General features: G+C 74.8%; 58 protein-coding genes and 1 tRNA gene (2 of these 59 cut by a window edge). 36 read left to right on the plus strand and 23 right to left on the minus strand.

The genetic code is table 11. The annotated features are described in order from the left end of the window. The 3 genes from QOZ88_RS05275 to QOZ88_RS05285 form a co-directional block, all read left to right on the plus strand. Positions 1-1,145 carry the 3' portion of a sensor histidine kinase gene (locus tag QOZ88_RS05275; protein ID WP_305998747.1) on the plus strand. The gene continues 172 nt to the left of window position 1, outside the view, so only the last 1,145 of its 1,317 coding nucleotides appear in the window; the start codon falls outside the window, past its left edge; it ends in the stop codon at positions 1,143-1,145. Beyond that, positions 1,136-1,780, plus strand: a complete 645-nt coding sequence (locus tag QOZ88_RS05280) for a response regulator transcription factor (RefSeq protein ID WP_305998748.1) — start codon at positions 1,136-1,138, stop codon at positions 1,778-1,780. Before QOZ88_RS05275 ends, QOZ88_RS05280 begins: the two co-directional genes overlap by 10 nt. 65 nt (positions 1,781-1,845) lie before the next feature. Further along, positions 1,846-3,087 (plus strand): GNAT family N-acetyltransferase, encoded by a 1,242-nt coding sequence (locus QOZ88_RS05285; protein ID WP_305998749.1) that lies wholly within the window; start codon positions 1,846-1,848, stop codon positions 3,085-3,087. Positions 3,088-3,294: 207 nt separating this feature from the next. Here QOZ88_RS05285 and argG read toward each other — a convergent pair whose 3' ends face one another. Both argG and QOZ88_RS05295 read right to left on the minus strand, forming a co-directional pair. Beyond that, the gene (gene argG / locus QOZ88_RS05290) at positions 3,295-4,746 is read right to left on the minus strand and encodes an argininosuccinate synthase (RefSeq protein WP_305998750.1); all 1,452 of its coding nucleotides are present in this window, start codon (positions 4,744-4,746) and stop codon (positions 3,295-3,297) included. Positions 4,747-4,837: 91 nt separating this feature from the next. Continuing rightward, positions 4,838-5,329 (minus strand): ribose-5-phosphate isomerase, encoded by a 492-nt coding sequence (locus QOZ88_RS05295; RefSeq protein ID WP_305998751.1) that lies wholly within the window; start codon positions 5,327-5,329, stop codon positions 4,838-4,840. 26 nt (positions 5,330-5,355) lie between these two features. Here QOZ88_RS05295 and QOZ88_RS05300 point away from each other — a divergent pair, with 26 nt between their 5' ends. Together QOZ88_RS05300 and QOZ88_RS05305 are read left to right on the plus strand one after the other, a co-directional pair. Further along, the gene (locus QOZ88_RS05300; RefSeq protein WP_305998752.1) at positions 5,356-6,021 is read left to right on the plus strand and encodes a DUF429 domain-containing protein; all 666 of its coding nucleotides are present in this window, start codon (positions 5,356-5,358) and stop codon (positions 6,019-6,021) included. Further along, positions 6,018-6,788: an MBL fold metallo-hydrolase gene (locus QOZ88_RS05305; protein WP_305998753.1), complete on the plus strand. Its 771-nt coding sequence runs from the start codon at positions 6,018-6,020 to the stop codon at positions 6,786-6,788. Before QOZ88_RS05300 ends, QOZ88_RS05305 begins: the two co-directional genes overlap by 4 nt. On the opposite strand, the gene QOZ88_RS05310 is transcribed toward QOZ88_RS05305, so the two are convergent. Continuing rightward, the gene (locus tag QOZ88_RS05310; RefSeq protein ID WP_305998754.1) at positions 6,775-7,536 is read right to left on the minus strand and encodes an SDR family oxidoreductase; all 762 of its coding nucleotides are present in this window, start codon (positions 7,534-7,536) and stop codon (positions 6,775-6,777) included. The two genes, QOZ88_RS05305 and QOZ88_RS05310, sit on opposite strands and share 14 nt — an antisense overlap. A gap of 31 nt (positions 7,537-7,567) precedes the next feature. After that, positions 7,568-8,233, minus strand: a complete 666-nt coding sequence (locus QOZ88_RS05315; protein ID WP_305998755.1) for a mycothiol-dependent nitroreductase Rv2466c family protein — start codon at positions 8,231-8,233, stop codon at positions 7,568-7,570. Positions 8,234-8,372: 139 nt separating this feature from the next. Here QOZ88_RS05315 and pepN point away from each other — a divergent pair, with 139 nt between their 5' ends. Then, a complete protein-coding gene (gene pepN, locus QOZ88_RS05320) occupies positions 8,373-10,922 on the plus strand; it encodes an aminopeptidase N (protein WP_305998756.1) in 2,550 nt (849 codons plus the stop codon). Between the two features lie 225 nt (positions 10,923-11,147). On the opposite strand, the gene QOZ88_RS05325 is transcribed toward pepN, so the two are convergent. Genes QOZ88_RS05325 through QOZ88_RS05335 form a run of 3 tightly spaced genes read right to left on the minus strand, consistent with a single transcriptional unit; the run spans position 11,148 to position 13,525 of the window. After that, positions 11,148-11,612 carry a DUF5130 family protein gene (locus QOZ88_RS05325; protein WP_305998757.1) on the minus strand — a complete coding sequence of 155 codons (465 nt, stop codon included), beginning with the start codon at positions 11,610-11,612 and terminating at the stop codon, positions 11,148-11,150. A gap of 53 nt (positions 11,613-11,665) precedes the next feature. Next, positions 11,666-12,061 carry an aa3-type cytochrome oxidase subunit CtaJ gene (gene ctaJ / locus QOZ88_RS05330; RefSeq protein WP_305998758.1) on the minus strand — a complete coding sequence of 132 codons (396 nt, stop codon included), beginning with the start codon at positions 12,059-12,061 and terminating at the stop codon, positions 11,666-11,668. 30 nt (positions 12,062-12,091) lie between these two features. Then, complete coding sequence (locus tag QOZ88_RS05335; RefSeq protein ID WP_305998759.1) at positions 12,092-13,525, minus strand: amidase; 1,434 nt, start codon at positions 13,523-13,525, stop codon at positions 12,092-12,094. A 59-nt stretch (positions 13,526-13,584) separates the two neighbouring features. On the opposite strand from QOZ88_RS05335, the gene kynU reads away from it, so the two are divergent. Further along, positions 13,585-14,850, plus strand: coding sequence for a kynureninase (gene kynU / locus QOZ88_RS05340; protein WP_305998760.1), 1,266 nt, complete (start codon positions 13,585-13,587; stop codon positions 14,848-14,850). On the opposite strand, the gene QOZ88_RS05345 is transcribed toward kynU, so the two are convergent. Beyond that, a complete protein-coding gene (locus QOZ88_RS05345; protein WP_305998761.1) occupies positions 14,847-15,701 on the minus strand; it encodes an SCO6745 family protein in 855 nt (284 codons plus the stop codon). The genes kynU and QOZ88_RS05345 overlap by 4 nt on opposite strands. Beyond that, positions 15,698-16,225, minus strand: coding sequence for an HNH endonuclease (locus QOZ88_RS05350; RefSeq protein WP_305998762.1), 528 nt, complete (start codon positions 16,223-16,225; stop codon positions 15,698-15,700). The genes QOZ88_RS05345 and QOZ88_RS05350 overlap by 4 nt, the downstream gene beginning before the upstream one ends. Positions 16,226-16,444: 219 nt before the next feature. On the opposite strand from QOZ88_RS05350, the gene QOZ88_RS05355 reads away from it, so the two are divergent. The 9 genes from QOZ88_RS05355 to QOZ88_RS05395 all read left to right on the plus strand — a co-directional run bounded on the left by QOZ88_RS05355 (position 16,445) and on the right by QOZ88_RS05395 (position 24,758). Continuing rightward, entirely contained in the window at positions 16,445-18,514 is a 2,070-nt protein-coding gene (locus QOZ88_RS05355) for a prolyl oligopeptidase family serine peptidase (protein ID WP_305998763.1), read from the plus strand. Positions 18,515-18,593: 79 nt separating this feature from the next. Further along, the gene (locus tag QOZ88_RS05360) at positions 18,594-18,746 is read left to right on the plus strand and encodes a hypothetical protein (protein ID WP_305998764.1); all 153 of its coding nucleotides are present in this window, start codon (positions 18,594-18,596) and stop codon (positions 18,744-18,746) included. Next, on the plus strand, positions 18,743-20,050 hold the full coding sequence (locus tag QOZ88_RS05365) for an MFS transporter (protein ID WP_305998765.1): 1,308 nt from the start codon (positions 18,743-18,745) through the stop codon (positions 20,048-20,050). Before QOZ88_RS05360 ends, QOZ88_RS05365 begins: the two co-directional genes overlap by 4 nt. Then, complete coding sequence (locus tag QOZ88_RS05370) at positions 20,047-20,445, plus strand: globin (RefSeq protein ID WP_305998766.1); 399 nt, start codon at positions 20,047-20,049, stop codon at positions 20,443-20,445. Before QOZ88_RS05365 ends, QOZ88_RS05370 begins: the two co-directional genes overlap by 4 nt. Before the next feature lie 127 nt (positions 20,446-20,572). Beyond that, positions 20,573-22,159 carry a glycoside hydrolase family 13 protein gene (locus tag QOZ88_RS05375; RefSeq protein WP_305998767.1) on the plus strand — a complete coding sequence of 529 codons (1,587 nt, stop codon included), beginning with the start codon at positions 20,573-20,575 and terminating at the stop codon, positions 22,157-22,159. A gap of 102 nt (positions 22,160-22,261) precedes the next feature. Then, positions 22,262-22,825 (plus strand): biotin transporter BioY, encoded by a 564-nt coding sequence (locus QOZ88_RS05380; protein ID WP_305998768.1) that lies wholly within the window; start codon positions 22,262-22,264, stop codon positions 22,823-22,825. After that, complete coding sequence (locus QOZ88_RS05385; protein WP_305998769.1) at positions 22,822-23,556, plus strand: energy-coupling factor ABC transporter ATP-binding protein; 735 nt, start codon at positions 22,822-22,824, stop codon at positions 23,554-23,556. Before QOZ88_RS05380 ends, QOZ88_RS05385 begins: the two co-directional genes overlap by 4 nt. Then, the gene (locus tag QOZ88_RS05390) at positions 23,553-24,206 is read left to right on the plus strand and encodes an energy-coupling factor transporter transmembrane component T family protein (RefSeq protein WP_091931416.1); all 654 of its coding nucleotides are present in this window, start codon (positions 23,553-23,555) and stop codon (positions 24,204-24,206) included. The genes QOZ88_RS05385 and QOZ88_RS05390 overlap by 4 nt, the downstream gene beginning before the upstream one ends. Before the next feature lie 15 nt (positions 24,207-24,221). Next, complete coding sequence (locus QOZ88_RS05395; RefSeq protein WP_305998770.1) at positions 24,222-24,758, plus strand: MOSC domain-containing protein; 537 nt, start codon at positions 24,222-24,224, stop codon at positions 24,756-24,758. A 194-nt stretch (positions 24,759-24,952) separates the two neighbouring features. Here QOZ88_RS05395 and QOZ88_RS05400 read toward each other — a convergent pair whose 3' ends face one another. Next, the gene (locus tag QOZ88_RS05400) at positions 24,953-25,366 is read right to left on the minus strand and encodes an acyl-CoA thioesterase (RefSeq protein ID WP_305998771.1); all 414 of its coding nucleotides are present in this window, start codon (positions 25,364-25,366) and stop codon (positions 24,953-24,955) included. A gap of 80 nt (positions 25,367-25,446) precedes the next feature. Between QOZ88_RS05400 and QOZ88_RS05405 the strand changes: the two genes are divergently transcribed. Continuing rightward, positions 25,447-25,878, plus strand: a complete 432-nt coding sequence (locus QOZ88_RS05405) for a protein-tyrosine phosphatase family protein (protein WP_305998772.1) — start codon at positions 25,447-25,449, stop codon at positions 25,876-25,878. A 24-nt stretch (positions 25,879-25,902) separates the two neighbouring features. On the opposite strand, the gene QOZ88_RS05410 is transcribed toward QOZ88_RS05405, so the two are convergent. From QOZ88_RS05410 to QOZ88_RS05420, 3 genes are all read right to left on the minus strand, one after another. Further along, positions 25,903-26,511 carry a maleylpyruvate isomerase family mycothiol-dependent enzyme gene (locus QOZ88_RS05410; RefSeq protein WP_305998773.1) on the minus strand — a complete coding sequence of 203 codons (609 nt, stop codon included), beginning with the start codon at positions 26,509-26,511 and terminating at the stop codon, positions 25,903-25,905. Positions 26,512-26,761: 250 nt separating this feature from the next. Next, on the minus strand, positions 26,762-28,432 hold the full coding sequence (ettA, locus tag QOZ88_RS05415) for an energy-dependent translational throttle protein EttA (RefSeq protein WP_305998774.1): 1,671 nt from the start codon (positions 28,430-28,432) through the stop codon (positions 26,762-26,764). Positions 28,433-28,531: 99 nt separating this feature from the next. After that, positions 28,532-29,056 (minus strand): single-stranded DNA-binding protein, encoded by a 525-nt coding sequence (locus QOZ88_RS05420; RefSeq protein ID WP_305998775.1) that lies wholly within the window; start codon positions 29,054-29,056, stop codon positions 28,532-28,534. A 187-nt stretch (positions 29,057-29,243) separates the two neighbouring features. On the opposite strand from QOZ88_RS05420, the gene QOZ88_RS05425 reads away from it, so the two are divergent. The 4 genes from QOZ88_RS05425 (at position 29,244) to QOZ88_RS05440 (ending at position 30,862) form a co-directional block, all read left to right on the plus strand. Then, positions 29,244-29,316: transfer RNA gene (locus QOZ88_RS05425), tRNA-Arg, on the plus strand. A gap of 139 nt (positions 29,317-29,455) precedes the next feature. Then, complete coding sequence (locus QOZ88_RS05430) at positions 29,456-29,731, plus strand: hypothetical protein (RefSeq protein ID WP_305998776.1); 276 nt, start codon at positions 29,456-29,458, stop codon at positions 29,729-29,731. 228 nt (positions 29,732-29,959) lie between these two features. After that, the gene (locus QOZ88_RS05435) at positions 29,960-30,169 is read left to right on the plus strand and encodes a hypothetical protein (RefSeq protein WP_305998777.1); all 210 of its coding nucleotides are present in this window, start codon (positions 29,960-29,962) and stop codon (positions 30,167-30,169) included. Between the two features lie 171 nt (positions 30,170-30,340). Further along, on the plus strand, positions 30,341-30,862 hold the full coding sequence (locus tag QOZ88_RS05440) for a DinB family protein (protein ID WP_305998778.1): 522 nt from the start codon (positions 30,341-30,343) through the stop codon (positions 30,860-30,862). Positions 30,863-30,951: 89 nt separating this feature from the next. Here QOZ88_RS05440 and QOZ88_RS05445 read toward each other — a convergent pair whose 3' ends face one another. Continuing rightward, the gene (locus QOZ88_RS05445; RefSeq protein WP_305998779.1) at positions 30,952-32,976 is read right to left on the minus strand and encodes a transcriptional regulator; all 2,025 of its coding nucleotides are present in this window, start codon (positions 32,974-32,976) and stop codon (positions 30,952-30,954) included. A 144-nt stretch (positions 32,977-33,120) separates the two neighbouring features. Here QOZ88_RS05445 and QOZ88_RS05450 point away from each other — a divergent pair, with 144 nt between their 5' ends. Further along, positions 33,121-33,483, plus strand: coding sequence for a cupin domain-containing protein (locus QOZ88_RS05450; protein ID WP_305998780.1), 363 nt, complete (start codon positions 33,121-33,123; stop codon positions 33,481-33,483). Between the two features lie 33 nt (positions 33,484-33,516). Here the strand turns inward: QOZ88_RS05450 and QOZ88_RS05455 are convergent, their stop codons facing one another. After that, positions 33,517-34,227 carry an NUDIX hydrolase gene (locus QOZ88_RS05455; RefSeq protein ID WP_305998781.1) on the minus strand — a complete coding sequence of 237 codons (711 nt, stop codon included), beginning with the start codon at positions 34,225-34,227 and terminating at the stop codon, positions 33,517-33,519. 74 nt (positions 34,228-34,301) lie between these two features. On the opposite strand from QOZ88_RS05455, the gene nadA reads away from it, so the two are divergent. From nadA to nadC, 3 genes are read left to right on the plus strand one after another with little or no spacing between them, the layout of a single operon-like run. Then, the gene (gene nadA / locus QOZ88_RS05460; protein ID WP_305998782.1) at positions 34,302-35,315 is read left to right on the plus strand and encodes a quinolinate synthase NadA; all 1,014 of its coding nucleotides are present in this window, start codon (positions 34,302-34,304) and stop codon (positions 35,313-35,315) included. Beyond that, positions 35,312-37,006, plus strand: a complete 1,695-nt coding sequence (locus QOZ88_RS05465) for an L-aspartate oxidase (protein ID WP_305998783.1) — start codon at positions 35,312-35,314, stop codon at positions 37,004-37,006. Before nadA ends, QOZ88_RS05465 begins: the two co-directional genes overlap by 4 nt. Then, entirely contained in the window at positions 37,003-37,899 is an 897-nt protein-coding gene (gene nadC / locus QOZ88_RS05470; RefSeq protein WP_305998784.1) for a carboxylating nicotinate-nucleotide diphosphorylase, read from the plus strand. The genes QOZ88_RS05465 and nadC overlap by 4 nt, the downstream gene beginning before the upstream one ends. Here nadC and QOZ88_RS05475 read toward each other — a convergent pair. From QOZ88_RS05475 to QOZ88_RS05485, 3 genes are all read right to left on the minus strand, one after another. Then, positions 37,896-38,546 (minus strand): hypothetical protein, encoded by a 651-nt coding sequence (locus tag QOZ88_RS05475; RefSeq protein WP_305998785.1) that lies wholly within the window; start codon positions 38,544-38,546, stop codon positions 37,896-37,898. The genes nadC and QOZ88_RS05475 overlap by 4 nt on opposite strands. Then, entirely contained in the window at positions 38,543-39,181 is a 639-nt protein-coding gene (locus QOZ88_RS05480) for a hypothetical protein (protein WP_305998786.1), read from the minus strand. The genes QOZ88_RS05475 and QOZ88_RS05480 overlap by 4 nt, the downstream gene beginning before the upstream one ends. Before the next feature lie 187 nt (positions 39,182-39,368). Further along, positions 39,369-40,406, minus strand: coding sequence for an LLM class flavin-dependent oxidoreductase (locus QOZ88_RS05485; RefSeq protein WP_305998787.1), 1,038 nt, complete (start codon positions 40,404-40,406; stop codon positions 39,369-39,371). A gap of 197 nt (positions 40,407-40,603) precedes the next feature. Between QOZ88_RS05485 and QOZ88_RS05490 the strand changes: the two genes are divergently transcribed. After that, positions 40,604-42,538: a putative bifunctional diguanylate cyclase/phosphodiesterase gene (locus tag QOZ88_RS05490; RefSeq protein WP_305998788.1), complete on the plus strand. Its 1,935-nt coding sequence runs from the start codon at positions 40,604-40,606 to the stop codon at positions 42,536-42,538. 33 nt (positions 42,539-42,571) lie between these two features. Here QOZ88_RS05490 and QOZ88_RS05495 read toward each other — a convergent pair whose 3' ends face one another. Together QOZ88_RS05495 and QOZ88_RS05500 are read right to left on the minus strand one after the other, a co-directional pair. Beyond that, complete coding sequence (locus QOZ88_RS05495) at positions 42,572-43,378, minus strand: SGNH/GDSL hydrolase family protein (RefSeq protein ID WP_305998789.1); 807 nt, start codon at positions 43,376-43,378, stop codon at positions 42,572-42,574. Between the two features lie 54 nt (positions 43,379-43,432). Then, positions 43,433-44,932 (minus strand): dihydrolipoyl dehydrogenase family protein, encoded by a 1,500-nt coding sequence (locus QOZ88_RS05500; RefSeq protein ID WP_305998790.1) that lies wholly within the window; start codon positions 44,930-44,932, stop codon positions 43,433-43,435. Positions 44,933-44,967: 35 nt separating this feature from the next. Between QOZ88_RS05500 and QOZ88_RS05505 the strand changes: the two genes are divergently transcribed. The 7 genes from QOZ88_RS05505 to QOZ88_RS05535 all read left to right on the plus strand — a co-directional run bounded on the left by QOZ88_RS05505 (position 44,968) and on the right by QOZ88_RS05535 (position 52,382). Next, a complete protein-coding gene (locus tag QOZ88_RS05505) occupies positions 44,968-45,480 on the plus strand; it encodes a flavin reductase family protein (protein ID WP_305998791.1) in 513 nt (170 codons plus the stop codon). Positions 45,481-45,622: 142 nt separating this feature from the next. Continuing rightward, positions 45,623-46,144 (plus strand): sigma-70 family RNA polymerase sigma factor, encoded by a 522-nt coding sequence (locus QOZ88_RS05510; RefSeq protein ID WP_305998792.1) that lies wholly within the window; start codon positions 45,623-45,625, stop codon positions 46,142-46,144. Further along, positions 46,128-47,210 (plus strand): hypothetical protein, encoded by a 1,083-nt coding sequence (locus QOZ88_RS05515; protein WP_305998793.1) that lies wholly within the window; start codon positions 46,128-46,130, stop codon positions 47,208-47,210. Before QOZ88_RS05510 ends, QOZ88_RS05515 begins: the two co-directional genes overlap by 17 nt. A 19-nt stretch (positions 47,211-47,229) precedes the next feature. Further along, a complete protein-coding gene (locus QOZ88_RS05520; protein ID WP_305998794.1) occupies positions 47,230-48,201 on the plus strand; it encodes an ABC transporter ATP-binding protein in 972 nt (323 codons plus the stop codon). Between the two features lie 73 nt (positions 48,202-48,274). Continuing rightward, positions 48,275-49,120 carry an ABC transporter permease gene (locus QOZ88_RS05525; protein ID WP_305998795.1) on the plus strand — a complete coding sequence of 282 codons (846 nt, stop codon included), beginning with the start codon at positions 48,275-48,277 and terminating at the stop codon, positions 49,118-49,120. A 145-nt stretch (positions 49,121-49,265) separates the two neighbouring features. After that, positions 49,266-51,869 (plus strand): bifunctional FO biosynthesis protein CofGH, encoded by a 2,604-nt coding sequence (locus QOZ88_RS05530; RefSeq protein ID WP_305998796.1) that lies wholly within the window; start codon positions 49,266-49,268, stop codon positions 51,867-51,869. 69 nt (positions 51,870-51,938) lie between these two features. After that, positions 51,939-52,382 carry a hypothetical protein gene (locus QOZ88_RS05535; protein WP_305998797.1) on the plus strand — a complete coding sequence of 148 codons (444 nt, stop codon included), beginning with the start codon at positions 51,939-51,941 and terminating at the stop codon, positions 52,380-52,382. A gap of 50 nt (positions 52,383-52,432) precedes the next feature. Here the strand turns inward: QOZ88_RS05535 and QOZ88_RS05540 are convergent, their stop codons facing one another. After that, the gene (locus tag QOZ88_RS05540) at positions 52,433-53,269 is read right to left on the minus strand and encodes an alpha/beta hydrolase (RefSeq protein ID WP_305998798.1); all 837 of its coding nucleotides are present in this window, start codon (positions 53,267-53,269) and stop codon (positions 52,433-52,435) included. A 52-nt stretch (positions 53,270-53,321) separates the two neighbouring features. Here QOZ88_RS05540 and QOZ88_RS05545 point away from each other — a divergent pair, with 52 nt between their 5' ends. From QOZ88_RS05545 to QOZ88_RS05555, 3 genes are all read left to right on the plus strand, one after another. Then, complete coding sequence (locus QOZ88_RS05545) at positions 53,322-53,756, plus strand: cupin domain-containing protein (protein ID WP_305998799.1); 435 nt, start codon at positions 53,322-53,324, stop codon at positions 53,754-53,756. 323 nt (positions 53,757-54,079) lie between these two features. Beyond that, positions 54,080-54,406, plus strand: a complete 327-nt coding sequence (locus tag QOZ88_RS05550) for a hypothetical protein (RefSeq protein ID WP_305998800.1) — start codon at positions 54,080-54,082, stop codon at positions 54,404-54,406. Positions 54,407-54,877: 471 nt separating this feature from the next. Next, complete coding sequence (locus QOZ88_RS05555) at positions 54,878-55,294, plus strand: hypothetical protein (protein WP_305998801.1); 417 nt, start codon at positions 54,878-54,880, stop codon at positions 55,292-55,294. A gap of 21 nt (positions 55,295-55,315) precedes the next feature. On the opposite strand, the gene QOZ88_RS05560 is transcribed toward QOZ88_RS05555, so the two are convergent. Continuing rightward, positions 55,316-55,567, minus strand: coding sequence for a Txe/YoeB family addiction module toxin (locus QOZ88_RS05560; protein ID WP_305998802.1), 252 nt, complete (start codon positions 55,565-55,567; stop codon positions 55,316-55,318). Beyond that, a protein-coding gene (locus QOZ88_RS05565; RefSeq protein WP_305998803.1) for a type II toxin-antitoxin system Phd/YefM family antitoxin crosses the window boundary here: on the minus strand, positions 55,564-55,682 show its end. Its footprint extends 127 nt past the window's final position; 119 of the gene's 246 nt are visible here — the last part of the coding sequence; the start codon falls outside the window, past its right edge — the gene reads right to left on this strand; its stop codon occupies positions 55,564-55,566. The genes QOZ88_RS05560 and QOZ88_RS05565 overlap by 4 nt, the downstream gene beginning before the upstream one ends.

A 55,682-nucleotide genomic window follows, 5' to 3' on the forward strand; every position in this document is an offset into this window, starting at 1 on the left:
CCGGGCTCCTGGTCGTCTGGGTGGGGGTGGCGGTGCTGGCCGCCACCCTGCTGGCCGCCCGCGGCTTCGCCACCGCCGAGCGGGCATGGCTGCCCGCGGTCCTCGGCGAGGCCGTCCCGCGACCGGTGTACCGCCGGGCCGAGGGACGCCCGGTGCGCCGCCTGATCACGCCGCTGCGCGACCCGCAGAGCTGGCTGGACGCGCTGCACGCCGTGCTCCGGCTGCCGTTCGTGATCCTGTCGTTCACGGTCACCGTGACGTCCTGGGCGGTCGCCCTCGGCGGCCTCACCTACGGGCTGTGGGACTGGGCGCTGCCCGACGCCTCCCGCGATCCGGGCAACACCGACCTGCTCGAACTGCTCGGCTTCGAGAGCACCGCCTTCCGGCGGATCGCGCTGTACGCGCTGATCGGTCTGGTCTTCGCCCTGCTGCTGCCCTTCGTCGTCCGGGCGGTCGCGCTGCTGCAGGCCGGCTTCGGCCGGGTGCTGCTCACCTCCCGGGCGGCGACGCAGGCCGAGATCGGCCGGCTGGCGGGCGGCCGGGACGCGGCGGTCGCCGCCGAGGCGGTGGCGCTGCGCCGGCTGGAGCGCGACATCCACGACGGCCCGCAGCAGCGGCTGGTGCGCCTGGGCATGGACCTCGCCCGCGCGCAGCGGCAGCTCGACCGCGACCCGGACGCCGCCCGGGAGACCCTCGGCGAGGCCGCCGGCCTCGCCCGGGAGACGCTCGAGGAGCTGCGTGCGCTGTCCCGCGGCATCGCCCCGCCGGTGCTCGCCGACCGCGGTCTCGCCGCCGCGCTGGCCGCGCTCGCCGCCCGCTCCCCCGTGCCGGTGGACCTCGCCGTCGACCTGCCGACCGAGCGGCTCGCGCCGGTCACCGAGAACACCGCCTACTTCGTCGTCAGCGAGGCGCTGGCCAACGTGGCCAAGCACAGCGGCGCGACGGCGTGCCGGGTCGAGGTCACCTGCACCGGCACCCGGCTGCGCGTGGTCGTCGAGGACGACGGCTCCGGTGGCGCGGTGGCAGCGCCCGGGCACGGCCTGGCCGGGCTGGCCGACCGCCTGCAGGCCGTCGACGGCGTGCTCGTCGTCGACAGCCCCCGCGGCGGGCCGACCCGGCTGACCGGGGACCTGCCGTGCGCGTAGTGCTGGCCGAGGACTCGGTGCTCCTGCGCGAGGGGCTGGTGCGGCTGCTCGAGGAGGCCGACGCCGAGGTGGTGGCCGCGGTCGCCGACGGGCCCTCCCTGGTGCGGGCGGTCACCGAGCACCGGCCCGACGTCGCCGTCGTCGACGTCCGCATGCCCCCGACGCACACCGACGAGGGCCTCCGGGCCGCGGTCGAGGCCCGGGCCGCGGCGCCGGGCACCGCCGTGCTGGTGCTCTCCCAGTACGTGGAGGTCGCCTACGCCGACGAGTTGCTGGCCGACGGTGCCGGCGGCGTGGGCTACCTGCTCAAGGACCGGGTGGCCGACGTCGACACGTTCCTCACCGCGCTGGAGGACGTCCGGGGCGGCGGGACGGTGCTCGACCCGCAGGTGGTGGCCCAGCTCTTCGCGCGCCGCCGGGCCGACGACCCGGTGCGCCGGCTCACCCCGCGGGAGCGCGAGGTGCTCGGGCTGATCGCCGAGGGCCGCTCGAACACCGCGATCGCCCGGACGCTGGTGGTCACGCCGGGAGCGGTGGAGAAGCACACCCAGCACATCTTCGCCAAGCTCGGGCTCGGCCAGGACGAGGACCAGCACCGCAGGGTGCTGGCGACGCTGGCCTACCTGCGCAGCTGACGACGGACCCGTGAGCCGCCGAACTCGTTGGCGGAGCGTCGGACCCGACCGGTAGACACGTCGACGTGATCGATGTCGACGCCCGACTGCGCCCGGTGACCCTCGACGAGTGGCCGGCCTTCGCCCACGCCATGCACGACGTCTTCGCGGAGGAGGCGCCGGCGTCCTTCGCCGAGCGGCCGTCGTCGGTGGCGGAGCTGGACCGGTCGCTGTCGATGTGGGAGGGCGACCGCGTCGTCGCCACCGCCGGCACCTACAGCCGCACCCTCGCCGTCCCCGGGGCGCTCGTGCCCTGTGCCGGCATCACCTGGGTCACCGTGGCACCCACGCACCGCCGGCGCGGCGTGCTCACCGCGATCATGCGCCGCCAGCTGACCGAGCTGCACGAGCAGCAGCGCGAGCCGGTGGCCGGGCTGTGGGCGGCCGAGTATCCGATCTACGGGCGCTTCGGCTACGCGCCGGCGACCCGGGAGGCCCGGTTCTCCGGCCGCACGGAACGGCTCCGGCTGCGGCCCGACGTCGACCTGGGCGCCGGCCGGGTCGAGCAGGTGACCGCCGAGGAGTACCGCCCGGCCGCCGTGGCCGTGCACGCGGCGGTGCACCGCTGGGTGCCCGGCAACATGGTGCGCGACGACCGCTGGTGGGACCGCCACATGCGCGACGACCCCTCCGGCCGGCACGGTGCCTCGGCGCGCCGGTACCTGCTGCACCGGGAGGCCGACGGCACGGTCACCGGGTACGCCGCCTACCGGGTGAAGGGCGCGTGGAGCGACACCGGCGAGCCCGACGGCACGCTGACCGTCGAGGAGATGCGGGCGACCGGCACCCCGGCCTACGCCGCGCTGTGGCAGGTGCTGCTGTCGGTCGACCTGGTGCGAACGCTGAAGTACCCGGCAGCCTCCCCCGAGGACCCGCTGCGCTGGCTGGTCACCGATGCACGGGCCCTGCACAGCACGCCGGTCGACGGGCTGTGGGTGCGATTGGTCGACGTCGACCGCGCCCTGGCCGCCCGCCGCTACCCGGCCCCGATCGACCTCGTGCTGGAGGTGCGCGACCCGTTCTGCCCGTGGAACGACGGGCGCTGGCGGCTCTCCGGGCACCCGGCCGGCGGCTACTGCGGGCCCACCGACCGCGACCCCGACATCGTGCTGGGCATCGAGGAGCTCTCGGCGGCCTACCTGGGCGGCGTCCCGCTGGCCGCGCTGCAGGCCGCCGGGCGGGTGACCGAGGTGAGCCCCGGGGCGGTCACGCTGGCGTCGACGGCGTTCAGCTGGCCGGTCACGCCCTGGTGCCCCGACAACTTCTGAGGGCGGCGCGACGGCGGGGCGGGGATGACGACGCGGCGGCAAGGAGGTTCACGCGGGCGCGCGCCCGGCGAGCGGTAGGGAGGACCGCACGCGGCCGGTCGCCGGCGAGCGGTGGAAGGCCGGTCGGCCGGGGCGAGCGCGGAGTGGTGTCCCCCCGTCGGACATCTCGCGGGAGGAGATGTCCGACGGGGGGACACCGCCCGGGCATCAGTCGGTGCCGGCCTCCATCGCCGCCCGGTCCAGCAGCTCCTCGTCGGCCGGCATCTGACCGCGGGATGCGATCGTCTCGGCACCCCCCTCCTCGGTGACGTCGATCAGCCCGGTCGCCGCCGCCTGGGCCGCGCCGATGGCCGCGTGCGTCGGCGCGCCCCCGACCATGCCCAGCCGCGCGTACTGCTCGAGCTTGGCCCGCGAGTCGGCGATGTCGAGGTTGCGCATGGTCAGCTGGCCGATGCGGTCGACCGGGCCGAACGCCGAGTCCTGGGTGCGCTCCATCGAGAGCTTGTCCGGGTGGTAGCTGAACGCCGGGCCCGCGGTGTCGAGGACCGAGTAGTCCTCGCCGCGACGCAGCCGCAGGGTCACCTCACCGGTGACGGCCATCCCGACCCAGCGCTGCAGCGACTCCCGCAGCATGAGCGCCTGGGGGTCCAGCCAGCGCCCCTCGTACATGAGCCGGCCCAGCCGCCGGCCCTCGGAGTGGTAGGTCGCCAGGGTGTCCTCGTTGTGGATGGCGTTGACCAGCCGCTCGTAGGCGATGTGCAGCAGCGCCATGCCCGGCGCCTCGTAGATGCCGCGGCTCTTGGCCTCGATGATCCGGTTCTCGATCTGGTCGGACATGCCCAGGCCGTGCCGCCCGCCGATCACATTGGCCGCCAGCACCAGGTCGACGGCGGAGCCGAACTCCTCGCCGTCGATCGTCACCGGCCGCCCTTCGGCGAAGCCGATGGTCACGTCCTCGGTGGCGATCTCGACCGCAGGGTCCCAGAACCGCACGCCCATGATCGGCTCGACGGTCTCGATGCCGGTGTCCAGGTGCTCGAGGGTCTTGGCCTCGTGCGTGGCGCCCCAGATGTTGGCGTCCGTGGAGTAGGCCCTCTCGGCGCTGTCCCGGTACGGCAGGCCGTGGGCGACCAGCCACTCCGACATCTCCGTGCGGCCGCCGAGCTCGGTGACGAAGTCCGCGTCCAGCCACGGCTTGTAGATCCGCAGCGCGGGGTTGGCCAGCAGGCCGTACCGGTAGAACCGCTCGATGTCGTTGCCCTTGAAGGTCGAGCCGTCGCCCCAGATCTGGACGTCGTCCTCGAGCATCGCCCGCACCAGCAGGGTGCCGGTGACCGCGCGCCCCAGCGGGGTGGTGTTGAAGTAGCTGCGGCCGCCGGAGCGGATGTGGAAGGCGCCGCAGGTCAGCGCGGCGAGGCCCTCCTCGACCAGGGCGGCCTTGCCGTCGACCAGCCGGGCGATCTCCGCGCCGTAGGCGGTCGCCCGGCCCGGGACCGAGGCGATGTCCGGCTCGTCGTACTGGCCGATGTCGGCCGTGTAGGTGCAGGGCACCGCGCCCCTGTCGCGCATCCACGCGACCGCTACGGAGGTGTCGAGACCACCGGAGAAGGCGATGCCGACGCGTTCGCCGACGGGCAGGGAGGTGAGCACCTTGGACACGGGAACGATTATGCACGCCCATGCATGATCATGCGTAGGCAGGTCTGCACACGCCTCTGCGGGCGGCGGGTCGAGCACCGCCCCCGGTGGGTCAGGGGTGCTGGGACCGGGTGGGCAGCCCGCCCGCAGGGCGGTGCCGGTCGCGCTCGTAGTCGCTGATCAGCCCGATCCGGCGGACGTGGCGCTCGTCGCCGCTGAACGAGGTGCCGAGGAACTCCAGCACGAGGGCCGTGGCCTCCTCGTCGCTGTGCTGCCGCGCGCCGATGGCGACCACGTTGGCGTCGTTGTGCTCGCGGGCCAGCTGCGCGGTCGCGGTGTTCCAGACCAGCGCGGCGCGGACCCCGGGCACCTTGTTCGCGGCCATCTGCTCACCGTTTCCCGAGCCGCCGATGACGACACCGAGGGTGCCCGGCTCGGCGACCGTCCGCTCCCCCACCTCGAAGCAGAACGGCGGGTAGTCGTCCTGGGCGTCGTACTCGAACGCGCCGCAGTCGACCGGCTCGTGACCGGCCTCGGCCAGCGCCCGCTTGAGGTGCTCCTTGAACTCCAGGCCTGCGTGGTCGGTGCCGATGAAGACGCGCATGCCGGGGAGTCTGACAGGCTCACGCCGTGGCGGTGCTGGGGGTCGACGGCTGGCGCGGGCGGTGGGTCGGGGCGCTGCTGGAGGGCCGGTCGGTGACCCTGCTGGCGCTGGACGACGTCGATGCCGTGCTCGCCGTCCCCGACGTCGACGTGGTGGCCGTCGACATGCCGATCGGGCTCTCGGACGACGGAGTCCGCGCCTGCGACGTCCAAGCCCGAGGGCGCCTTCGCCGCGCCGGGAGCTCGGTGTTCCCGGCTCCACTGCGTCCGGTGCTCGGCGCCGTCGACTACCCCGACGCGTGCCGGATCTCGATCGCGGCGTCCGGGAAGGCGCTCTCGAAGCAGGCGTGGAACCTGCTGCCCTCGATCCGGCAACTCGACGACGCGCTCGGCGACCCGCCTGATGCACGGGTCGTCGAGGTGCACCCGGAACTGTCCTTCCGACGCCTGGATCTGCGAGTGGCCGATCCCAAGATCACCGCCCGCGGCACGATGCAGCGGCTCGAAGCGCTGTGCGGGGTCATGGACGTCGAACGGGCGCTACTCGACGCACCGGCCCGCGTGCCGATGGTCGACGCGCTGGACGCCTGCGCCGCGGCATGGTCCGCACAACGCCTCGCCGCGGGCACCGCGTCCTCCGTGGGCGACGACCGGCGCGACGCCCGCGGCCGCCCGATGCGGATCAGCTGGTGAGCACCGGCTGGCACGAGGTGGCCGACGGCGTCCTGGTGCGCCGGCACCGCTCGCTGGACCTCAACTGCGGCCTCGTGCTCGGGAACGGCGCCTGCCTCGTCGTGGACACCCGGTCGCACCTCGGCGAGGCGGCGGACCTGGTGGCGGCGGTCCGCGCGGTCACGCCGGACCCGTGGACGGTGGTGAACACCCACGCCCACTACGACCACTGCTTCGGCAACGCGGCATTCCGCCCGGCGCCGGTGTGGGGCTCGCGGGGCTGCGCGGAGGCCCTGCGCGTCGACGGTGAGGCGCAGCGGGGCGCCGTCGTCGCTGCGCTGGCCGCCGAGGACGCCGCGCTCCTCCGGGCGACCCCGATCGACCCGCCGGACCACCTCGTCGACGACGTGGCCGTAATCGACATCGGCGGCCGCGAGGTGGTCCTCCAGCACCTCGGCCGCGGGCACACCGACCACGATCTGGTGGTCGAGGTGGAGACCCCCGGCGACGGGACCGTGCTCTTCGCCGGGGACCTGGTCGAGCAGGGGGCGCCGCCGGATTTCGGGGACTCCTGGCCGGCGGACTGGCCGGCCACCCTCGGCCGGCTGCACGCCCTGGCCCGCGGTCCGGTGGTGCCCGGCCACGGCGCGGTGGTCGACGCGGCCTTCGTCGGTGCCCAGCGGGAGGAGCTGCTCGCCGTCCTGACCGCGCTGCGCGGGGGAGGGCCGGGGCCCTACCCGGCCGCGACGATGGCGGTCGCCGCCGGGCGACCCCTCACGAGCCGGTGACCCGGCGGACGACCGAGAGCGGCAGCACGCGCAGCAGCGCGGCGACCGGGCGCCACGGGAACTCCGGCACGTAGCCGCGCGCCGGCTCGCGCTCGATGACGTCGATCAGCGCACCGACGCCCTTGTCCAGGTCCACCGTGAGCGGGCCCCGCCGGCCGACGTTGATGTCGGTCGCGATGTAGCCGGGCAGGATCGTGGAGACGACTATCCGCGAGCCGTACACGTCCGAGCGGATGCCCTCGGCCAGCGAGTTCAGCGCCGCCTTGCTGGCCCCATAGGCGGTGCGGCTGCCGGGCATGCCCCGCACCGAGGCGACCGACGAGATCAGCACCAGGTGTCCCATGCCCTGGCGGCGGAACAGCTCCATCGCCGCCTCGCACTGGGCGTGCGAGCCGAGCACGTTGGTGTGCAGGACGGCGCGGTTGCCGGCCGCCCCGCCGGCGCCCACGGACCTCCCCGCGCCGATGCCGGCGTTGACGACGACGCGGTCGAAGCCGCCCAGCCGCTCGGCGAGGTCGGGGAAGACGGTGGCCACGGAGGCCGCGTCGTCGACGTCCATCGGGGCGACCTCGACGCGGATGCCGGGGTGTGCGGCCCGCAGCTCGGCCTGCAGCGCCTCGAGCCGGTCGACCCGGCGGGCGCACAGGGCGAGGTCGCGGCCCATCGCGGCGAACCTGCGGGCCATGCCCTCGCCGAGGCCGGAGCTGGCGCCGGAGATGAAGATGCGCTGGCGGGTGGGGTGCGGCATCCCGACAGGATGCCGCACCCCGCGTCGGCGATCAGCGGGTACGGGCGAGCTCCAGGGCGTCGGCCGGGACGGAGCTCATGTCCGGGTCCGAGGTCCGGGTGCGCTTGAGCTCCCAGAAGTCGGGCAGGTTGGCCAGCAGCACGGCGCCGTCGAAGGCCTTGCCGGCGTCCTCACCGGTGGGCACCTTGCTGATGACGGGACCGAAGAACGCTACGCCGTCGATGTGCATGACCGGCGTGCCGACGTCCTCGCCGACCGGGTCCATGCCCTCGTGGTGGCTCTTCTCCAGCGCGATGTCGTACTCGGTGGAGCCGGCGGCCTCGGCCAGCGACGCCGGCAGCCCGACCCGCTCCAGCGCCGGGACGATGAGGTCCTCGAGCTCCACGCCCTCGTGGTGCCGCAGCGTGCCCATCGCGGTGTACAGGTCGCCGAGCACCTCGTCGCCGTGCTGCTGCGCGGCCGCGATCGCCACCCGCACCGGGCCCCACGCCTTGGCCATCATCTCGGCGTAGTCCTCGGGCAGGTCGCGACCGCGGTTGAGCACCGCCAGCGACATGACGTGCCAGTGCAGGTCGATGTCGCGCACCTTCGCCGCCTCGAGCACCCAGCGGCTGGTGAGCCAGGCCCACGGGCACAGCGGGTCGAACCAGAAGTCGACGCGGGCCTTCGTCGGCGCGCTCTGCACTGCATCGGTCATCCTTGCTCCTCGCTCCGGTGGCCCGGGTCGCCGAGTGCCCGTGCCGTCTGCGGTCAGGCAAGTCGCGGCGGGACCCGGTTGTTCCCCGGACCGGTGGACGGCGGGCGACGCGTCGTCCCCGCATGACAAGCTCTCGGGCGTGGCCGTACCCAACCTGACCCGCACCGACGCCGCCGCCCGCGCCGAGCTCCTGGCCGTCCAGAGCTACGACATCTCCCTCGACGTCACCGACGGCGCCGGGCACCCCGGCGAGCGCACCTTCCGGTCGACGACGACCGTCGAGTTCACCTGCCGCCGCCCGGGCGCGGACACCTTCATCGACCTGGTCGCCGAGACGGTGCACTCGGCGACGCTGAACGGCACCGAGCTCGACGTCAGCTCCTACACCGAGGACGGCGGGCTGCCGCTGCCCGGCCTCGCCGAGCAGAACACGCTGGTGGTGACGGCGGACTGCCGTTACTCGAACACCGGCGAGGGCCTGCACCGCTTCCTCGACCCCGAAGACGAGCAGGTCTACCTCTACACCCAGTTCGAGCCGGCCGACGCGAAGCGGATGTACACCTGCTTCGACCAACCCGACCTCAAGGCCGCGTTCACGGTGCACGTGACGGCGCCCTTCGACTGGCAGGTCGTCTCCAACACCGGCGACCGCACCATCGAGGCCGGCGAGGGCGGATCGCAGCTGGTCCACTTCGCGCCCACCAAGCGCATCTCGACCTACCTGGTGGCGCTGATCGCCGGGCCGTACGCCAAGGTCACCGACCTGCACGAGGGCATCCCGCTCGGGCTGTACTGCCGGGCCTCGCTGGCCAAGCACCTGGACCCGGACGAGCTGTTCCGCGTCACCAAGCAGGGCTTCGACTTCTACCACCGGGTGTTCGACTACCCGTACCCGTTCGACAAGTACGACCAGCTCTTCGTCCCGGAGTTCAACGCCGGCGCCATGGAGAACGCCGGCGCGGTGACCTTCCTGGAGGACTACGTCTTCCGCTCGAAGGTCAGCCGCGCCCGCTACGAGCGCCGCGCGGAGACGATCCTGCACGAGCTCGGGCACATGTGGTTCGGCGACCTGGTGACCATGCGCTGGTGGGACGACCTGTGGCTCAACGAGTCCTTCGCCACCTACATCAGCACCCTGTGCCAGGCCGAGGCGACCGAGTACACGACGGCGTGGACGACCTTCGCCAACACCGAGAAGGCCTGGGCCTACGCGCAGGACCAGCTCCCCTCGACCCACCCGATCGCCGCGGACATCCCCGACGTCGCCGCGGTCGAGGTCAACTTCGACGGCATCACCTACGCCAAGGGCGCCTCGGTGCTCAAGCAGCTGGTGGCCTACGTGGGGCGCGAGGAGTTCCTCGCCGGCGTCCAGCGCTACTTCCGCCGGCACGAGTACGGCAACACCACCCTGGCCGACCTGCTGGGTCCGCTGTCGGAGAGCTCCGGCCGCGACCTCTCGGAGTGGGCCGACCAGTGGCTGCGCACCAGCCAGGTCAACACCCTGCGGCCGGTCTTCGAGCTCAGCGACGACGGCCGCTACACGAGCTTCGCCATCGAGCAGACCGCCGTGGCCGAGCACCCGGTGCTGCGCAACCACCGGCTGGCCGTCGGCCTCTACAGCGAGGGCCCCGACGGGCTGACCCGCAGCCACCGGGTGGAACTCGACGTGGCCGACGCCCGCACCGAGGTACCCGAGCTGGTCGGCCACCCGGCCGCGGACCTGGTGCTGGTCAACGACGACGACCTCACCTACGCCAAGATCCGGCTCGACGAGAAGTCGCTGGCCACGCTGCGCTCGCGGATCGGTGCGCTGCCTGACTCGCTGCCGCGCGCGCTGTGCTGGTCGGCGGCCTGGGACATGACCCGCGATGCCGAGCTGCCGGCCCGCGAGTGGGTGCAGCTGGTGCTGGCCGGGATCGGCGCCGAGACGGAGAGCAGCGTCATCCAGTCGCTGCTGGCCCGGGTCCAGAGCGCGCTCTCCTCCTTCGCCGACCCGGCGTGGGCGCCGACCGGGTGGGCGCAGCTGGCCGACCACGCGCTCGCCGCGCTAGAGGCAGCCCCCGCCGGGAGCGACGAGCAGCTGCTGTGGTCCCGCACGCTGGCCAGCGCTGCGCGCACCGAGGAGCACGCGGCGGCGCTGCGCGGGCTGCTCGACGGCTCGCGCGCCCCCGAGGGCCTGGTCGTCGACGCCGACGCGCGGTGGGCGTTCCTGCACGGGCTGGTCGCGATCGGTGCGGCCGGCGACGCCGAGATCGACGCGGAGGCCGAGCGCGATGCCACCGCGACGGGTATCCGGCGGGCGGCCACGGCACGGGCCCTGCGGCCGACGGCGGAGTCGAAGGAGGAGACCTGGCAGCGGGCCTTCACCGACGAATCCATCCCGAACGCCGTGCACGAGGCGGTGCTGCAGGGTTTCTGGCACCCGGCCCAGCGGGAGCTGACCGCGGGCTACGTCGACCGCTACTTCGCCGACGTCCGCCCGCTGTGGGACCGCCGGCCGGGCGAGATCGCCAAGAACGCCGTGCAGTACCTCTTCCCGCCGGTGGTGGAGCCACGCACGATCGCGGCCGCCGATGCCTGGCTCTCCGACGCCGAGCAGCCGCCCGCGCTGCGCCGGCTGGTCTTCGAAGGGCGGGACGGCATCGCCCGTGCACTGCGTGCGCGGGAGCGGGACGCCGCCGCCGAGTAGCCGGCCCCCGCAGACGACAAGGGCGCCGCACTCCCGAGGAGGTGCGGCGCCCTCGTCGTCGTCTGCCGCCTCCGCTGATGATCAGGTGACCTGGTCATCTGTGGTCCTGGCTCAGCACCGGTGGTGAGCCAGGACCCGGAACGATCAGGTCACCTGATCAACATGGAGCCCGGGGCACCGCGGAGGCGCCGCACCCCGGCCGGGGCGCGGCGCCTCCGTCGTCGATCAGTGGGTGCGGAGCCCGGCGGGGTGCCCCGCCTGGTCGGACAGCTGCCGCAGGCCGTTGACGATGCCACCGACCAGGTCACCGTTGGCGAAGGCGCTGGTCATGGAGAGCACCGCCAAGGCGCAGGCGCGGTCGGGCAGGCGGCGCGCGGCCCCGGCGCCGGTGACGACCTCCACCACGCGCTGGCCGGGCGACACCGCGATCAGCACGGCGTCGGTCGGGTGCTCGCCCGAGCGCGCGTGCAGCTGCTCGGCGGCGGCGCGGGTCGGCGTGGCCAGCTCGCCCACGTAGAGGGTGAAGCGCAGCCCCGTCTCGCGCGAGGACATGGTCAGCGCCTCGTCGAGACGGGCCAGCTCCCGGAAGCTGAAGATCTCGTCGATCCTGGCCTCCGCCGTGCGCGGGTGGAGCGTGCCGCCGACGTCGGTGCCGGTGCGGGGGGTGTCGATCTCGGGCGCGCGGGTCATCGCCGGCCTCCGGGGATGGTCGTCGGGACGTGGAAAGCGGTCACCGGGCTCGGTCACCAGGTCCCGCGGGCGCCGCCGAGCGGACCCGCCGCCTGCGGGAGACGCGCGGCGGTCGCACCGCCGGTGTGCGAGCCACCGGAGCCGAGCGCCGGGCCGACCCCGCCCCCGGACTCCAGTGCCCGCTCGCCCGGCTGCTCCGGGTAGACCGACGAGCCCAGGGCGGCGGTGTCGCTGCCCTGGACCGCGGCCGGACCGTGGCTGGGAGCCGGGCCGTGGCCACCGACGTGCGCCGGGTGCGGCTCGTACCAGACCGGGGCGTGGTCCCACGGCTGGCCGGGCTTGTACCGGGGACGCCGGCCCTTGCCGGGCTTCAGGGTCAGCAGCGCCAGCACCAGCACGATGGCGAGCGGGATGGCGGCGTAGACGAGGAGGGTCTCGGCGACGGTCACGCCCGACAACTTACCGGGACACGTCCGTCCTCATCGGCTCTCGGTCCAGACGGCGGGGCGCCGGTGCGCCCACGGCCGCGCGGCCTCCAGCTGGGCCGAGAGCGAGACGAGCGTGGCCTCGTCGGCGGGGCGGCCCACGAGCATGGTGCCGATCGGCAGGTCACGGGCGCTCCAGTGCAGCGGGACGCTGACCGCGGGCTGCCCGGTGACGTTGAACAGCGCGGTGAACGCGGCGTAGCGCTTCTGCCGCTCGAAGTCCGCCCCGCCCTCGCCGTCCTCGCCGAACCACCCGATCGGCCGGGGCAGCATGGTGAGCACCGGCGCGAGCAGCACGTCGTAGCCGGCGGTCGCCCGGAGGAACTGCCGGGAGAAGACGCGCAGCGCGAACATCGCCTGCATCGCGTCCCGCGCCGACAGGGCGAGGCCCCGCTGCTGCATCCAGCGGGTCAGCGGCTTCAGCAGCTGGTCCTGCCCGGGCGGGACCGGGAGCGTGGTGGCACCCAGCGCCCAGACCCGCTCGAAGGAGGGCAGCACCGCGGGGTCGAGCAGCCCGGTCGGCACGTCCTCGACGACGTGCCCCAGGCTCTCGAGCAGCCGCCCGGCATCCTCGAAGGCCTCTGCCACCTCCGGCTCCAGCTCCACCCCGGGCATCGCCGACTCGGTGTAACGCCCGATGCGCAGCCGGCCCGGCTCCCGGTCGGCCCAGCCGAGGAAGGTCTCCCCCGGCGGCAGCGGCGGGGCCCAGAACGGGTCGCCGATCTCCGCACCGGCCATCGCGTCGAGCATCGCCGCCGCGTCGCGCACGGTGCGGGCCAGCGGGCCGCTGGTGCCCAGGCCGGTCACCTCGCTGCCGTAGGGGGCGTTGCTGATCCGGCCGCGGGTCGGCTTGATGCCGAACAGCCCGTTGATGCTCGCCGGGATGCGGATCGAGCCCCCGCCGTCGCTGCCCTGCGCGAACGGCACGAACCCGGCGGCGACGGCGACGGCCGCGCCTCCGCTGGAGCCGCCGGCGAGCAGGGAGGTGTCCCACGGGCAGCGGGCCGGGCCGGCGAGGTCGTTGTCGGTGTAGCAGGGGAAGCCGAATTCCGGGGTGTTGGTCTTGCCCACGCTGATCGTCCCGGCGGCGGCGAGCCGGGTGACCACCGCGTCGTCGACGGCGGGCACGAAGTCGGCGAGGGCGGCCGAGCCGAACGTCGTCCGCACGCCGGCGGTGTTGTTCAGGTCCTTGATCGCGGTGGGGACGCCGAGCAGCGGCGGCAGCTCCCCTGCCGCGCGCGCCCGTGCCTCGGCCCGGGCCGCCTGGGCCAGCGCCCGCTCGGGGGTGACGGTGAGGAAGGCGCCGAGGCCGGCGTCGTGGGCGTCGATGCGGGCGAGCGCGTGTCGCACCAGCTCGGTCGGGCTCACCTCTTTCGCCCGGACGGCGGCGGCCTGCTCGAGGGCGGTCAGGTCGTGCAGCGCGGTCACGGGGCCGACGCTAGCCCCGGCACCCGGCCGGTCGGACGGCCGCCGTGCAGAGTGGGGCGGTGGAACCGACCCGGGCGCACGCCGAGCAGCTCGACGCCGCCGATCCGCTGGCAGCCTTCCGCGCCCGGTTCGCCGGCACCGACGACGACGACCCCGACCGGCTGCTCTACCTCGACGGCAACTCCCTGGGCCGGATGCCGCTGGCGACGCCGGCGGCGGTGGCCCGCGTGGTGGAGCAGGAGTGGGCGCGCGGTCTGGTGGGCTCGTGGTCGCAGTGGATCGGGGCGGCGACGCGGCTCGGCGACGAACTCGGCGCGGGCGTTCTCGGGGCGGGCCCCGGCCAGGTGCTGGTCGGCGACTCGACCACGGTGAACCTCTACGAGCTGCTGGTCGCCGGCGCCGCCGCCCGCCCCGGCCGCGACGTGCTCGTCTGCACCGCCGACGACTTCCCCACCGACCGCTACGTCGTCGCGGGCGTCGCGGAGGCCCGCGGCATGACGGTCCGCGAGATCGAGGCCGACCTCGACGAGGGGCTGGACCCGGCGGTGCTCGCGGCCGCCCTCGACGAGCGGGTCGCCGTCGTCGTCCTGTCGCTCGTGGCCTACCGCTCCGGCGCGCTGGCCGACGTCGTGGCGGTGACCCGGGCGGTGCACGACGTCGGCGCCCTGGTGCTCTGGGACCTCTCGCACGCCGTCGGCGCCGTCCCGACCGACCTGGATGCCTCGGGGGCCGACCTGGCCGTCGGGTGCACCTACAAGTACCTCAACGGCGGGCCGGGGGCACCGGCCTTCCTCTACGTGCGCCGCGACCTCCAGGCGGGGCTGCGCTCCCCGATCCAGGGCTGGTTCGGCCAGCGGGACCAGTTCGCGATGGGACCGGAGTACGTGCCGGCCGACGGCATCGAGCGCTTCGGCACCGGGACGCCGCCGGTGCTGGGCATGGCCGCGGTCGAGGTGGGCGCGGCGCTGGTCGCCGAGGCGGGGATCGACCGCCTGGCCGCCAAGGCCCGGACGATGACCGACCTCGTCGTGGCGCTGGGCGACGCCTGGCTGGTCCCGCACGGGGTGGTGCTCGCCTCGCCGCGGCAGGCCGCCCGCCGCGGCGCGCACGTCACCTTCGCCCACCCGCAGGCCTGGCAGCTCACCCAGGCGCTGGTCGACCGCGGCGTGGTGCCCGACTTCCGCACGCCCGACCGGGTGCGGCTGGGGCCGGCGCCGCTCTACACCCGCTTCGTCGACGTGTGGGACGCGATGGCGCGCTTCCGCGACGTGCTCGAGGACCGTTCCTTCGAGTCGTTCCCCGCCGAGCGCGCCCGTGTGACCTAGAGGGGCTCGGGGACGCCGATGGGGTTGCCGGCCGGCCAGAGCCCCGCCGCGACCACCGCCGCGCGCACCGGGGTCAGCAGCTCGGCCAGCCGGTCGCAGCCGCGGTCGCCGAGCGCGCGCCACGGGCCGGCCGCCAGCCGGTCGGTGTCGGCTTCCACGGCGGCGGCCACCGCCCGCCCCTCCGCGGTGAGCTGCGCACCGGCCAGCCAGCCGCGGTCGGCCAGCGCGGCGGCCGCCTGCTCCCACGCCGCGTCGTCCCAGCCGCGCGCCTTCTGCAGCCACGCGCGGTCGGAGCGCCCGGCCGCGGCGGCCAGCACGTGCGCCTGCACCCCGTCGATCCCGCGCTGCACGAGCGCGGCGGTGTGCCCGTCGCCGCGGTGCTCGCGCAGCGTGGTGAGCGCCTGCCAGAGCACCAGGTGCGGCTCGCCGGGCACCTCGACCGCCGTGTTCGCGGCGGCCAGCGGGCGCCCCGGCACATCGACGGCGGCCGCCGCGGTGGCGGCCAGGTGCACCGCCTCCACCGACTCGTCCGACCCGCTCCAGCTCTCCCCCAGCACCCGGCGGACGGCGGCGTCGACCCCGGCCAGGCGGGCCGCGAGCGCCACCGCCGGGGTGGCCTGGGCCCACACCGCCGGGACGCGGCGGGCCACGAACTCCGGTGCGAAGTTGACGAACACCGCCGTCACCACCTCCGGGCCGACGGCGCCCAGCGGGGCGGCGCGGCCCGCGAAGTAGCCGGACCAGAATCCCGTCAACCCCGCTCCCGCGAAGGCGGAGCGGGCCTCGTCGGCGAAGTAGGTGAGCGCGTGGAACGGCTCGGCGAGCGCCCACAGCCGGCGGGCGGCGTTCACGCGCTCACGCTCTCCGGCACTCCCAGCCACTCGCGCCAGCGGGGATCGACGGTGCGGTGCCCGAGCAGCCGCCAGGCCGCGCCGCTGGGGGTGCTCGGTGGGCGCGGCAGCTTCCAGCCGAGCTCGGCCAGCGAGCGGTCGGCCTTCGTGTGGTTGCACCGGCGGCAGGCGGCCACCACGTTGTCCCAGGTGTGCGTGCCGCCGCGGCTGCGCGGCACCACGTGGTCGATGCTCGTGGCCGATCCGCCGCAGTACACGCAGGTCTGCCCGTCGCGGGTGAACACCGCCCGGCGGGACAGCGGCACCGACGCCGGGTAGGGCACGCGGACGTAGCGGGTGAGCCGCACGACGACGGGGACGGGGAGGCTCAGCGTCTCGGCGTGGACGACGTCGGCGGTGATGTCGACCGACTCCGCCTTCTCGGCGAGCACCAGCACGATCGCCCGCCGGCTGGACACCACGCACAGCGGCTCGTACGTGGCGTTGAGCAGCAGGGTGGCGCCCGTGGTCGTGGGCGAGGGCACGGGGACGAGCGGCGGGACGGGGTCGCGCCGCGAGCCTGGGTGACCCGCCGGCGTCGACCCGGGCGCGGAACGCGGCACGGATCACCTCCGGAGGCCCCGGACCGCCGGGTGCTGCACGACCCGCGGGCAGCCCCATTCTGACCCGAGAACCGCCGCGCGGCGCACTGGAAATCTCCCGGGCCCCGGCGGGTGTCGGTGCCCGCCGCTAGCGTTCCGGCCATGCGCTACCCCGACGCCCCGCGCCTTGACCTGGTCGAGGAGCTCCACGGCCACCGCGTCGCCGACCCCTACCGCTGGCTGGAGGACCCCGCCGACCCGCGCACGCAGGAGTGGTCGGAGGCGCAGGACCGCCTGGCCGCCGAGGTGCTGGACGCGCTGCCGGCCCGCGACCGGTTCGCCGCGCGGCTCGGGGAGCTGGTGCGCGCCGGCGCCGTCGGCGTGCCCGTGTGGCGCGGCGGGCGGGCGTTCTCCACCCGCCGCGACCCCGGCCAGGAGCACGCCGTGCTGCGGGTGCGCGAGGCGGACGGGACTGTGCGGGTGCTCGTCGACCCGATGGCGCTCGACCCGGAGGGGACGACGACCCTCGACGCGTGGTCGCCCTCGTGGGAGGGGGACCGGCTGGCCTACCAGGTGAGCACCGGCGGCGACGAGGAGTCGAGGCTCTACGTCCTCGACGTCGCCACCGGCGAGCTGCTCGACGGGCCGGTCGACCGGTGCCGCTACTCCCCCGTCGGCTGGCTGCCCGGCGGCGCGGAGCTGTTCTACGTCCGCCGGCTGGCGCCCGACCAGGTGCCGGCGGGCGAGGAGCAGTTCCACCGCCGCGTGTGGCGCCACCGCGTCGGCGGCTCCCCGGACGACGACGTGCTGGTCCACGGGGAGGGGCTCGACCCCACCAACTACTACGGCGTCCGCACCAGCGCCGACGGCCGCTGGCTGGTCGTCTCGGCGTCGGCCGGCACCGCCCCGCGCGACGACGTCTGGCTCGCCGACCTGGCCGGAGACGGCGGCCTGCGGGAGCTGCAGCGCGGCGTCGACGCCCAGACCGCCGCGTGGGTGGCGCGCGACGGCCGGCTGTGGCTGGTGAGCGACCGCGACGCCCCGCGCTGGCGGCTCGCGGTCGCCGACCCCGAGGACCCGGCCACCTGGGCGCCGGAGGCGTGGACCGACGTCGTCCCGGAGCAGGAAGGCGCCGTGCTCTCCGACGTGGCGCACGTCGACGCACCGGACGGCGCCCTGCAGGTGCTGGCGGTGCACGCCGTGGACGCCACCGACCGGCTCTCCCTCTGGGCGGGCGACGGCGGCGGCCGGATCAGCGAGGTCGCACGCCCCGGCGCCGGCAGCATCTCCGGGGTGAGCGCCCCGCCCGAGGGCGGCACCGCGGCCTGGGTGGGCTACACCGACTACGCGACGCCGCCCTCAGTGCTGCGCTGGGACGCGGCAACGCCGGGGACCCTGGTGCCCTGGGAGTCCGCCGACGTCGCCGGCGAGGCGCCTGCGGTGACCGTCGTGGAGACCCACGCGCGGTCGGCGGACGGCACGCCCGTGCACCTGTTCGTCCTCTCCGGCTCCGGGGCGCCCGACCGGCCCCGCCCGACCGTGCTCTACGGCTACGGCGGCTTCAACGTCTCGCTCACCCCCGCCTACACGGCGCAGGCCCTGGCGTGGGTGGAGGCCGGCGGCGTCTGGGTGGTGGCCAACCTGCGCGGCGGGTCGGAGCACGGCGAGGAGTGGCACCGCGCCGGCATGCGCGAGCGCAAGCAGAACGTGTTCGACGACTTCGCCGCCGCCGGGCAGCACCTGGTGGCGCAGGGCTGGACGACGCACGGGCAGCTCGCGGTCATGGGCGGGTCGAACGGCGGCCTGCTGGTCGGCGCCACGCTGACCCAGCGCCCCGACCTCGCGGCCGCCGTCGTCTGCAGCGCCCCCCTGCTGGACATGGTGCGCTACGAGCGCTTCGGTCTCGGCCGCACCTGGAACGACGAGTACGGCACCGCCGAGGACGCGGTGGAGCTGGGCTGGCTGCTGGGCTACTCGCCGTACCACGCGGTGCGCCATGGGACGGCGTACCCGGCGGTGCTGTTCACGACGTTCGAGTCCGACACCCGGGTCGATCCCCTGCACGGGCGGAAGCTGGCCGCCGCGCTGCAGCACGCGACCTCGGTCGCGGCGCCGGTCGTGCTCCGCCGGGAGACCTCGGTGGGGCACGGCGCCCGCGCGGTCAGCCGAACGGTCGGGCTCGCGGCCGACCAGCTCGCTTTCCTGGCGGCCCACACCGGCCTGACCGGGTGACCGGTGCATCGGGTAACGGGATGAACACGCGCAGTCGGCAGTGCAGACTCCGCGGGTCGCGCCTGAAATGATTCCGGTAATGACCGGATCACCGCCCGTGCTCGCCGCTGCGGCCGAGGCGGATGCCGCCGCCTGCGCCGGCTCCCGGCTGTGCGCGCAGACCGCCGAGGGCATCCGCGGTCCGGTCCCGCTGCCCGGCTCTCCCACCGGCGCCGGATCGGGGCCCCGGTGACCGCCGCCGCCCCGGACGGTCCCGCCGAGGGCGCCGTCCGGCAGGCCACGTTCCGCGAGGTCTTCGCCGTCGGCGAGTTCCGGCCCCTGTTCGGCACCTACCTGCTGTCCGCGGCCGGTGACGAACTGGCCCGGGTGGCGCTGACCGTCCTGGTGTACGACCGCACCTCCTCGCCACTGCTCGCCGCCCTCACCTTCGCGATCAGCCACCTGCCGTGGCTGCTCGGCGGGCCGTTCCTGTCGGCCTTCGCCGACCGGCTGCCCCGCCACCGGGTGCTGATCGCCACCGACGCCGCCCGCGCCGTGCTCGTCGCCCTCATGGCGATCCCGGGCATGCCGCTGCCGGTCCTGCTCGCCCTGCTGTTCGTGGTCGGGTTGTGCGCACCCCCGTTCGAGTCGGCGCGGTCGGCGCTCATGGCCGACGTGCTCGACGGGGACCGCTACGCCGTCGCGACCTCGCTCACCGGGATCACGCTGCAACTGGCCCAGGTGGGCGGGTTCCTGGCCGGCGGTGCGCTGATCGCCGTCCTCAACCCGTCCGCCGCCCTGCTGGTCGACTCGGCCACCTTCGTCGTCTCCGCCATCTGGCTGTGGGCGCGGCTGAACCCCCGGCCGGCGCCGGTGGCCGAGGGGGGCGGCAGCCCCGGATCGCTGTGGCGGGACACCGCCGAGGGCCTGCGGTTCATCCGGCACAGCCCCCGCCTGCTGGCGATCGTCGGCGTCCTCTGGGTGACGACCGGGTTCGTCTACGCCTCCGAGGGGATCGCCGCGCCGCTGGTCGACTCACTGGGGCAGGGGGCGACGGCGGTCGGCGTCCTGCTCGCGGCCAACCCGCTGGGGGTCACGATCGGCGGCCTGGTGATCGCACGCCTCGTCCCACCGGCGCGGCGGGAGCGGCTCGTCGTCCCCCTGGTGGCGGTCTCCCTGGCGCCGGTGCTCGTCGGCGGCGTCGTCGCGGCGGTCGCCGGGCCGGGCGTGGTGCCGTTCTGGGTCCTCGTCGGGATGCTGTTCCTCTCCGGGCTCGGCGCGGCCTGGTCGATCCCGCTCAACGTCGCCTTCGTGCAGGCCGTGCCCAGCGCGTACCGCGGGCGCGCGTTCGGGGTCGCGGCCAGCGGGCTGGCCGGTGTGCAGGGCGTGGGTGCGCTCGCCGCGGGTCTGGCCGCCGAGGGTCTCCGGCCCGCCGTCGTGGTCGCCCTCTCGGGCGCCGTCGGAATGATCGCGGTCGCCCCGGCGCTGGTGGCCTATCGGCGGACGCGCAACCGGGCGGACGCCGCGATCGAGGCCGAGGAGGCACCCGGGGGATGAGCGAGTCGAGGCGGTCCCTGCCGTCGGCGCGGACCTTCTACGACGAGGTCGGCGGCGAGGAGACCTTCCGCCGGCTGGTGCAGCGCTTCTACGCCGCCGTCCGCACCGACCCCGTGCTGCAGCCGATGTACCCCCAGGACGACTGGGAGGGCGCCGAGACCCGGCTGCGCGGTTTCCTGGTGCAGTACTGGGGCGGGCCGACCACGTACTCCGAGCAGCGCGGGCACCCGCGGCTGCGGATGCGCCACGCGCCGTTCGCCATCGGCCCGGTCGAGCGGGACGCCTGGCTCACCCACATGCGCGACGCCGTCGACTCCCTCGAGCTGCCGCCGGAGCAGGACGCCACGTTGTGGGGCTACCTGGAGATGGCGGCCCGGAGCATGCAGAACCGCTGAGGACGTCGCCGTACGCTTGACCGGCCGCTCGGAGCGACGACGCACGAGCCGGCCCCGCGCCGCGCCGGTCCCCTCGCCGGGACCCGAGCGCACCTCACCCCCGCACGTACCCATCCAGAGGAGCCCGGTGAGCCCCGAGCCGTTCCCCTTCCGCACGCCCGGCGCCGACTGGTGGCGGGAGGCGGTCTTCTACCAGGTCTACATCCGCAGCTTCGCCGACGGGAACGGCGACGGCGTCGGCGACCTGATCGGCCTGCGGTCGCGGCTGCCCTACCTGCGCGACCTCGGCGTCGACGCCCTCTGGATCACGCCGTTCTTCCCCTCCCCGATGGCCGACCACGGCTACGACGTCGCCGACCCGCGCGACGTCGAGCCCGTCTTCGGCGACCTCGCGGAGTTCGACGCGGTGCTCGCCGAGGCCCACCGGCTGGGCCTGCGGGTCACCATCGACCTGGTGCCCAACCACAGCTCGCACGAGCACGAGTGGTTCCAGGCGGCGCTGGCCGCCGGGCCCGGGTCGCCCGAGCGGGCGCGCTACCTGTTCCGCGACGGGCGCGGACCGGACGGCAGCGAGCCGCCGAACAACTGGCCGTCGGTGTTCGGCGGCCCGGCCTGGACCCGGGTGCCCGACGGGCAGTGGTACCTGCACATCTTCGCCCCCGAGCAGCCCGACCTGGACTTCGCCAACCCCGAGGTCGTCGCCGACCTCGAGGAGACGATGCGGTTCTGGCTCGACCGCGGGGTGGATGGCTTCCGCATCGACGTCGCGCACGGCATGGCCAAGCCCGAGGGGCTGCCGGACATGGTGCCGATGGACGACACGGGGCTGCTGGACGACCACGGCCCCGGTGACCACCGGTTCGACCAGGACGGCGTCCACGCGGTCCACCGCCGGATCCGGGCGATGCTCGACCAGTACCCCGGCACGATGGCGGTCGGCGAGGTGTGGGTCTCCGACGACGACCGGCTCGCCCGGTACCTGCGCGACGACGAGCTGCAGCTCGCCTTCAACTTCAAGCTGCTCACCGCGGAGTGGACCCCCGAGGGGTTGCGCGACGCGATCACCCACTCCCTGGCCGCGGTCGACGGCACCCCCGCGCCGGCCTGCTGGGTGCTGTCCAACCACGACCGGCCGCGGCACGTGACCCGCTACGGCGACGGCGAGCTCGGCAACCGGCGCGCCCGCGCGGCAGCCCTGCTGCAGCTGGCCCTGCCCGGTGCGGCCTATCTCTACAACGGCGACGAGCTCGGCATGCCCGACGTCGACCTGCCCGACGAGGTGCTGCAGGACCCCATCTGGTTCCGCTCGGGCGGCACCGAGCGCGGGCGGGACGCCTGCCGGATCCCCGTGCCGTGGTCGGGCACCGGGCCCTCCTACGGCTTCTCGTCGGGTGCCGGCACCTGGCTGCCCATGCCCGACGGGTGGGGTGGGCTCACGGCCGAGGCGCAGCGTGCCGACGACGACTCGATGCTGTCGCTGTACCGACGTGCGCTGGCCCTGCGGGCGTCGTCACCGCTGGTCAGCGGGGAGGACGTCGAGTGGTTGCAGTCACCCGACCGTTGTGTCGCCTTCCGCCGCTCGGGTGGTCTGGTCTGCCTGGTCAACCTGTCGGGTGCCCCGGTGCCGGTGCCCGAGGGCCGCGTGCTGCTGAGCAGCGCGCCGGTCGACGACGGGAAGCTGCCCGACGACGCGGCGGTGTGGCTGCAGGCCTGACCTCACCGGCCGGTACCCGGGCGCCCCGCGGCGCTCGGGTACCTTGCCGCAGGTGACGCCGGGCCGGCGGCGCCTGACCACCGGCGCATCGCAGGAGCTGACATGAAGACCCGGGACCTGGCCTACATCGCCCTCTTCGCGGCCGTCATCGCCGTGCTGGGGACCCTGCCGGCGGTCAACATCGGCCCCGTCCCGATCACCGCCCAGACCCTCGGCGTGATGCTGGCCGGAAGCGTCCTGGGTGCCCGGCGTGGCTTCCTCGCCGTACTGCTGTTCCTCGTGCTGGTCGCCATCGGCCTGCCACTGCTCTCCAGCGGCACGGGTGGTCTGGCTGTGTTCGCCGGCCCGACCGCCGGCTACCTGTTCAGCTGGCCGCTGGCCGCGTTCGTCACCGGCTGGCTGACCGAGCGGCTCTGGGCCCGCTACAACGTCGCCTGGGGCATGGTGTTCAACGTCGTCGGCGGGATGGTCGTCATCTACCTGATCGGCGTGCCGGTGCTGGCCGCCGTCGCGAACCTGTCGCTGGGCGAGGCGATCGTGTCCGGCGCCCTGCCGTTCCTCCCCGGGGACGCCGCCAAGGCCTTCATCGCCGCGGCGATCGCCGCCCAGGTGCGCCGCAGCTACCCGGTCATCGAGCGACCGCAGCGGGCGGTCGCCACCCGGTGAGGTTCCGCCGGCCGGAGTCGCGGCCCGATGCGGTCGCCGACCCCGCGCGCGGGATAGAGCTGCGCGGGGTCTCCCACCGCTACGGCGAGCGCCCCGTGCTCACCGACGTCGACCTGCAGCTGACCGAGGCGCGCATCGGCGTCGTGGGGGCCAACGGCTCGGGCAAGAGCACGCTCGCCCGGCTGCTCAACGGGCTGGTCGTGCCCACGACCGGGCAGGTGCTGGTCGACGGCCTGGACACCCGCACCTCCGTGCGCGAGGTCCGCCGCCGCGTGGGCTTCGTGTTCCAGGACCCCGACGCCCAGATCGTGCACCCCACCGTCGCCGAGGACGCGGCGTACGGGCTGGAGAACCAGGGCGTGCCGGCGGCCGAGCGCGCCGAGCGGGTCGCCGAGGTGCTGGCGCGGTACGGGCTGGCCGGGCACGCCGACCACCCCGCGCACCTGCTCTCCGGCGGGCAGAAGCAGCTGCTGGCGATCGCCGGCGTGCTGGTCATGCGGCCCGCCCGCGTCGTCTTCGACGAGCCGACGACGCTGCTGGACCTGGTCAACGCGCGGCGGGTCGCGCGGGTCATCCACGAGCTCGAGCAGCAGGTCGTCGTCGTCACCCACCAGCTCGACCTGCTCGACGGCTTCGACCGCGTGCTGGTCGTCGACGGCGGCCGGATCGTCGAGGACGCCGCGCCCCGGCCGGCGGTCGCCGCCTACCGGGCACTGATGGAGCGGCGATGACCCTCGCGCTCTACGTCCCGCGGCGCAGCCTGGTCCACCGCATCCCGGCCGGTGGCAAGCTGCTGGCGCTCGCGGCGCTGGCGGTGCTCCTCTTCGCGGTGCCCGCGCTGCCGGTGACGGGCGCCGCCCTGCTCGCGGTGCTGGCGGTGGGGCTCGGCGCCGCCCGGCTGCCCGCGGCCACGCTGGCCCGCCAGGCACGGACGGTGCGGTGGTGGCTGGCCGGACTGTTCGTCTTCCACGCCCTGTTCAGCGATCTGCCGACGGCCGCGCTGACCGTGCTGCGCCTGCTCGCGCTCGTGCTGGCCGCCGCCGTCGTCACGGCGACGACGCGGGTGACGGAGATGGTCGCCGTGATCGAGCGGCTGTGCGCGCCGCTGCGCGTGGTGGGCGTGCGGCCGGCGCGGATCGGGCTGGTCGTCTCGATGGCGCTGCGGTTCATCCCGGTGCTGGCCGAGCGGGCCGAGCGCATCCGGGAGGCCCAGGCCGCGCGTGGGGGCTCGGCGCGCGGCCTCCGCGGCGTCCGGACGACGGTGACCCCGCTGCTGGTGCAGCTGCTGCAGATGGCGCACACGATCAGCGAGGCGCTCGACGCCCGCGGCGCCGACGACGTCCCCCCGGCCCGGGGGCGCCGCTCCCCCGCTGCCGCCTGAGCCCGGAGGCCCGCGATGGAGGCTGGTTCGCTGCTCGAGATCTGGTCGACGCCCGAGGCGGCGGCCCCGCTGCGCCGGCTGCCCTCGGCGCGGCTGCTGCCCGAGGTCGGGCTCGAGGGCGACCGCTACGCCCTCGGCGGTGGGACGTGGGCGCAGTACCCGGACCTGGAGAAGCAGCTGACGCTGATCGACCGGGACGACGTCGCCGCGGTGGCCGCGGAGGTGGGCGGCGAGTTCTCGACCGCGGACACCCGGCGCAACCTGGTGACCACCGGTGTGGACCTGCCCTCGCTGGTGGGCCGCTGGTTCGCGGTGGGCGATGCGCTGCTGTTCGGGATGAAGCGGTGCCCGCCGTGCACGCACCTGGAGCGGCTGACCGGGCTGAAGCTGGTCAAGGCGATGGTGCACCGCGGCGGCATCAACGCGGCGGTGTTCGGCGGCGCGGTGATCGCCGAGGGTGCCGTGGTGCGGACGATGACCGAGGAGGAGGCCGCCCGGCGGGGCGCGCCGACCGGAGCCGACCGGCCGGTGCCACGCCACGTCGCCGGCTGACCCGGCCACCCGGTCCCGCGACGCTCGCGCTCTGCCCCGCCTCGGTGGGCAGAGCGCTACTGCCCGCCGGGACCCTCCGCACCTCAGCCGGCTCGTCGGCCGGCCAGCCGCCACACCACCTAGGTTCCGCGACGCTCGCGCTCTGCCCCGCCCCGGTGGGCAGAGCGCTACTGCCCGCCGGGAGCCTCCGCACCTCAGCCGGCCGGCTCGTCGGCCCAGCGGGCCAGGAACTCCTTCTCCTCCGCGGTGAGCCGGCGTGGCCGGTTCAGGGCGAAGTCGAACGGCACGAGCAGGGTGCTGCCGGTGACGGCCAGCTGCCCGTGGTCGAAGAGCTCGTAGTGGCAGGTAAAGGCGGCCGCCCGCACGCCGGAGATCCAGACCTGCACCTCCAGCGGCTCCCGGTCGTAGACGACCGACCGCTTGTAGGCGATCTCGTGGGAGGCGACGACGAGCCCGCGCCGAAGACCGGTCCGCTCGTCGTGCGTGGGTTGCTCGAAGAACAGATTGACGCGGGCCATCTCGAAGTAGCCGAGGAAGGCGACGTTGTTGATGTGCTGGTAGGCGTCCATGTCCGACCAGCGCATGGGGACGTGCACGGTGTGCCTCACGGGCCCCACCCTGCCGCATCACCGAAGCGCACCGCGCGGTACCCGTTCCCGACGGCGGACGTGCGGCCTACGGTGCCGGTGTGGATCTCTGGGCCGGGACCGAGCCGGGCGTGCTGGTGCTGCCGTCGGGACGCCGGCTGCGCGGACGCGGGCTGCGCCGCCCCTTGCCGGATGGCCCGGCTCCCGGGTTCGGGATCTACCTGCTCGGTCGGGCACCGTGCCCGGTGCCCTGGGAGACGCGCTGGGTGCGCTGGCCCGACTTCCGGCTGCCCACCTCCCCGGGGGATCTCCACGACGCGCTGCGCGAGGCGCTGGAGCGGGCGGGGTCCGAGCGGGTCGAGGTGGCGTGCGCCGGCGGCACGGGGCGTACCGGGACGGCGCTGGCCTGTCTCGCCGTGCTCGACGGCCTGCCCCCCGCCCGGGCGGTCGCCTTCGTGCGCAGCCACTACCGGCCGCACGCGATCGAGACCCGCGGCCAGGCCCGGTTCGTCGCCCGCTTCGCGGGGAACTGAACCTCCGGACGCCGACGCCCGACGTCATCCGGGGAGGCGCCGGGCGAGCCGCTCCCGCCCGGATCCGGACAGCTCGCCGACGACGCCCCGGCGGCCGGCCATGGTCATGAGGAGTGCCTCCGCCGGGCCGCTGATCTCCGGGCCGCGCCCGAACGTCCAGTCGATGTCCGTGGCCACCAGCCGCAGCCCGCGCACCCGCACCACCCCGAGGAGCGTGGGGGCGAACAGCGCGGTGCGCAGCGCCGGCACCAGCCGCTCGGCCGGGATGGACCGCGGCAGGCCGAGCGGCCGCCGGATGTCCTGCTGGTGGATCATCCCGTCGGTCAGCGCGATGGCTCCGCCCATCCCGGCGGTGAGCCCGGACGGTGTGAGGTGGTCGTCCAGGAGCTGGATCAGCTCGGCAGGTGTCCGTGTCCCGTACTCGCGCAGCCCCACGGCGTTCGTGCGGTCCACCGTGAACCGGCCGCTGACGAACCGCCCGGCCAACTGCCCCACGCCGAGCTCCTCGTAGCTCAGCACGTGCGCCACCACGTCGCGGACCGACCAGCCCCCGCACAACGAGGGGGCGGCCCACTGCTGGGGGGTGAGGTCGACCAGGAGTGCGCGGAGATCCTCGCGTTCGGCTCGGGCCATGCTCATCAGGCTCATGCGCGCTCCGGTGCCGTCACGGTCGTGCCGGTGCACGACGGGCTGGCGCGACCCTAGGGGCGCCGGACCGGCTGGACCAGGGGTCGCCGAGCCGGTCCCCCGGAGTCCGACCGGAGACGCCGACGGCCGGCCCGGAGCAGGTGCTCCGGGCCGGCCGAGGTGAGGTGCTGCAACGGCCCCGTGGCCGGGCCCCCCCGCGCGCCTGCGAGCGGTGGGGGGCGAAGGGGTCCTTCTTTCAGTCGCGGGTGAGCTTGCGGTAGGTGGCGCGGTGCGGACGGGCCGCGTCCGGACCGAGCCGCTCCACCTTGTTCTTCTCGTAGTCGGCGAAGTTCCCCTCGAACCAGAACCACTTGGAGTCGCCCTCGTAGGCGAGGATGTGCGTTGCCACCCGGTCCAGGAACCACCGGTCGTGGCTGACGACGACCGCGCAGCCGGGGAACTCCAGCAGCGCACCCTCGAGGCTGGTGAGCGTCTCGGTGTCGAGGTCGTTGGTGGGCTCGTCGAGCAGCAGCAGGTTGCCGCCCTGCTTGAGGGTCAGCGCGAGGTTCAGCCGGTTGCGCTCACCGCCGGAGAGCACGCCGGCCGGCTTCTGCTGGTCGGGGCCCTTGAAACCGAACGCGGCGACGTAGGCCCGCGACGGCATCTCGACGTTGCCGACCTTGATGTGGTCCAGGCCGTCGGAGACGACCTCCCACAGCGTCTTCTTCGGGTCGATGCCGCTGCGGTTCTGCTCGACGTAGGAGAGCTGGACGGTGTCGCCGACCTTGATCTCGCCGTCGTCCGGCTTCTCCTCGCCGACCAGCATCTTGAACAGCGTGGTCTTCCCGACGCCGTTGGGGCCGACGACCCCGACGATGCCGTTGCGCGGCAGCGTGAAGGAGAGGTCGTCGATGAGCACGCGGTCGCCGAAGCCCTTGGTCAGCTTCCGGGTCTCGACGACGACGCTACCCAGGCGCGGGCCCGGCGGGATCTGGATCTCCTCGAAGTCCAGCTTGCGGAACTTCTCGGCCTCCGCGGCCATCTCCTCGTAGCGGGCCAGCCGCGCCTTGCTCTTCGCCTGGCGGGCCTTGGCGCCGGAGCGGACCCACTCCAGCTCCTCCTTGAGGCGCTTGGCGCGCTTGGCGTCCTTGGCGCCCTCGACCTGGAGGCGGGCGGCCTTGGTCTCGAGGTAGGTGGAGTAGTTGCCCTCGTAGGGGTAGGCACGGCCCCGGTCGAGCTCGAGGATCCACTGGGCCACGTTGTCGAGGAAGTACCGGTCGTGGGTGACGGCGACGACGGTGCCGGCGTACTTCTCCAGGTGCTGCTCCAGCCACGCCACGCTCTCGGCGTCCAGGTGGTTGGTGGGCTCGTCGAGCAGCAGCAGGTCCGGCGCCTCCAGCAGCAGCCGGCACAGCGCGACGCGGCGGCGCTCGCCACCGGAGAGGACGGTCACGTCGGCGTCGCCCGGCGGGCAGCGCAGCGCGTCCATGGCCTGCTCGATGCGGGCGTCGAGCTCCCAGCCGTCGTGGTTCTCGATGACCTCCATGAGCTCGCCCTGCTCGGCGAGGAGGGAGTCGAAGTCGGCGTCGGGCTCGCCCATCGCCGCGCTGACCTCCTCGAAGCGGCGCAGCGCGTCGCGGAGCGGCTTCACGGCCTCCTCCACGTTGCCGCGGACGTCGAGCTCCTCGTTGAGCGGCGGCTCCTGCAGCAGGATGCCGACCGTCGCGTCGGGTGCGAGCGTCGCGTCGCCGTTGGAGGGCTGCTGCAGACCGGCCATGATCTGGAGCACGGTCGACTTGCCGGCGCCGTTGGGGCCGACGACGCCGATCTTCGCGCCGGGCAGGAACGACAGGGTGACGTCGTCGAGGATCACCTTGTCGCCGTGCGCCTTGCGCGCGCGGACCATCGTGTAGATGTACTGAGCCACTGGCTTCGGAGCCTTCCGTCGTCTCGCGAGCGGGGGCGGGGCCGCAGGTCGCGACCCCACCCCGTACGTTCTCGCCTCCGATCCTCCCAGCCCGGGCAACTAGGCGTGCGCGGGCTCCTGCGGCAGATCGGGGCCGTCCACGGAGGACAACGTCGCGTCCGCCCCCTCGTAGTCCCACCCGGGCGTGGGAGCGTCGGGCTCGGCGCCGTGGCCGGGCTCGACGGCGGTGCCCGGGGCGTTCCCCGCGGCCGCGTCGGGCGCACGGCCGGACCGGTCGCGCTTGAAGACCGCCATGCCCTTGGCGAGGTTCGGGCCGACGGCGTACGCCCTGATCTGGGGCTTGCTGCGCGGCCCGTTGTCCGACTCCCAGCTGTGCGTGGTCAGGGTGCCGTGGACGATCACCGGGTCGCCCTTGCTGATCGACCTGGCGACGTTGCCGCTGAGGCCGTTCCAGCACTCGACGTCGATCCAGAAGGTGCCGGAGTCGACGAACTGCCCGAGGCCGGCGTCGAAACGGCGGGCGGTGGAGGCGAGGCGGAAGTTGGTCACCGCGCCGTTCTGCGTGGTCTTGCGGCGCGGGTCGTCGGCGACGTTGCCGACGACGGTGACGAAGGTGTCGTTCACGGTGCTCCTCGGGGTGCTGCGCCGGACGGCGCGACCGGCGCGGTGCCGGTGTGCCATCGACCCTCACCGCTGCGCTCACCCACCGGGAGGCCGTCCCGGGAACTGTGGATGCGCCTCCCTCCTGTGGACGACGCGGTGACCAGCCGCTGCCGCCACCTCGCCGGGCGGTGCGATGATCGGCGTCCGAGCGCCCGTAGCTCAGCGGATAGAGCAGGTGCCTTCTAAGCACTTGGTCGCAGGTTCGATCCCTGCCGGGCGCGCTTCCGAGGATCCGCCCCGTGGGTGGCGCCGTTGCTCTGGTCCCACTCGTGGTCCGGATCGGTGGCTTCGGGTGCTGGAGTCCCCAGGCAGACCGATGCCCGGTCGTCACGCCGACGTGCTGGGGGAATGATCGCTTCCATGTGGAGACTGATCGCGGTGCTGGTCGTCGCCGCCGCCGTCATCGAGATCGTCAAGACGCTGGTCGTCGCCGTCGCCTTCCTGGGAGCCCTGGCCGTCGTCGGCTACACGCTGGTCCGCCTGGCCGACCGCGAGCCGGTCGCGGGAGCTACGGCGGCTGAGCTGGTGCCGTGCTGCGACTACCGCGACCACGAAGGTGAGGCCGCCGTCTGCGGCTGCACCGGCCACCCCCGCAGCCACGTCCACCCGTTCGGCATGGGGGCACTGCCCGCGTGACGCCGTGACCCACGATGGTCACGCACACCGGCTGTAGCGAGGCGAGCTCACCGCTGCGGGCACGATCACCGCCCGCCGGCCTCCCGGATCGCGACGAGCGTCGATGCGCCGTGGCACGCGCTACCCGGCGAACCCGGCCGGGACGAGCGCTCCCGCTCCGCACCGGTCCGCCCCGACCGGCCGTTCTCGACGCTTGCTCTTTCCCCATGCACGACCTACGAAAGGCACGTGGACAAGCCCGTCAGACGCCCGAGCCCGACGTTGTACTTCGTCCTCGGGACCATGTGGACGGTGCTCGCCGCCGGCGGGTGGGGCACGTCCGGCGGCATGGTCGCGACGGTGGCCTTCACCCTCCTGGCCGTCGCGAACCTGGGCCTGGGCGCCTTCCTCCTGCGGAAGCAGCGGCGGACCGCGCGGGCCGACGTGGCCGAACGGTGACCGTCCTGCGCTCGGTGCATCTCCTCCGCCGGGCGAGCGGTCGACGTCCAGAGGCGGCGGCTGGCCGAACGCACGGAAGCGCGACGATCCGCACCCCGGATGTCGGACCCGTGCCGCAGGATGCGCGCCGACGGCGCCCACCGCGCGCCCCGACCCGGAGGAGAGGTCCCGATGACCCCTGCCGACCACCGCACCGAGCCCCCGCTGACCGGGGACGAGGCGACGCTGCTGATCGCCTTCCTCGAGTACCACCGGCAGACGCTGGAGTGGAAGTGCGCGGAGCTGACGCCCCGGCAGCTGGCCACGCGGGCCGTCCCGACCTCCGAGCTCACGCTGCTGGGCATGGTGCGCCACCTCGCGGCGGTGGAGACCGGCTGGCTCGTCGGTTTCGGCGGGCTCCCGCACGACCTGTGGCCCGACGTCGTCCGCGACAGGGACGAGCAGTTCCGCGTCGACCCGGACACCGTCACGGCGGAGGACGTGGCCGCGGCGTGGACGACCTGGCGTGCGGCGGCCGATGCGGTAGGCGAGGTCGCCCGCCGGCTGCCCCTCGACGCCGAGGACCGGCCGTGGGGCCGCGACGACACGTTCTCGCTGCGCTGGATCCTGCTCCACCTGGTCGAGGAGTACGCCCGGCACAACGGCCACGCCGACCTGCTCCGCGAGGCGCTGGACGGGGCCACCGGCGAGTGAGCGAACACCGCGCATGCGATGGGTCGGAAAACGGCGGACGTGCCGGTGAGCTCCGGGAGAGGGGTGCCGGTCGGTGGACGGCTCCCCCGTCAGAGCTCCCAGGACGTCGGTATCCGCGGATCGGGCACGTAGCAGCAGTAGGTCCCGGTGCGGACCGTCCGCACCAGGTGGTCGGCCAGCGCCGGGTGGTGCTCGGCGATCCGGCAGACGGCGTAGCGGAGGGATCGGCTCACGCTGGCACGGGCCCGCTCGGACGCCGATCCCGCGACGCGGACCCGCCCGCCGAGGCCGAACGCGCCGGCCAGTTCCCGGAGCAGGTAGTCGCGATCGGCCTGCGCCAAGGCGAGCCGCGTGTCGTCGCCGAGCGCCTCGGCCTCTGCCAGGTCGTCGTCGATCTCGGCCAACCGGCGCCGGTAGGCCGCCCGCGCCTGACCGTCGAGGACCGGTCCCAGGTCTCCGCCCGGCCGGGCCCTCTCGCCGGTCTCGCCGCCGACCAGGTCCAGGACGTGGAACTCGCGGTCGGGCTCGGCCAGGAGGCGGGCCAGGTAGCGCATCCCCTTGAGATCCCGCACGACGACGGTGCGGCCGGCGAAGGCCACCGTCCGGACGTCCCCGTCGCGACGGAACACGCACTCCGAGGGGGTGGGCGACGAGGGTGCACGGGTGGGGTGTCCACCCGCCAGCGGAGCTCCGATGCGAGCGGCCGTCGCGCGAGCGGCCTGCTCGTGCAGCTCGGCCCGCGCCACCCGCCCCAGCAACCGCTCGGCGTCCGCCAGGACGAGCTGTGCGACGGCGGCTTCGTACGGGGCGCCGACGTCGCTCCAGCCGGTCACCGCCTCCTCGCACTCGCCGACGGCCGCCTCGGCGTCCCTCTCGGCGAGCAGAAGCCGGCCGCGCGCGAGGGCGGCCGCGGCGGACAGCGCCCGGCTGCGGTAGGTCTCCGCGATCCCGGACAGCTGACCGGTCGCCGTCCGCGCCGCCTCGACATCCCCCGCGGCGATGCAGATCTCGGCCTGCGCCGCGAGCAGGGGCGCCCGCCGGAGCGCACCGAGCGGCGGCCACTCCTTGGACGGCACCGCGCAGGGGTGCTCGAGCGCGTCGGCGATCATCGCGGCGGCCACCCCGACCCGGCCCTGCGCCAGCCGCAGCAGCGCCAGCCACGGCTGGGGATCCCAACCGTGCGCGAGCGCTTCGAGCAGGGCTGTCTCCGCACCGACCAGGTCGCCGGTCCGCAACCGGATCGCCCCGAGCTCGGTGAGCGGCCAGCCGAACTCCCGCCGCATCCACGGGCGCAGCTCGCGGCAGGCCTCGAGCGCCTCGTCCGCGGCCGCGGAGCAGGCGCCGCGCAGCCGCAGGATCTCGGCGCGGTGCACCCGGCAGCGGCCGATGAGTCCGCCGTAGGCGTGGCCCACCCGCCAGCGCTCCATGGCCTCGGTCCACTGCTCGGCCCGGTCGTACTGCGCCAGGCCCTGCATGGCGCAGATCAGCTCGCAGTAGACCATCCCGGCGCCGAGGGCATCGAGCTCACCGGACACCACGCTCACGGCCGCCTCGTCCAGCAGTGCCAGCCCCGGCTCGACCGCCCCGTCCAGGATCATCAGTCGCGCGGTCGCCACCCGGCCGAGGGCGGCGGCGAGCGGGACGTCGTGGCGTCCCCCCAGGTCGATGGCCTGCTCGGCCCAGCGGGCGGAGGCGTCCGCGTCCCCGCACATGAACCGCTCGTAGGTGTGCGTCATCGCGAGCAGGGCGTGCGTCGGCGACTCCGGCCGGTCGCCGAGCAGCCGCTCCGCCCGGGCGAGCCAGCCACGCACCGGCGCCATGAGCCCGGTGTCCATCATCAGGAACATGGCGACCGTCGTCGCTGCTGCCGCGGCGGCGACCTCGTCGCCGAGCGAGTGGCACGCCGCGCTCTGCTGCTCCCAGGCGGTGATCGCGGCCTCGAACTGACCGGCTCCGTAGGCGCTGCGCCCCAGCAGGTCCAGTTCCTCGGGCGTCAGCGGCCGCTGCTGCTCCGCCTCCCGCAGCAGGGCGACCGCCGCCGAGAAGTCCCCCCGGTCCAGCGCCGCGCCGACGCGGCCGTCCACCGGGGCCTGACCGAGCCCACTCGCCGTCATCGCGCCTCCGCCACCGGGACACCCGAGCGTAGGGGCGGACGGAGCCGGTCGACGGACCGTCGACCTCCCCGGGGGAACAACGTTTGTCCCGCCTCTCCTACGACCGGTTGATCGGCCGGTCGTGGACGACGAGAGGACAGGGCCATGAACGGCGCACTCGACGAACTCCCCATCGAGATCCAGCAGGGCGGCATCGTCACCCGGTACGCGGAGTGGGGGGACCTGGCCGTGCGGTTCGCGCGGGTGCCCGCAGGGACCGACATGGGCCCGGTGCTCGAGGGCCTGCCCGGCGACCGGTGCCCGAGCCCGCACTGGGGCCTGGTCCTGGAGGGTGCCGTGCGGCTCACCGGCGCGGACGGCGGGGAGGAGCTCACGCCGGCCGGGCACGCCTACTACTGGCCGGCCGGGCACACCGCTCGCATGGACGAGGACACGGCGTTCCTGGAGATCGGACCGGTGGCCGCGATGCGGCAGTTCAGCGAGCACGCGAAGGCCAAGTTCGCCTGACCCGCTGCGCACGACCCGGGGGCGTCGGCCGGTTCAGCGCCTCCGGGTCGACGGCGGCTTGAGGACGGCGAACGGGTCGGTCACCTCGATGGTGGTCGTCGCAAAGCGGTAGAGCGCGGCAGGGCGCCCGCCGGCGCGGCCGGACGCCGCCATCTCCCCCGTCGGCTCCAGCACGCCGCGGCGCAGCAGCACCCGCTGCAGGTTGGTCGCGGCGACCTCGTAGCCGAGCGCGGCGACGTACACCTCGCGCAGCTCGGCGACGGAGAACGTCGGCGGGGCCAGCGCGAAGGCGACGTTGGTGTAGGAGAGCTTCGCCCGCAGCCGCTCCAGCCCCGACCCGACGATCGAGCCGTGGTCGAAGGCGGTCTCCGGCAGCGCGTCGACCGGGTGCCAGGCGGTGTCCTCGGGCAGCGCCGGGTCGAGGTCGCCGGGGATGAGCCCCAGGTAGGCGGTGGCCACGGTGCGGCTGCGCGGGTCGCGGTGCGGGTCGCTGCGGGTCTCCAGCTGCTCCAGGTGCGCGAGCTGGGCGACCTCCACCTTGGCGGCGAGCTGCCGCCCCACCGAGGCGCCGAGGGTCTCGTCGGGCCGCAGCGGCCCGCCCGGCAGCGCCCAGGCGCCGGCGAAGGGCTCCTTGGCGCGCCGCCAGAGCATCGCGTGCAGGCGCGCGCCCCGGACCTGCAGCACCACGGCCAGGGCCTGGTGCGGGAAGGCCGGCCGCTCGGGCGAGGACCACACGGACGTCACGGATTCCATGCTAGGTTTCCCACCAGAGGTTTTCGCCTGATAGTACGAAACCCGCCACTCCTCCGGAGGTCCCGGTGACCGCAACGCTCCCCGCCCCCACCACCGCGCAGTGGACGCCGGAGCAGTGGCAGGACTGGCGCGACGAAGTGCGCCGGCTGGCCGCCGAGCGCGACGCCGTCGTCCTGGCGCACAACTACCAGGCCGCGCAGATCCAGGACGTCGCCGACCACGTGGGCGACTCGCTCGCCCTCTCCCGCATCGCCGCCGCCAGCACCGCGAGCACGATCGTCTTCGCCGGCGTCCACTTCATGGCCGAGACGGCGAAGATCCTCAGCCCCGAGAAGACGGTGCTGGTGCCCGACGCCGCCGCCGGCTGCTCGCTGGCCGACACGATCACCGCCGACCAGCTCCGCGCGTGGAAGGCCGAGCACCCCGGCGCCGCCGTCGTCTCCTACGTGAACACCACCGCCGAGGTGAAGGCCGAGACCGACATCTGCTGCACCTCGTCCAACGCCGTCGAGGTGGTCGAGTCCATCCCCGCCGACCGCGAGGTCCTCTTCCTCCCCGACCAGTTCCTCGGCGCGCACGTCCAGCGGGTCACCGGCCGGACGAACATGCGCATCTGGATGGGCGAGTGCCACGTGCACGCCGGCATCTCCCCCACCGACCTGCGGCAGAGCATCGAGGACGCCCCCGACGCCGAGGTGCTCGTGCACCCCGAGTGCGGCTGCGCCACCAGCGCACTGTGGATGGTCGGCCAGGGCGACCTCCCGTCGGACCGCGTGCACGTCCTCTCCACCGGCGCGATGCTCGACCAAGCCAGGCGGACGACGGCGAAGCGCGTGCTCGTCGCCACCGAGATCGGCATGCTGCACCAGCTCCGCCAGGCCAACCCCGCGGCCGCCTTCGAGGCGGTGAACCCGCGCGCCGAGTGCCCCTACATGAAGATGTCGACGCCGGAGAAGCTGCTGCGCGCGCTGCGCGAGGGCCGCGACGAGGTCACCGTCGACCCGGACGTCGCCGCCCGCGCCCGCTCGGCCGTCGAGGCGATGATCGCCCTCGGCACCCCGTCGCTGGTCGGCGAGTGACCGTGGGGCCGCGCCGCACCGCGCCGGTGGTCCCCGCCGTCGTCCCCGCGCTGCCGCTGCCCGCCGCCACGTGGCGGCGCACCACCGACGTGGTCGTCGTCGGCAGCGGCGCGGCCGGGCTGATGACCGCACTCGCGCTCGCCGGCGCCGGCCGCGGGATCACCGTCGTCACCAAGTATGCGCTCGGCGCCGGCAGCACGCGGTGGGCGCAGGGCGGCCTGGCCGCCGTCCTGGGTGCCGACGACGACGCCGGCCTGCACGTGCAGGACACCCTCACCGCCGGCGCCGGGCTCTGCGACGAGGCGGCCGTGAAGACGCTGGTCGCCGAGGCGCCGGCCGCGATCCGGCTGCTGCAGGGGCTGGGCGCGCGGCTCGACCTGGACCCGCGGGGCCGGCCGGCGCTCACCCGCGAGGGCGGGCACAGCCGCGACCGGATCGTGCACGCCGGCGGTGACGCCAGCGGCGCGGAGGTCACCCGCACGCTCACCGAGGCGCTGCGGGGGGCCGGCGTGCAGGTGCACGAGCGCACCGTCGCGCTCGACGCGCTGCGGGCCGCGAGCGGCGAGGTCGTCGGCCTGCGGGTCGCCCGGATCTCCGCCGACGGCGCCCTGACCGACGCCGGTGACCTGCGTGCGCACGCCGTCGTCCTCGCCACCGGGGGTTACGGTCAGGCATACGCGGCCGCGACCAGCCCCGCCGGCACGACCGGTGACGGGCTCGCGCTCGCGCTGCGCGCCGGGGCCGAGGTCGCCGACGTCGAGATGGTGCAGTTCCACCCCACCGTGCTCTGGCGGGGGCCCGGCGCCGCAGGGCAGCAGGTGCTGATCTCCGAGGCGGTGCGTGGCGAGGGGGCGGTGCTCGTCGACGGCACCGGACGGCGGGTCATGGCCGGTGCGCACCCGCTGGCCGACCTCGCCCCCCGCGACGTCGTCTCGGCGACCGTCGCCGCGCACCTGGCGGCGACCGGTGCGGACTGCGTCTTCCTCGACGCCACCGGGCTCGGTGCCGACTTCCTGGAGAACCGCTTCCCCGGCATCTTGCGCGCCTGCCGCGCGGCCGGGTCCGACCCGGCGACGGAGCCGGTGCCCATCGCGCCGGGCGCGCACTACACCTGCGGCGGGGTGCTCGCCGACCTCGACGGGCGCACCGGCGTGCCCGGGCTGTTCGCCGTCGGCGAGGTCGCCTGCACCGGCGTGCACGGGGCCAACCGGCTGGCGTCCAACTCGATCACCGAGGGGCTGGTCGCCGCCCGCCGCTGCGCCGCGCTGCTCGACTCCACGCTGCCCGCGGGCCTCCCGGCGGAGCCGGTGGCCGCGCGCGCCGTCCCGAGCGGGGCGGTCGATCCCGCGGCGCGCGCGGCGATCGGCGTCGCCACCAGCCGGCTCGCGGGCGTGATGCGCACCGCCGGTGGCCTGACCGAGCTGACCGGCGTGCTCGCCGGGGTTCCCCGCACCAGCGGCCCGCTCGACCTGGCCGCCGTCGAGGCGACGGCGGTGCACACCGTCGCCACCCTGCTGGCCGCCGCCGCGCTCGCCCGCCCGGAGAGCCGGGGCTGCCACCGTCGGGCCGACGCGCCGGGTACCCGGCCCGAGTGGCAGGTGCGGCTCGCCCACCGCATCGACGACACCGGCCACCTGCACACCCGCACCGTGCCGCTGACCGCTGCCGACCAGACCCAGGGAGTGGCATGACCGAGTGGCACGCGCTGCGGCCGGAGCTGGCCGACGTTCTCCGCGACGGCGGCCTGGACCCCGCGGCCGTGGAGCAGGTGATCCGCCGGGCCCTCGACGAGGACCTCGCGCTCGGCCCCGACGTCACCACCGCCGCCACCGTCCTGGCCGGCGCTCGCGCCACCGGTGACGTCGTCCCCCGCTCGCCGGGCGTGCTGGCCGGCGTCCCGGTGGCCGCTGCGGTGTTCGGCATCGTGGGCGGCGACGACGTCGTGGTGACGCTGCACGCGGCCGACGGCATGGCCGCCCGCACGAACGCGCCCGTGCTCACCGTCGCCGGGCCCACCCGGTCGCTGCTGACGGCGGAGCGCACCGCGCTGAACCTGGTCGGGCACCTGTCCGGCGTCGCCACGCTGACCCGGCGCTGGGTCGACGCCGTGGCGGGCACGGGGGCGACGGTCCGAGACACCCGCAAGACCATCCCGGGGCTGCGGGTGCTGGAGAAGTACGCCGTGCGCTGCGGAGGCGGGGTCAACCACCGCATGGCCCTCGGCGACGCCGCGCTGGTCAAGGACAACCACGTGGCCGCGGCCGGCGGCATCACCGCCGCGGTCGAGGCGGTGCGGGCGGCGGCCCCGGACATCCCGCTCGAGGTCGAGTGCGACACCCTCGACCAGGTGCGCGAGGCGATCGCAGCGGGCGTGGAGCTGGTGCTGCTCGACAACTTCTCGCTTGCCGACACCCGCACCGCCGTGGAGCTGGTGCGGGGCACGGGCGTGCGCCTGGAGGCCAGCGGCGGGCTGTCGCTGGAGCGGGCCGCCGAGGTCGCGGCGACCGGCGTCGACCACCTCGCCGTCGGGGCGCTGACCCACAGCGCGCCCGTGCTCGACCTGGGCTTCGACCTGCGCACCTAGCGCGACCCGCTGGTCAGATCAGGGTGCTCGTCGAGGAAGCGCTGGAAGCGGCGGGCGTCCCTCCGCAGATGGGTCAGCGCGGCGACCGAGGCGACCAGGATCACCACCACCAAACCGAAGGCGACCGGCTCCGGATGAGTCACGGCAGACCCCGTCAGGGCCAGCGGGAGCGCCGCCACCTGTACCGAGCGGATGCCCTGCGCGGCCAGGTGCGTGCGGACGGCGAGGCGCGCGAGGGGCAACTGCTGCTCCTCGAGCGGCGACCCGGTGCGCGCCGCACGCAGCAGCGCCCGCCGTGGGGCGCCGGTCAGCCACTCCACCGGCCGGTGCCGTGCGTGGTCGTGCCCAGCACCGCCGATTCCCATCGCGAGGAGCGGCGCGCCGAAGCCCGCCACCAGCACCGCGAGACCGGTGGCTCTCTGCCACCGCGGGACCTCGCCCGGCCCGGTGACGGCACCGTCGGCGACGACAACGAACAGCAACATCGCGGCGGCCGCCGTCAGCAGCACGACGGCGAGGACCCGCTGCCGCCGCTGCACCATGCGACACCGCCCCCGCTGCTCCGGAGGCTCCGGCGGGAGCCGGTCGAGTTCGGCCTGCGCCCGCGCCCAGGCGTCCCGGTCGTCGTCGCCGAGAGGTCCGCTCACGAGGCCACCCGCGGATCGGGATGCTCGGCGAGGAAGCGGCGGGCCTGCCGCTCGTCCCGGCGCACGAGCGGGGCGACGACGGCGATGCCGAGACCGAACACGACGACGAAGCCCAGGCGCCAGGCTGACGGCGAACCGATGAACTGCCCGACGAACATGAGCAGCAGGCCGAGCTGGAAGATCAGCAGCCACTGCTGAGCGGCAAGCCGTTCGGCCAGGTGGCGGACCAGAGGCACGTGCTCCGGCTCGACCGGCACGGTGCCGCGCAGCTCTTGGAGGAGCAGCTTCCGCTGTCGCCGGTCCAGCACCGTCAGGGGGCTACGCAAGCCGCCGAGCCTGCGGGTGACACGCCACTGCACGATCGAGCCGACCGCCACGAGCACCAGCGCGGACGCCGCGACGGCGAGCGCCGCGATCTCGCGCCAAAGCGGTTCGTCCTCCGTCGCAGGCGGTTCGTCGCCGGCCCATGCGGCCACCGCGAAGGCGAAGGCCACGGACAGCAGGAGCAGCCCCACCACCAGGAGGATGGTGAGCCAACGCCATCGGCGGACCCGCGCCTCCAGCGCCTCGGACGGGAGCCCGTCGAGCACTCGCTGCGCCTCGGCCCAGCGGGCGTCGTCGTCGGCAGAAGGCACCCGCGCAGCCTGACGTGCGACGAGCGGCGGGGCACCCCTGGCGCATCGGGTTCCGCCGGGCGGGTGAACGCCGGCCGCGCCGCTGCCCGACCTGCGCTGGAGCGCCCGCCCTCGATGAGGCATAGGAAGCTTTACCTGCGGATCCGGGCCGCAAAGCGCAGGTAAAGCTTCCTATGCCCGGGGTCGGTCAGGCGCGGCGGTCCGGGTACACCCAGCCGATCGCGGGCGCGACGTGCTCGACGATCGTCCGCAGCAGCCGGGCGTTGTACTCGACGCCCAACATGTTGGGCACCGTGAGCAGCAGGCTGTCGGCCTCGCGGACGGCGGCGTCCTTGGCCAACGCCTCGGCGAGCGCGTCGGGCTCACCGGTGTAGCTCTTCCCGAACCGCGCCCGCACCCCCTCGAGGATGCCGACCTGATCCTCGCCGTCCCGGCCGCCGCCGAAGTACTGCCGGTCCTGGTCCGTGGTGATCGGCAGCACGCTGCGGCTCACCGACACCCGCGGCTCGCGCTCCCAGCCGGCGTCGGCCCAGGCGGCGCGGTAGCGGGCGATCTGCTCGGCCTGCAGCTCGTCGAAGGGCACGCCGGTGTCCTCGACCAGCAGCGTGGAGCTCATCAGGTTCAGCCCCTGCCGCGCGGTCCACTCCGCCGTCGCCCGGGTGCCCGATCCCCACCAGATGCGGTCGGCCAGCCCCGGCGACTGCGGCTGGACCGCCAGCTTGCCGGTCGCGCCCCCGGTCATCCGCGGGTCGGCGTCGACCACCGGCTGCCCGGAGATCGCGGCCAGGAACAGCGCGGTCTTCTGCCGCGCCAGGTCGGCGTCCGTACTGCCTTCGCCGGGCAGGTAGCCGAACGCCTCGGAGCCGCGCAGCGCCGTCTCCGGCGAGCCCCGGCTCACGCCCAGCTGCAGCCGGCCGTCGGCGAGCAGGTCGGTCGTCGCCGCCTCCTCGGCCATGTACAGCGGGTTCTCGTAGCGCATGTCGATGACGCCGGTGCCCAGCTCGATCCGCCGCGTGCGGGCCGCCATCGCGGCCAGCAGCGGGAACGGGGAGGCCAGCTGCCGGGCGAAGTGGTGCACCCGCACGTAGGCGCCGTCCAGCCCCATCTCCTCGGCGGCCTCCGCCAGCTCCACGCTCTGCACGAGGGCGTCCCGCCCGGTGCGCACCAGCGAGCCGGGGATGGGCTGCCAGTGGCCGAAGGACAGGAACCCGATCCGCTTGTCCACGCCTGGTCCTTTCGTCGATGTCTGCTGCAGGAGCGCGACGAGGGCGGCCCCGATTCCCACGGCGCATGGCAGGTCCCCGGCGCGGGCGCGACCCGTGGGACGCATGTGACCTGCTGCGACGGAGTGTGACGGGGCGATCACGACTCTCCGTGAACGGGTTCCGTCACTTCTCGCCTGCGATGCGTGACGCTGTCCCGGTGAGCCTCCCCGCACCCGAGATGCCCCGCTCCCCGGGCACGCCCGGCGGTGGCGCCGGGCAGCGCTTGCGGGCGATCGACACGCTGCTCGCCGACCGGGGCCAGCTGTTCCAGGCCCTGTTCCTCGACGCGCCGATCGCCAAGGCCCTCGTCGACCTCGACGGTCACGTGCTGGTCGCCAACCCGCGGATGTGCGCCCTCACCGGCCGCACCGCCGAGGGCCTCGCCGGCCGGCACGTCGACCTGCTGGCCCACCCCGACGACCCGCCGGTGGGCGACCTCGGGCTGCAGCCGGCGCCGGGCGAGCCCCCGCTGGACCCGAACCTGCTGCTCGACGGCGAGCGCCGGCTGCGCCGCTCGGACGGCACCGAGCTGTGGGTGGTCCAGTCCCACGAGGTGGTGCGGCAGAACAACGGGACGCCGCAGTTCGTCGTCCTCTCGCTGGTCGACGTCACCGACCGCCGCCGCGCGGAGGAGGACGCCGTCCGCCGCGCGTTCATGGACCCGCTCACCGGGCTGCCCAACCGCCGCGCCCTCACCGACCGGCTGCGCCACGCCGTCGCGCTCTCCCGCCGCCGCGGCCTGCAGGTCGGCCTGGTGCACCTGAACATCGACCGCTTCCAGGCGGTCAACGACGCGCTGGGCCACGAGGCCGGCGACCTGCTGCTCAGCCAGTTCGCCGACCGGCTCCGGTGGAGCACCCGGGTCGAGGACACCGCGGTGCGCCTGGGCGCCGACGAGTTCCTGGTGGTCGCCGAGGACGTCGAGGACCTCGACGGGCTGCGCGCGCTGGCCGACCGCCTGCTGAGCGTGCTCGACGAGCCGTTCGTGGTGAACGGCCGGGAGATCACCCTCTCCGCCAGCGTGGGCCTCACGCTCGGCGCCGACATGACCCCCGACGACCTGCTGCGCCAGGCGCAGAGCGCGCTGACCAAGGCCAAGGCCGACGGCCAGCGCGCCCGCATCGAGGTGCACGAGGGGGCGCTGTCGCGCAGCGACGTGGACGCCCTGCAGCTGGAGACCGAGCTCCGGCACGCGCTCGACAACGACGAGCTGCGGCTCTTCTACCAGCCGATCGTGCACCTGGCCGACGAGACGCTGCTCGGGTACGAGGCGCTCATCCGCTGGCAGCACCCCACCCGCGGCCTGCTGCCGCCCGGCGTCTTCCTGGACGTCGCCGAGAACAACCGGCTCACCTCGAAGCTCGGCGCCTGGGTGCTGCGGCGCGCCTGCCTGGACGCCGCCACCTGGGCCGACGACCTGCGGGTGCACGTCAACATCTCCGCCCGCCACCTGGCCGAGGACGGCTTCAGCGAGCTGGTCGCGGCCGCCCTGGAGGAGTCCGGGCTGCCGCCGCACCGGCTGGAGCTGGAGATCACCGAGTCGACGGCGCTGTTCGCCGCCGAGGCCACGCTGCACTCGGTCGCCGTCGTCACCGACCAGGGCGTCACGCTCGCGCTGGACGACTTCGGCACCGGCTACTCCGCGATCACCGCGCTGCACCGGCTGCCCATCCACACTGTGAAGATCGACCGGTCCTTCGTCGCCGACGTCGTCACCCAGCCCTCGACCGCCGCGCTGGTGCACGGCCTCCTGCAGCTCGGCCGCGGCATGGGCCTGCAGGTGATCGCCGAGGGCATCGAGGACCTCGACCAGGCCGCCTGGCTGCTCGACCACGGGTGCGCCATGGCGCAGGGCTACGCCTTCGGCCGACCGGCGCCCTTGCCCAGCCCGGCGGAGGTGCTCATCGGCGAGGTCACCGAGGCCCCCGCCGAGGACGTCGCCGGCGAGCTGCTGCCCGAGCCGCCCGCGCCCGCACCCGAGCTCCCCCGCCAGCGGCCGCCGTCGACCCCCGCGGGGCACGATGTCACCGACACCGGCCGGCTGTCCGCCCGGACGCTCTTCGACGAGCTCGCCGACCCCGACGACGACTGAACGACGGGACCGTTCCAGCGCGTCACCAGCAAGTCACCCGCGGGGCAGTGCCAACGGAACGGGGCGCTTGGCCGCCCGGCCGTCGCCGGAGGAGCGCCCGCGCAGCCGCCGGCCGATCCAGGGCGCCACGAAGCCGCGCACCCAGGCGGCCTCCTCGGCCAACGCCGCCCGCAGCTCGCGGGGCAGCTGCGGTGGCAGCGGGGTGCGCCAGTCCTCACCGTCGGCGCCCGGCAGCCCGAGCGCCGCGGCGGCGGCCAGCGCCATCCGGCGGTGCCCCTCGCGGGTGAGGTGGATGCGGTCGGAGTCCCAGAGCCGGAAGTCCTGGAGCCACGCCGCGCCCCACTGGTCCAGGACGGCGGCGCCGTGCCGCGCGGCGATCGACCACAGGTTGGCGTCGAAGACGGCGATCCGGCCGCGCAGCCGGCGCAGGATCGGCGTGTTCCGGGTGTCGGCGGTCGTGGCCAGCAGCACGTCGGCACCCGCGGCGCGGAAGCGGACGACGGCGGACTCCAGCTGCGCGGCCAGCTCGTCGGGGTCGGCGCCCGGGCGCATCAGGTCGTTGCCGCCGGCGACCAGGCTGACCAGGTCCGGCTTCGCGTCGAGGGCCACCGGCACCTGCTCGGCGAGCACCTGGGCCAGCAACCGGCCCCGGATCGCCAGGTTCGCGTACTCGACGTCGGCACCGGACGCGGCGGCCGCGAGGTGCTCGGCCAGCCGGTCGGCCCAGCCGCGGAACTCGCCGGCGCGCTCGGGATCGGGGTCGCTGAGCCCTTCGGTGAACGAGTCGCCGAGGGCGATGTAGCGGCGCCAAGGGGAACGCGAGGATCGGTCGAACTGCACCGGCTCACTCCAGCACGGCCCCCCGCGCCGCCGTCGCGGGGGTGAGCGCCCGGCTCAGCCGCGGTAGGCCTCCAGCAGCCGCAGCCAGATCTCGCTGATCGTCGGGTAGGCCGGGACTGCGTGCCACAGCCGCGCGATCGGCACCTCGCCGACGACCGCGATCGTCGCCGCGTGCAGCAGCTCGGCGACCGCGGGGCCGACGAAGGTCACCCCGAGGAGCACCTCGCGCTCGGTGTCCACGACCGCGACCGCCGTCCCGGTGTAGCCGTCGGCGAAGACGGCGGCGCCCGCGATGCTGCCGATCGGGTACTCCACGACGCGGTGCGGCAGCCCGGCCTCCGCGGCCTCGGCGGCGGTGCGCCCGACGCTGGCGACCTGCGGCGAGGTGAAGACGACCGAGGGCGTCGCGACGTCGTCGGCGGTGGCCACGAACGGCGACCACGGCGAGGTGCCGACCTCCTCGCCGCGGGCGCGCGCGACGATGGCCGCGCCGGCCTGGCGGGCCTGGTACTTGCCCATGTGGGTGAGCTGGCGGCGCCCGTTGACGTCGCCCACCCCGTAGAGCCACGAGAACCCCTCGACCCGCAGCGTCGCGTCGACGGAGAGGTACTCCCCCGGCTCCAGGCCCACGGTCTCCGCGCCGATCTCCCCGGTGCGCGCGGAGCGGCCGGTCGCGACCAGCACCTCGTCGCCGCGCACCTCGCCGTCCGCCGTCGTCAGCACCACCTCGGTGCCGTCGCGGCGCGCGGCGGTGACCTCCGTGCCCAGCCGCACGTCCACGCCCGCCTCCCGCAGCGACGCGGCGACGGCGTCCCCGGCCTGCGGCTCGAGCCCCGGCAGCAGCCGGTCCCCGCGCTGCAGCAGCGTCACCTGCGAACCCAGCGCCTGCCAGGCCGTCGCCATCTCGCAGCCGACGTAGCCGCCGCCGAGGACCAGCAGGCGGGCCGGCGCCTCCTTGGCGCTGGTGGCCTCGCGCGGCCCCCACGGGTCGACGTCGGCCAGCCCGTCGACCGGCGGGACCGCCGCCTGCGACCCGGTACAGACGGCGACGGCGTGCCGCGCGGTCAGCCGGGTCGTCGTCCCGTCCTCGGCGGTGACGACGACGGTGCGCTCGCCGTCGAGCCGGCCGGCGCCGCGCAGCAGGTCGATGCCGGCGCCGCGCACCCACTCGACCTGGCCGAAGTCGTCCCAGTGCGAGGTGAACGAGTCGCGGCGGGCGAGGGTGGCCGCCACGTCCTGCTCCCCGGTGACCGCCTGCGCCGCGCCGTCCACGGACCGCGCCTCGGCGAGCACCTCGGTGCCCCGCAGCAGCGTCTTGCTGGGCATGCAGGCCCAGTAGGAGCACTCCCCGCCCACCAGCTCGGGCTCCACCAGCACCGCCGACAGCCCGCCCCGCACGACGACGTCGGCGACGTTCTCCCCGGTCGAACCGGCTCCCAGGACCACGACGTCGTACGTGCGCTCGGCTTCGGTCGGGTCCTCCTGCTCGCTCCCGCGGGGCGCTCCGCTCCTCGCTCGTCCCTCGCTGCGATGCTCACGCCCCTGTCCGCTCACGGGGTCCATCCTGGGGGTGTGGTCGACTGGCCGCCATGCCGGTCGACCCCGCCGCGTTCGCCACCGCCCTGGCCCAGCACGCCGCCGGCGTCTGCCTGCTCACCGTCCGGGACGACATCGACGACGTGGGGACGACGGTCAGCTCGGTCATGAGCGTCTCCGCCTCGCCCCCGCTGGTCGCCGTCGGGCTGGCCGCGGAGGGCTACCCGGCCGAGGTCCTGGAGGAGGTCGGGACCGGCGCGCTGACCGTCCTCGCCGCCGAGCACGCGATCGTCGCCTCGCGGTTCGCCTCCGCGGGCCGGCCCAGCGCCCGCCACCTGCTGGAGCAGGTGCCGTGGACGCGTGCCCCGGGCAGCGGCGCGATCGTGCTCTCCGCCGGGCTCGCCGCGCTCGACTGCCGGCTGGAGCGGCTGGTCGAGGCCGGCGACCACGTGCTCGCGCTGCTGGCGGTGGAGGACGTGCCGGTGCTGAACCCCGGCGCCCGGCCGCTGCTGCGGCTGCGCGGCCGGTTCGTCGACGAGGCGGGCGGGGCGGCCGGCCGCGGCTGAGCAGCCCGCCGCGGGCCGCGTGTCACATCCGCGGGCCCGGCGGTGCTACACCGGCATGGACCTCGTACGGCACGGACGGCCGGCACCGGCGGCCGTCCTGACATTCCCCGGTGCGGTGCGCCGGGTCGGAGGGACGGGCGGCGTGCCGGCAGCAGCGACCCGCGGTGCGGTGCGGCCCGACCTCGAGGAGGTCTTCCGCCGGGAGTACCAGCGGGTCGTCGGCGTGGCCGCCCGGGTGCTGGGCTCCCGCGACCAGGCCGAGGACGTCGCCCAGGAGGTCTTCCTGTCCTTCGGCCGCTCGGCGGTGCCCGCCGCCGAGGCCGGCGGCTGGCTGTCGGTCGCCGCGGCGCACACCGCGCTCAACCTGATCCGCTCCGGTCGCCGCCGCACCTCCCGGGAGGAGACGGTGGCCGCCACGGCCGAGGCCGTCACCCCCGACGTGGCCGACACCGTGCTGACCCTCGAGGACCGCAGCCGCGTCCGGGCGGCCCTCGCCCGGCTGCCCCGCAAGCAGGCGACCGCGCTGGTGCTGCGCCACAGCGGGCTGAGCTACGCCGAGGTCGCCACCGCGCTCGATCTGTCACCCGGCAGCGTCGGCACCACCGTCCGCCGCGCCGAATCCGCACTTCGCGAGGAGCTGAACCGTCATGCCTCACCCGAATGAGGGCGTCCTGCGCCGGCTGGTCGACGAGCCGGCCGGGGTCTCCGACGCCGACCGCACCCACGTCTCCGGCTGCCCGGTCTGCCTGCGCGCGCTCGACGACGCCCGGGCCGACGCTCAGCTCGTGGGGGCGGCGCTCGGCGGGCCGGGCGCCGTGGACACCGACGCCGCCTGGGCCCGGTTCTCCGCCGCCGGGTCCTCGACCGTTCCCGCATCCCGCCCGGCGCGCGCCGCGACGCGGAGGCGCTGGGGCGCCGCCGCCCGCCGGCCCGCGGTGGCCGCGCTCGGCGCGGTCGCGCTGCTGACCGGCGCCGGGGTCGCGGCCGCCAACGACTGGCTGCCGATCTTCCAGACCGAGCGGGTCGACCCGGTCGAGGTCACCGCCACCGACCTGGTGCAGGTGCCCGACCTCTCCGCCTACGGCGACCTGCAGATCACCCAGCAGCCCGACCCGGAGCAGGTGCCCGACGCCGCCACCGCGCGGGAGCGCACCGGGCTGGACGTCCCGGAGGTCGCCGAGCTGCCCGAGGGCGTGACCGGCGATCCGGCCTACCAGGTCGCCGGCGTGGTGGGCGCCACCTTCACCTTCTCCGCCGACAAGGCCGCGCAGGCCGCCGCGGCCGAGGGCGAGGTCCTGCTGCCCCCGCCCCCCGGGATCGACGGGAGCACCCTCCGGTTCCAGGCCGGGCCCGGGGTGGCCGCGATGTGGTCGCAGCCCACCGGCGTGCCGACCCTCGTCGTCGCCCGGGTGGGGGCGCCCCAGGTCTTCTCCTCGGGCGTGCCCTTCGAGACGGTCCGCGACTACCTGCTCTCGCTGCCCGGGCTCCCCGACGGGCTCGCCGACCAGCTGCGCGACCTCTCCACCGACGCCGCGACCCTGCCGCTGCCGGTGCCCGCGGAGATGGTCACCAGCTCCACGGCCGACGTCGACGGCTCGGAGGCGACCGTGCTCACCTCCCGCAACGGGCTCTTCGCCGGCGTGGTGTGGGTGGAGGACGGCGTGATGACCGGGGTCGCCGGGTCGCTCAGCGCCGACGAGCTGCTGTCGGTCGCCCGTGGGCTCGGCTGACGCCGCTACGGTCCGGGGCATGGCAACCGGCACGACGGCGGTGGGGACGGCGGGCGGTGCGCTCGACGGCCTGCCGCCGTCCCCGGCGGTCTGGTGCTCCGGGCTGCGCAAGCGGTACGGACGCCGGACCGCCGTCGACGACGTCTCCTTCACCGTCGGCCGCGGCGAGGTCGTCGGCCTGCTCGGGCCCAACGGCGCCGGGAAGACCAGCGTCATCAAGATGCTGCTCGGCCTCGTGCGGCCCGACGCCGGCGAGGTGCTGCTGCTCGGCCGCCCGTCGTCGGACCCCCGCTCGCGCAGCGCCGTCGGGTACCTCCCCGAGCTGTTCCGCTACCAGCCGTGGCTGACTGCGGCCGAGGTGCTGGACCTGCACGTGAAGCTTTCCCGGGTCGACGTCCCCGCCGAGGAGCGCCGGGAGTGCCTGGCGCTGGTGGGCCTGGCGGAGCGGACCGGCGACCGGGTCGGCGGCTTCTCCAAGGGGATGCAGCAGCGGCTCGGGCTCGCCGTCGCCCTGGTCGCCCGGCCCGAACTCGTTGTCCTCGACGAGCCGACCAGCGCGCTGGACCCGCTGGGCCGGGTGGACGTCCGCGACATCGTGCTCTCGCTGCGGGCCCGCGGCGTCGCCGTGCTGCTGAACTCGCACCTGATCGGCGAGGTCGAGCGGGTGTGCGACCGGGTGGTCATCCTCGACCGGGGCCGGGTGGCGGCCTCGGGCACCCTCGCCGAGCTGCTCGGCCAGCACGAGGTGCGGCTGCGGCTGGGCGACGTGGCCCCGCGGGTCGAGGAGCGGCTGCGCGTGACCGGCACGCTGACCCGCAGCGGCGACTGGTTCACCGTCGCCCTGGCCGCCGAGGACGACGGCGTCACCGTGCCCGACCTGGTGCGCGACCTGGTCGGCCTCGGGGTCCGCGTGCACGCCGTCGAACCGGTGCGGATCAGCCTGGAGGAACGGCTGCTCGCCGTGCTGCGCCACGACGAGCCGGCACCGTGACCGAGCTCGCGAGGTCGCGCACGGGCGCAGCATCGCCGGTCACGTGGACGACCAGCGCCGGCGAGGAGAACACGTGATCGTCCTGACCGTCGCGGGGCTCACCCTGCGCGAGGCGTTCCGGCGCAAGGTGGTCTGGGCGTTGCTGATCCTGACCGTGGCGCTGCTCGCGCTCAGCGGCTGGGGGTTCTCCCGGCTGATCGGCCTGGACACCGAGCTCGGCACGCTGACCAGCGGCGAGGCCCGCCTCGTGGCCTCGATGCTGATCAACCTGATCATGTTCGGCTTCAGCCTGATCGCGGCGATCGGCACCGCCTTCCTCGCCGGCCCGACGCTCGCCGGTGAGGTCGAGTCGGGGCAGGCGCTGGCGGTGCTCGCCCGGCCGGTCCGCCGGTCCTCGGTGCTGCTGGGCAAGTGGCTGGGCCTGCTCACCTTCGGCTGCGGGTACGTGGTGCTGGCCGGCCTGGCGCAGTTGCTCGTCGTGCGGGCGGTGGTCGGCTACTGGCCGCCGTCCCCAGCCGCGGGACTGGCCCTGCTGGGGGCCGAGACGATCGTGCTCCTCACCCTGGCGCTGCTGCTCTCCAGCGTCATCTCGCCGATGGCGTCGGGCATCGTCGCGGTCGGCCTCTTCGGCGCCACGTGGGTCGCCGGCGTGGTCGGGGGCATCGGCGGGGCGCTGGGCAACGAGGGCGTCGAGCGGGTGGGCAGCGTGTCGCGGGTGCTCCTGCCCACCGACGGCCTGTGGCGCGGCGCCATGAACGCCTTCCAGGACCCGGGTGCGCTGATCCAGATGGGCCCGGAGGGCGGCTTCCCCTTCCTCGCCGATGCCCCGCTGAGCCCTGCGTACCTGGCCTGGGCCGTGGTGTGGGTCGCCGTGATCCTCGGCCTGACCGCCCTGTCCTTCCAGCGCCGCGACGTCTGACGTCCCGCCCGCCGGTCGAGCACCGGACGTCGTGCGCCGGTGCGCAGTTCGGGACCTGGATGTGCGCATCAGCGCACACCTACGGGCGGTTCCGACGGGGCGGGCAGCCCGCCCGTCAGCTGCGCGGGCTAGCGTCGGAGGCGCTATGACTGCGCTCCCCGCACCGTCCGAGTCCGCCCTTCGCCGTGCCCTGGTGCGCGCCGAGCGCGGGGTGGCCCTCGACGCCGTCGAGGCCGAGACCCTGCTGCACGCCCGCGGGCTGGCCGAGGGCGACCCGCTGGACCGACTGCTCACCGCCGCGGCCCGGGTCCGCGACGCGGGCCTGACCAGCGCCGGGCGACCGGGCGTCGTCACCTACAGCCGCAAGGTGTTCATCCCGCTCACCCACCTGTGCCGCGACCGCTGCCACTACTGCACGTTCGTGACCACCCCGGGGCAGCTGCGCGCCGAGGGGAAGGCGCCCTACCTCTCCCCCGACGAGGTGCTGCGGATCGCCCGCGACGGCGCCGCGCTGGGCTGCAAGGAGGCGCTGTTCACCCTCGGCGACCGCCCCGAGGACCGTTGGCCGGTCGCCGCCGAGTGGCTGGAGGCGCATGGCTTCGACTCGACGCTGGGCTACCTGCGGGCGATGGCGATCCGGGTGCTGGAGGAGACCGGGCTGCTCCCCCACCTCAACCCCGGCGTGCTGACCTGGGAGGAGATCCAGCGGCTGAAGCCCGTCTCCGCCTCGATGGGGATGATGCTGGAGACGACGGCGACGCGGCTGTGGTCGGAGAAGAGCGGCCCGCACTTCGGCAGCCCCGACAAGGAGCCCGCGCTCCGGCTCCGGGTGCTGGAGGACGCCGGGCGCTCCGCCGTCCCGTTCACCACCGGCGTGCTGCTGGGCATCGGCGAGGACTACGCCGAGCGGGTCGACGCCGTCCTGCAGATCCGGGCCGCAGCACTGCGGCACGGGCACGTGCAGGAGGTCATCGTCCAGAACTTCCGGGCCAAGCCGCGGACGGCGATGCAGGCCCACGACGACCTGGAGCTGCAGGAGTACGTCGCCGCCGTCGCCGTCACCCGGCTGCTGCTCGGCCCGAAGGCACGGGTGCAGGCGCCGCCGAACCTGTCCGACTCCACCGAGCTCGGGCTGCTGCTGCGCGCCGGGGTCGACGACTGGGGCGGCGTCTCCCCGCTGACGCCCGACCACGTGAACCCCGAGCGGCCGTGGCCGAACATCGACAAGCTGGCGGCGCTCACCGCCGAGGCCGGCTTCACGCTGCGCGAGCGGCTGGCCGCCCAGCCGCCGTACGTGCGGCAGCCCGAACCGTGGCTGGACCCGCGGGTGCGGCCGCACATCGACGCGCTCGCCGGGCCCGACGGGCTGGCCGTCGAGGGGCGCCTGCCGGTCGGGCTGCCGTGGCAGGAGCCCGACGAGTCGTGGACGTCGTCGGGCCGGGTCGACCTGCACGTCGAGGTCGACACCGTCGGGCGCACCTCGGACCGGCGCAGCGACTTCGACGCCGTCTACGGCGACTGGTCGGAGTTGCGGTCACGCACCGAGAGCGCCCGCGACGGGCGCTCCACCGCGCTGGCTGCCGGTGACCGCGAGGTGCTGGCGGCGCTGCTGCACGCCGAGCGGGACCCGGCCGGGCTCTCCGACGCCGAGTACCTGGCACTGCTGGGCGCCGACGGCGCCGACCTCGAGGCGCTGTGCGGTCTCGCCGATTCCGTGCGCCGGGACGTCAACGGCGACGACGTCACCTACGTCGTCAACCGGAACATCAACTTCACCAACGTCTGCTACACCGGCTGCCGGTTCTGCGCCTTCGCCCAGCGGCGCACCGACGCCGACGCCTACACGCTCTCGATGAGCCAGGTCGGCGACCGGGTGGACGAGGCCTGGGCCGCCGGCGCGACCGAGATCTGCATGCAGGGCGGCATCCACCCCGACCTGCCCGGCACCGCGTACCTCGACCTGGCGCGCGAGGTGAAGAAGCGCCAGCCGGGCATCCACCTGCACGCGTTCAGTCCCATGGAGATCGTCAACGGCGCCGCACGCACCGGGCTGTCGTTCCGGGAGTTCCTGACCGCGCTCAAGGAGGCGGGGCTCGACTCGATCCCCGGCACCGCGGCGGAGATCCTCGACGACGACGTCCGCTGGGTGCTGACCAAGGGCAAGCTGCCGACGGCGACCTGGCTGGAGATCATCGGCACCGCGCACGAGGTCGGCCTGCCGACGACGTCGACGATGATGTACGGGCACGTCGACACCCCGGCGCACTGGGTCGGGCACCTGCGCACCCTCGCCGCACTGCAGGACCGCACCGGTGGGTTCAGCGAGTTCGTGCTGCTGCCGTTCGTGCACCACAACTCACCGATCTACCTGGCCGGCGTCGCCCGCCCCGGGCCCACGGTCCGCGAGAACCGGGCCATCCACGCCGTCGCCCGGCTGCTGCTGCACGGCCGGATCCCGAACATCCAGACCTCGTGGGTGAAGCTCGCCGACGCCGGCACCAAGGCCGTGCTGCAGGGCGGCGCCAACGACCTCGGCGGCACGCTCATGGAGGAGACGATCAGCCGGATGGCCGGCAGCGAGAACGGTTCGCTGAAGACCATCGCCGAGCTGGAGGCGATGGCCGCCGCGATCGGCCGGCCCGCCCGCCAGCGGACCACCGAGTACGGCACGCCGTCGCCCGAACGGATCGCCACCGCGCGGTCCGAGGAGGGCCGCACCCGGCTCACGCTCCCGATCACCCCGCGCTGACCGCGGCGCGGGCGTCCGGGTCGCACCTGACCCTTGCCGGTCCCCGGTGGCTCCTGACACGCTGCCGCCGTGGCGCTCCTGCGGACGGTCGACGCACCCGCGAGGTCCTGGCGGTCGGTCGCCGTCCTGACCGCGTGCGTCGTGGTCGCGGCGGCGCCCTACCTGGCCGGCGTGCTGATTCCCTACTACGTCAACGGCCTCGACGCGCTGCCGCTGGCCGAGGTGGCGAGCGGCGCCCACGACCCCAAGGACCTGTGGCCACAGGGGACCGTCGGCGGCCTCGCGCAGCTGGGCGGCTACCTCTCCCTGGCGCTGACCCCGATCGCGCTCCTCGCCGTCGGAGGGACGAGCGCTGCGGCGGTCGTGCAGGAGTGGCACACGCTGCCCGCAGCGCGGCGGGCTCCGCGGCCGGTCGCGGCCGCCTTCGTCGTGCTCTTCCTCGTCTGCGTCATCCTGCTGGCCTGGTTCTTCACGCCCACGGCGTCGGCGTTGTCGACCTGGCGCATGGACTGACCCGCCGGAGGCCACCTCCGGCGCGCGCTCTGGAGCGTGCCGCGCCCACGTCAGTCGCCCTCCGGCGCGACGGCCCGCTCGGCGAGCTCCACGACTGCCTCGACCACCTCCTCCCCCGCGAGCAGGACGAGGTCGTTGTGATCGGCACCCGGGACCTCCACCACCCGGTGCAGGCCCGCGGCGGCGTCGGCCACCGCCCGGCTCTGCGCCGGCGGGACGATCGAGTCCGCGCCGCCGTACACGACCGTGGTGGGCACCTCGATCCGGCGGACCTGCTCGGCCACCGGGTAGCGGTCCCGCAGCAGCGCCCGCACCGGCAGGAACGGGTAGTGCTCGCTCCCGACCGCGGCCAGGTCCACGAACGGCGAGCGGAGCACGAGCCCGGCAGGCGGGTGCTCCACCGCCAGCCGGGTGGCGACGGCCGCGCCGAGGCTCTCCCCGAAGTAGACGAGCCGGTCGGCCGGCACCCCGCCGCCCCCGAGCAGGAACTCCCGCGCCGCCCGCGCGTCGAGCGCCAGCCCGGCCTCGCTGGGGCTGCCCGGGTTGCCGGCGTAGCCGCGGTAGTCGAAGAGCAGGACAGCGAGCCCCTCGTCGGCGAGCTCCCGCGCCAGCGGCGCCCGCAGGCCGCGGTGGCCGCCGTTGCCGTTGGCGACCAGCACCCCAGGGGCGTCCGGCGTGCGGCCCGGGACGAACCAGGCGCCCAGCCGCAGGCCGTCGTCGGTCTCGAGCACGACGTCCCGCGCGCCCAGCACCGCCTCCGCCGCCGGCGGGAGAGGTCCGGCGTCCGGCAGGTAGACCAGGCGGCGCTGGAACGCCCACAGCAGGCTCACCAGGAGAGTGCACAGCAGGACGACGACGGCCGCACCCACCACCGTCCTGCGCAGCATCTCCCGATGGTCCCGCCTGCCGTGCACGGCCGACCAGCGCTAGCGTCCGTCCATGGCACCCGACCCCACCCCCGGCGGCACCGACCACTGGCACGCGCCGCTACGGCACGTCCGCGCGGCGGAGCTCTCGACCGACACCGGCCAGAGCAGCGGCATGACCCGGCGGGAGGCGGTGTCCGGGAAGAGCGTCGGGGCGGAGAAGGTCTGGATGGGCGAGGCGCACGTCGCGCCCGGCACCGCCTCGGCCAACCACCACCACGGCGACTCCGAGACCGGCATCTACGTGGTCTCCGGCCGGCCGGTGTTCGTGTTCGCCCGGGACGGCGAGGAGGTCCGGCTGACCCCCGAGCCGGGCGACTACGTCTTCGTGCCGCCCTGGACCCCGCACCGCGAGGAGAACCCCGGCGACGAGGAGGCGGTCGTCGTCCTGGCGCGCAGCAGCCAGGAGGCAGTCGTGGTGAACCTGCCCCCAGGGTCGCTTGCCTGAGAGACCTCGGCGCCCAGCCCGGCCGGCCCGGCGGTCTGCCAGCCAGTGCTGCTGCCCGCCCGTGGTGGGTGGGAGCGGCAGGCTGGAACGTCGGACCCCGTCGTCAGCCTCGCGGCCGTGGATGCCGTTGGTCACCAGCCGATCGCCGTTGATCGACATCCCCACGCCTTCGGCGGTCGTCCGTGACGTCACCTCAACTGGACCCGTCTCGCACACCCTCCCTCGACGTCATCGAGTCCGCCCTCACACGGGAGGAAGACTCCTACCGGGCTCGGGCCGCCTCCATCGAGACAAAGGCGGGACTCCTGCTCAGCGGCGCAGGCGTGCTGGTCGCACTCGTGAGCGCCCAGGCCGGCGTGGCCGGCCTCCTTGCCCAAGGCGTGGCCATCAGCACGGGAGCAGTGGCTGTCGGCGCCCTGTGGCCCCGGGTCGACAAGGGCATCCGGCCAGACAAGCTCAGGGATCGCTACCTGACGCAGCGGGCCGCGTTCACCCGTCTGGTTCTCCTCAACACACGGATCGACCTCCACGCGAAGGATGAGGAGCACTTGGTGCAGAAGGCGCGCCGACTACGGCTGGCGGCCCTTCTTCTCCTCGCCGCCGCTGCCGTAGTCGTCGTCGGCGGTATGGTCGACGTCATCCGGAGCTGAGGCGGTAGCGAGATGACACCGAGTACTGAGAGCCCCCAGGTGCCGGTGCCTTCGCCGTCATCAGAGCAGCCCGACTGGGCGGCCCTCTACCCCTCAGATCCCGAGATCATGGGGAGTGCGGAGGGCGACAGCAAGGGGCTTGCCGAGGTGCAGAGGGTGGCGCACGCTCGCCGAGAAGGGCGACGTGCATGAGCGAGAACCCAACACCCGAGGGCACCACCGCTGGCAACGAGACTCCCCCCGCACCTGCCGAGGCAACCTCCATGGTCGGAGTTCCTCTCCCTGCCGATCTACTCGTGTCGGATTCAGGCATTCTCGGCGAGTCACTGCGTGGCAGCGGCACACCCGAGGGGGCCGTGTTCACCGGCGACCTCGCGCCGGAGGCTCTGCACAGCCGCTGACTCGGTGACACCGCCGCAGCAAGCCGCTCGACGATCGAGCCGCGACTTCGGACGTCAGTAGCCTCGGGTCATGGGGTACTTCGGCACGCTCGTCTACAGCGAGGGACGCTGGCGCACAGGGCGGCCGACGGCGGTGCCGTTCCTCATGGTCGACGTCCACGACAGCGACATCGCGACCGTGGACTACCGCGCCGCCGACGCCTCCGGCGGCCGCTTCTTCCTCGGCTACGAACCCCGGATCTACTTCGACGAGCCCGACGCCTCGGTGCCGGTGGACGTCGACGCCGAGGCCGAGGGGTTCGCCCGGTGGGTGCGCGACGCGGTGGGCACGGAGCTCGAGCCCGCGGAGGTGCGGCGGCTCATGGCCTCGCCCGGCGGCGTGCCGCCCACCGACGAGGTGGTCGAGCAGACCGTCGAGCGGCTGCTGACCGTGTCCGGCCTGCCGGTCCCGGAGTGGCCGACCGACGACGACGCCCCGCCCGGCTGACGCATCGTCCGCCCGCTCGGCTCAGTAGTGGTACCTCACCTGCAGGACGACGAGATCGTTGCGCCGGACCGTGTGGACGAGCCGGCGCTCCTGATCGATGCGGCGCGACCAGCAGCCCGACAAGTCACCGCGCAGGCGTTCGGACTTCCCGGTGCCCGTGGCGGGGTCCCGAGCGGCCTCGGCGATCAGCCGGTCGATCCGCGCCAGGATCTTCCGGTCCCCCACCCAACTGGTGCAGTCCTCCCCGCCATGGGTCGTGAAGACGATCCTCACTCGAGCAGCTCGTGCGGCTCCGCCTTCCCACCGGCGGCCTCCGCCAGGCTCTCCCGCAGGCGCTCGGCATTCCTCGGCGACTGCAGGAGGTGCACCGTCTCCTTGAGCGAGTGGT

The sequence above is a fragment of the Blastococcus carthaginiensis genome, assembly GCF_030731085.1.
Lineage (GTDB): Bacteria > Actinomycetota > Actinomycetes > Mycobacteriales > Geodermatophilaceae > Blastococcus > Blastococcus carthaginiensis.

Coding starts and splice junctions, on each gene's coding strand:
- QOZ88_RS05295 (WP_305998751.1), bottom strand. CDS start 5,329: ATGCGCGTCTTCATCGGCACCGACCACGCAGGCCTGGAGTTCAAGGAG.
- QOZ88_RS05310 (WP_305998754.1), bottom strand. CDS start 7,536: ATGCCGCACCCCACCCGCCAGCGCATCTTCATCTCCGGCGCCAGCTCC.
- QOZ88_RS05315 (WP_305998755.1), bottom strand. CDS start 8,233: ATGACCGATGCAGTGCAGAGCGCGCCGACGAAGGCCCGCGTCGACTTC.
- QOZ88_RS05325 (WP_305998757.1), bottom strand. CDS start 11,612: ATGACCCGCGCGCCCGAGATCGACACCCCCCGCACCGGCACCGACGTC.
- QOZ88_RS05355 (WP_305998763.1), top strand. CDS start 16,445: ATGCGCTACCCCGACGCCCCGCGCCTTGACCTGGTCGAGGAGCTCCAC.
- QOZ88_RS05360 (WP_305998764.1), top strand. CDS start 18,594: ATGACCGGATCACCGCCCGTGCTCGCCGCTGCGGCCGAGGCGGATGCC.
- QOZ88_RS05370 (WP_305998766.1), top strand. CDS start 20,047: ATGAGCGAGTCGAGGCGGTCCCTGCCGTCGGCGCGGACCTTCTACGAC.
- QOZ88_RS05380 (WP_305998768.1), top strand. CDS start 22,262: ATGAAGACCCGGGACCTGGCCTACATCGCCCTCTTCGCGGCCGTCATC.
- QOZ88_RS05390 (WP_091931416.1), top strand. CDS start 23,553: ATGACCCTCGCGCTCTACGTCCCGCGGCGCAGCCTGGTCCACCGCATC.
- QOZ88_RS05395 (WP_305998770.1), top strand. CDS start 24,222: ATGGAGGCTGGTTCGCTGCTCGAGATCTGGTCGACGCCCGAGGCGGCG.
- QOZ88_RS05410 (WP_305998773.1), bottom strand. CDS start 26,511: ATGGCCCGAGCCGAACGCGAGGATCTCCGCGCACTCCTGGTCGACCTC.
- QOZ88_RS05430 (WP_305998776.1), top strand. CDS start 29,456: ATGTGGAGACTGATCGCGGTGCTGGTCGTCGCCGCCGCCGTCATCGAG.
- QOZ88_RS05440 (WP_305998778.1), top strand. CDS start 30,341: ATGACCCCTGCCGACCACCGCACCGAGCCCCCGCTGACCGGGGACGAG.
- QOZ88_RS05445 (WP_305998779.1), bottom strand. CDS start 32,976: ATGACGGCGAGTGGGCTCGGTCAGGCCCCGGTGGACGGCCGCGTCGGC.
- QOZ88_RS05450 (WP_305998780.1), top strand. CDS start 33,121: ATGAACGGCGCACTCGACGAACTCCCCATCGAGATCCAGCAGGGCGGC.
- nadC (WP_305998784.1), top strand. CDS start 37,003: ATGACCGAGTGGCACGCGCTGCGGCCGGAGCTGGCCGACGTTCTCCGC.
- QOZ88_RS05505 (WP_305998791.1), top strand. CDS start 44,968: ATGCCGGTCGACCCCGCCGCGTTCGCCACCGCCCTGGCCCAGCACGCC.
- QOZ88_RS05515 (WP_305998793.1), top strand. CDS start 46,128: ATGCCTCACCCGAATGAGGGCGTCCTGCGCCGGCTGGTCGACGAGCCG.
- QOZ88_RS05520 (WP_305998794.1), top strand. CDS start 47,230: ATGGCAACCGGCACGACGGCGGTGGGGACGGCGGGCGGTGCGCTCGAC.
- QOZ88_RS05530 (WP_305998796.1), top strand. CDS start 49,266: ATGACTGCGCTCCCCGCACCGTCCGAGTCCGCCCTTCGCCGTGCCCTG.
- QOZ88_RS05540 (WP_305998798.1), bottom strand. CDS start 53,269: ATGCTGCGCAGGACGGTGGTGGGTGCGGCCGTCGTCGTCCTGCTGTGC.
- QOZ88_RS05545 (WP_305998799.1), top strand. CDS start 53,322: ATGGCACCCGACCCCACCCCCGGCGGCACCGACCACTGGCACGCGCCG.
- QOZ88_RS05555 (WP_305998801.1), top strand. CDS start 54,878: ATGGGGTACTTCGGCACGCTCGTCTACAGCGAGGGACGCTGGCGCACA.